The organism is Azospirillum sp. TSH64, from assembly GCF_003116035.1.
Lineage (GTDB): Bacteria > Pseudomonadota > Alphaproteobacteria > Azospirillales > Azospirillaceae > Azospirillum.
Window position 1 is genome coordinate 3,108,568 of the sequence record NZ_LGQW01000015.1, and the last position, 57,671, is coordinate 3,166,238.

Genomic DNA, 57,671 nt, shown 5'->3' on the forward strand with positions numbered 1-57,671 from the left:
GTATATCTCGTCGGAGACCCTGCACCTGCACCATGACAAGCACCACCAGACCTACGTCACCAACCTGAACAACCTGACCAAGGACACCCCGCTGGCCGACGCCAGCCTGGAGGAGGTCATCAAGGCCTCTGCCGGCGATTCGTCCAAGGTCGGCATCTTCAACAACGCCGCCCAGGTGTGGAACCACACCTTCTTCTGGCAGTGCCTGAAGAAGGACGGCGGCAAGATGCCGGCCGCCCTGGAGCAGCGCATCGTCGCCGACTTCGGCAGCGTCGAGAAGTTCAAGGAAGAGCTGACCCAGGCCGCCCTGACCCAGTTCGGCTCGGGCTGGGCCTGGCTGTACCTGGACGGCGGCAAGCTGAAGGTCGGCAAGACCGGCAACGCCGACACCCCGCTGGCCCACGGCCAGAAGCCGCTGTTCACCATCGACGTGTGGGAGCATGCCTATTACGTCGATTTCCAGAACCGCCGCGCCGACTTCGTGAAGGCGGTCATCGACAATCTCGCCAACTGGGACTTCGCCGCCGAGCAGCTGGCTGCGTAAGGTTCCCTGTCGAGGGATGAAAAAGCAAAGGCGCCCGAAAGGGCGCCTTTGTAGTTTCTGGAGAGGATGACCGGCCTTAAACCGGCAGCATCGCCGCCGCCACCCGCCGGCCCTCAGCCAGCAGGACATTGTAGGTCCGGCACACCGCACGGCTGTCCATCAGCTCCACCACGACGCCCTGCTCGCGCAGTTCAAGACGCAGCGCCTTCGGGATCATGCGCATGGTGCCGCCGGTGCCGAGCAGTAGGATCTCCACCTTCGGCTCAGCCGCCAGCACCGGAGCGAAGTCGCCCACCGACAGGGAGGCGACGTCGGTCGCGTCCCATGCCAGGGTGCGGTCCGGCAGGACAATCACCGAGCCGACGCGCCACTGGCCGGAAATGCAGAACTGTCCCGGACCGTAGCCGTCGATGACCTGACGGTCCGACGGGATCATCGGCATGATGTCGGCCATGCTGCCCTCTCCTTCCCCAAACGTCCGGCGTTACGGTGTGGTAGCCGGGGTGTTGCCCGCCGAAGCGGCGTCGGGAGAACCGCGCCGCAGGCGGTTCTCGCCAAGGAACAGCAAGATGGGGGCGGCAATGAACACCGACGAGCTGGTCGCAAGGATAACGCCGAAGATCAGCACGATGCCGAAGTCCTGCAACGCCTCGCCGCCGAACAGTGCCAGCGGAATGATCGACAGCAGGGTGCAGACGGAGGTGCCGACGGTGCGGTTCAGCGTCTCGTTGATCGACATGTCGATCAGGTCGCGCAGCGGCATCTTCTTGTAGATGCGCAGATTCTCGCGCATGCGGTCATAAACGACGACCTTGTCGTTCACCGAATAGCCCATGACGGTCAGGATCGCCGCCACGGCCGTCAGGTTGAACTGGATATCGGTGATGGCGTAGAAGCCGACGATCTTGGTGATGTCGAGGATCAGCGTCACCACCGCGCCGAAGCCGAACTGCCATTCAAAGCGGAACCAGATGTAGACCAGCATCGCCAGCATGGCGAGGCCCAGCGCCAGCATGCCGTTGGCGAACAGCTCGCCGCTGACCGATGCGCCGACCGCTTCGACACGGCGAACCTGGGTGCCGGGGATGGACTGGGCCAGCGTGTTGCGCACCTTGTCGGCAGCGACCTGCTGGGCGGCGTCATCGCCGGGCTGCCGCTCGAGACGGATCAGCACGTCCTGAGGCGACCCGAACTCCTGCAATGCCACCTGCCCCATGCCGAGGCCGGACAGCGTGTGGCGCAGCGAGGCGAAGTCGGCGGCCTGCGGCGTGCGGGCCTCGATGACGATGCCGCCACGGAAGTCGATGCCGTAATTCAGGCCGGGGTGGAAGAACAGGACGATGGACGCGATGGACAGGATCGCCGACACGACGAGGCCGGCGATGCGGCCGTTCATGAAGGGGATCTTGGTGTTGTCGGGGACGAGGCGGAGATGGAACATCGGATGACCTCTCAGACCGGCAACACGGCCGGACGCGTCCGGCGCAGCCACGTCACCATCATCAGGCGCACAAGCACCGTGGCGGTGAACATGGAGATGAGGATGCCGAAGGTGATGGTGACGGCGAAGCCCTTGATGGTGCCGGTGCCGAAGACGAACAGCAGCGCCATCTTGATGGCCGTCGTCAGGTTGCTGTCGACGATGGTGCTGTAGGCGCGGCTGAAGCCGGCCTCCATCGAGGCGAAGACCCCGCGGCCCTTCTTCGTCTCCTCGCGGATGCGCTCGTTGATCAGGATGTTGGCATCGACCGCCAGGCCGAGCGACAGCAGCACGCCGGCAATGCCCGGCAGCGTCAACGTGGCCTGCAGCAGCGACAGCGCCGCGAGCGTCAGCACGAGGTTGATGAACAGCGCCGAGCAGGCGAAGGCACCGAACAGCCCGTAGCAGGCGATCATATAGACGCAGACCATCACGAAACCGACGACGACGGCAGTCAGGCCGGCACGGATCGAATCGGCGCCCAGATCGGGACCGACGGTCCGCTCCTCGATCACCTTCAGCGGGGCCGGCAAGGCGCCAGCACGCAGCAGGACGGCGAGGTCGTTGGCGTTGGCGGCGGTGAAGTTGCCGCTGATCTGGCCGCGGCCACCGGTGATCGGCTCGCGGATCACCGGGGCGCTGATGACCTTGTTGTCGAGCACGATGGCGAAGGGCCGGCCGACATTCTGCTTGGTCACCTCGGCGAACCGGTTGGCGCCGGCGGTGTTGAACTCGAAGTTCACCACCCATTCGCCGGTCTGCGGGTTGGTGCCCGCCGACGCGTTCTGCAGCGTGGCGCCGTCGACCTCGACCTTCTTGCGGATGACGTATTTGGACTGGTAGCGGTCGCCTTCGGTCGACGGCAGGATCTCGGATCCCGGAGGGGCGCGGCCGGTGCTGGGATCGGCGTTCACGTCGACCAGGCGGAAGGTCATCTTGGCGGTGGTGCCGAGCAGCCGCTTGATGCGGTCGGGATCTTCGACGCCGGGCAACTGGACCAGGATGCGGTCGTTGCCCTGGCGGGCGATGGTCGGCTCGTTCACGCCGGTCTCGTCGATGCGGCGGCGGACGATCTCGATCGACTGCTCGATGGCCTGGGTGGCGCGGTCGCGCAGCGCGACCTCGCTCAGCGCCACGGTCACCGTGCCGCCGTTGACGGTCACGTCAAGGTCCGGCTGCCCACCGCCCAGAGCCGTGCGGCCCACCGGGCTGGAGAGCTGGCGCAGGGCCTTCACGGCTTCCTCAGCCTGGGCCGGGTCGCGCAGCTGGACGGTGACGGCGCGCTCGCCGGCGTTCAGCGCGGTGTAGCCGACATTGGCGGTGCGCAGCTGCTGCCGTGCGCCGTCCACCAGACCTTCCACGCGGTCGCGGATGACGGTGGCCATGTCGACTTCAAGCAACAGATGCGATCCGCCGCGCAGGTCGAGACCCAGCGACACCCGGGTGTTGGCGTACCAGGACGGCAGCGCCGCCAGCGTGTCGCGGCCCATGAAGTTGGGCAGCATCAGGATGAACCCGGCGATGCAGGTCGCCAGGATCAGGTAAATCTTCCAGCGCGAAAAATAGAGCATGCGTCACTCGAATCCGATCAGACACCCGGTCCGGGCGACCGGCCCGCCCCGTCGACGGGGCGAGCGGCCGGACCGGACGGGAAGCGCCTTCGGGCCGACCCGTGGAAGAGGGGCCCGGCTGCGGCTTACTTGCGGCCGAACAGCTTGCCGATCCCGCCGGCGGCGGTGGTGTCGGCCGGCTTGACTTCACCCTCGGCGGCCGGAGCGGCGTCGCCGCCGGACTTGCCGGCCGGCTCGGTCTTGGCGAGCACCAGATTGACGGTCGAGCGCAGGCAGCGCACGCGCACATTCTCCGCGATCTCGACGGTGATCTCGTCGTCGGTGCCGACCTTGGTGACGATGCCGATGATGCCGCCGCCGGTCACGACGCGGTCGCCGCGGCGGATGGCCGACAGCATCGCCTTATGCTCTTTCATCTTCTTCTGCTGCGGACGGATCAGCAGGAAGTAGAAGACGACGAAGATCAGGATCAGCGGCGCGAACTGGACGAGCATGTCACCGCCGCCGCCAGCCGGGGCCGCCGTCTGTGCATAAGCCGTCGAAACGAACATCTGGAAGCTCCTTACAGGTTTGGTCTCGGCACCGGATCGGCGTTCCGCCGGGACGCCGCGACTATAGCCGCCCATGACCGGGATGCAATGGTGATGCGCCACAATCCGCGGGCGCACCACAGCTTGTGTGCTTGCCTTGCTGTGTTACGGTGCGAAGGCGTCGGAAAGATGGCTGCGCGGGCACCCACTTTCCATGGAACATCCAGAAAAAATTTCCGGAAAATTATGTCGCAATCCATCGAAAAGTCCGGTGCCGATCAGGCGCTCGTCCCTTTGCTGACCCGCATTGCCGAGGCGCTGGAACGTCTCGCCCCGCCGCCGGACCGGCCGCTGGACTTCGGTGCGGCGGACGCCTTCGTCTGGCATCCCGATCCCGACCGCCTGGAAGGGGTCCCGGTGGTCAACCGCGTCGACATCATGCTTCTTCAAGGCATCGAGCGGCAGCGGGAGATCCTGCTGGACAACACCCGCCGCTTCGCCGCCGGCCTGCCGGCCAACAACGCCCTGCTGTGGGGGGCCCGCGGCACCGGCAAAAGCTCGCTGGTCAAGGCCGCCCACGCCGCCATCTGCACAGAGCGGCCGGGCGAACTGGCGCTGGTGGAAATCCACCGCGAGGACATTCCCACCCTGCCCCGCCTGCTGAGCCGGCTGAAGGGCGAGGTACGCCGCTTCATCCTGTTCTGCGACGACCTGTCCTTCGATCATGACGACGCCTATTACAAGTCGCTGAAGGCGGTGCTGGACGGCGGCATCGAAGGGCGGCCGGACAATGTGGTGTTCTACGCCACCTCTAACCGCCGGCACCTGATGCCGCGCGACATGATCGAGAACGAGCGGTCGACCGCCATCAACCCGGCGGAAGCGGTCGAGGAGAAGGTGTCGCTGTCGGACCGCTTCGGTCTGTGGCTCGGCTTCCACAACTGCGACCAGGACACCTACTTCGCGATGATCGAGGGCTATGTCCGCCATTTCGGCCTGGAGATCCCGGAAGACCGGCTGCGAGCCGAGGCCGTGGAATGGTCGGTCACGCGCGGAAGCCGGTCGGGCCGGGTCGCGTGGCAGTTCATCCAGGACTTGGCTGGCCGCCTCGGGAAGCCCCTTCGCTGACCTTGCGGTCCATCTGGTCGCTCGGGTCGACGGCCTGGCTGCCCTTGCGCAGCTCGAAATGCAGCTGGGGCGAGGACACGCCGCCGGTCTGGCCGACCCGGGCGATCACCTGCCCCCGCTTCACCGACGCGCCGCGCTCCACCTCGATCTTGTCGAGGTGGGCGTAGGCGGTGATCCAGCCGTCGGAATGCTTCAGCAGCAGCAGGTTGCCGAAGCCGCGCAGCTCGTTGCCGGCATAGGCGACAACACCGTTGTCGGCGGCGACCACGGCGGTGCCCTTCGGGGCGGCGATGTTCAGCCCGTCATTGTGCAGCCCGTCCGGCTTCGGCCCATAGCCGGAGAGCAGCTTGCCCTTCACCGGCCACAGGAAGCGGGCGCCGCCGCGCGGTGGCGGGGCGCCGACCTCGGCCTTCGGTTCCGGCTTGGGCGGCGCGGCTGCGGCAACCTCCTGCTGCGGAGCGGCGGCAGGCGGAGCGGCTTGTGGGGCTGGTGCCGGAATCGGCGTTGCCGCCGGCTTGCTGCCGGGCGGACGCAGCATGGTCGGCGCCTGGCCCGGCTGATAGGCGGCGTCGCCGGTTGCGGCAGGAGGCGCCGCGGCCGGTTCCGGCGCGGCCCCAGGCTTGGACGGCGGCGGCAGCGGCGTTGCGGCGATGCTGCCGGAGGATGCGGAGCCTGAGGAGGACGCGCCGGGCGGCGGAAGCTCCGCCGCTTGTACCGACCCGCGACCGGCAGGCGAGCCCTGCGGCGTCAGCGGCACGGCACCGCCGGAAGCGACCCCGGAGGCAACCATGGTTCCATTGCCGTCGTTGCTGCCCGGCAGGCGCAGGGGTTGGCCGACCTGCACCGCATAGGGCGGGGTCAGGTTGTTCAGACGGCTCAGCTCACTGACGTCGACATTGTGCATCCGGGAAATGCTGTAGAGGCTGTCGCCCTTCTGCACGATGTACTGGCGCGAGGTCGGCAGCACCAGCCGCTGGCCGACCTCCAGCCGGTAGGGCGGAGCCAGCCTGTTGGCCTCGATCAGGTCGCGCAGCGGAACATTGTAGCGGCGCGACAGGCTATAGGCGCTGTCGCCTTTCTGCACGCTGATGGCGCCACCGGCCGAATCCGGCACCTCGGAAACCGTGGTGAAGGGGGCAAGCCCCCCCACCCGCTCGCAGGCGCCGAGCGCCAGGACGGCGGTGGACAGGACCAGGGCGGGCAGGACGTGCTTGGAAAATGCGGGTTTCATGCGGAACGGACCGATTGCGGCGGGTCGGACAGCAGCGGAACGAAACGGACGGGCCACAGGTCCTCCCGGATAAGGCCAGCTTCGGAGCGCCGGAAACGCACGACCCTCTGGTCGCGGTGATCGGTCCCCAACGGAATGACCAAGACACCATCAATGGCGAGTTGATCCGTCAAGTCTTTTGGCGGCTCCGGCCCGCCCGCGGCTGTGACCAGTATACGGGCGAAGGGCGCCTGCTCCGGCCAGCCCCGCGTCCCGTCGCCGAGCCGCGTGGTGATGGTGCCGATGTCGAGCGCCCTGAACCGCCCCTCGGCCTCACGCAGAAGCGGCTTCAGCCGCTCTATGGTGAAGACCCGGCGGCAGAGCCGCGACAGCACCGCCGCCTGATAGCCGGAGCCGGTGCCGACCTCCAGGACAAGATGTCGCGGGAGCAGTTCCAGCGCCTGGGTCATCAGGCCGACCACCAGCGGCTGGCTGATGGTCTGGCCCTGATCGATCGGCAGCGCCGTGTCCTCCCACGCTCTGTCCTGGAAAGCCTCCGGGACGAACAGCTCGCGCGGGATCCGCTCGATGGCCGCCAACACCCGTGTGTCGGTGACGCCGGCCCCGCGAAGGGCCATCAGCAAGCGGATCTTGCGCGGGTTGTATGTCACACGAAGGCCTGCCTCAACGTCTGCAACGTCGGCGTATGGGTGAGGTCGAGATAGACGGGCGTCACCGAGATGCCGCCGTTGAAGACCACATGGATGTCGGTGTCGTCCGCCACGTCGGCTTCGCCGCGCAGCGTGCCGATCCAGATATAGGGCTTGCCACGCGGGTCGACACGCTCGAACAGCTCGTCGCCGATCTTGCGCTTGCCGTGGCGCACCACCTGGATGCCGGTCACTTCCGCGGCCGGGCGGGCCGGGAAGTTGACGTTCAGCAGCACGTTTTTCGGCCAGGCCACCGTCACCGCCTTGCGCACCACGTCGGCGCCATGGGCGGCGGCGGCGGACCAGTCGATCGGCTGGCCCGGCTCGTAATGCTGGCTCATGGCGATGGCCGGCACGTTCAGCAGCGTCGCCTCCATCGCCGCGGCGATGGTGCCGGAATAGGTCACGTCCTCGCCGATGTTGGAGCCCTGGTTGACGCCGGACAGGACCAGCGTCGGACGGGCATCCTTCATCACATGGTTGACCGCCAGCAGCACGCAGTCGGTCGGCGTGCCGTCGACGGTGAAGCGGCGATCATCCAGTTTGCGCAGGCGCAGCGGCCGGTTGATGGTCAGCGAATGGCTGGCCGCCGACTGCTCCATCTCCGGCGCCACGACCCAGACGTCGTCGGACAGTTCGCGCGCGATGGCTTCCAGGACCTTCAATCCCTGGGCATGGATGCCGTCGTCGTTGGTGACGAGGATCCGCGTGCGGGACAGGTCGAGCGGCAGGTCGAACATCAGATGGAAATCCTCTCCACTCCGCGCATGTAGGGGCGGAGCGCTTCAGGAACCAGGATCGAACCGTCGGGCTGCTGGTAATTCTCCAGAACCGCGATCAGGCAGCGCCCGACCGCCACACCCGATCCATTGAGGGTGTGCACGAATTGAGTTTGCTTCTCGCCCTTGGCCCGGCAACGGGCTTTCATCCGCCGGGCCTGGAAATCGCCGCAATTGGAAATGCTGGAGATCTCGCGGTAGGCGTTCTGGCCCGGCAGCCACACCTCGACGTCATAGGTCTTGCGCGAGGAGAAGCCCATGTCGCCGGTGCACAGCACGATGGTGCGGTAAGGCAGGCCCAGCCGCTCCAGGATCGTCTCGGCACAGCGGGTCATGCGCTGATGCTCGTCCTCCGACTGTTCCGGGGCGGCGATGGCGACCATCTCCACCTTCCAGAACTGATGCTGGCGGATCATCCCGCGGGTGTCGCGCCCGGCCGATCCGGCTTCCGCCCGGAAGCAGGGGGTCAGCGCGGTGTAGCGCAGCGGCAGCTCCTCCGACGCGACGATCTGGTCGTTGACCAGATTGGTCAGCGGCACCTCGCTGGTCGGGATCAGGTAATGGTCGGACGAGGTGGTCTTGAACAGATCCTCCTCGAACTTCGGAAGCTGGCCGGTGCCGAACAGGGCGGTGTCGCGCACCATCAGCGGCGGCGCGATCTCGGTGAAGCCGTGCTCGCCGGTGTGGATGTCCAGCATGAAGTCGGCGAGCGCGCGCTCCAGACGGGCCAGCCCGCCCTTCAGCACGGTGAAGCGCGCGCCGGACATGCGGGCCGCCGCCTCGAAATCCATCAGGCCCAGCGCCTCGCCCAGCTCGTAATGCTGCTTGGGATTGGCGATGTCGGCCGGCGTGCCCCAACGGCGGACCTCGACGTTGGCGGTCTCGTCGGGTCCGTCCGGCACGTCGTCGGCCGGGATGTTGGGGATGCCGGCCAGGATGGCGTCGAGTTCGGCGCCGAGCGCGCGTTCCTCCTCCTCCACCTGGGGCAGGCGGTCCTTCAGGGTCGCCATCTCGTCCAGGATCGGCTGGGCATCGCGCCCTTCGCGCTTGGCGAGGCCGACCTCCTTCGCCGCCTCGTTCCGGCGCGCCTGCATCTCCTGCATCTGGGTCTGCGCGGCGCGGCGGCGGCCGTCGAGGTCGAGCACGGAGGACGACATCGGCGCCAGTCCCCGGCGGCCAAGGCCGCGGTCGAAGGCTTCGGGATTCTCACGGATGGCGCGAAGGTCGTGCATGGCTCGAACAATCAACGAATTGTGTGGGGCACTGGTTATACGGCGCGACCCCGCCAAGGTCCAGTGCGAGGCCATCTCAGCACCTCCCCTGATACGGATATGAAGGCGGCCTCCAAGGCGACTTGCGCGGACGGCATGGCGGCTGCGCCCCGGCAATGGTTGGAATGGGCAGGCACGGCAGGGCAATGTCCATATTGCGCCGCAACCAGCGGCGAAGGATCGAAGCAGGAGCCGAGCGCGTGCGCGACGAGATCGAGACCGGTGGCGAGGCCCCCTATCTACAGGCCGGAACGCCCGCCTATCGCCGTGCCAGCCGCATCCTGTTCGTCGCCGGCTTCTCCACCTTCGCCACGCTCTATTGCGTCCAGCCGCTGCTGCCCGACTTCGTGCGGGAGTTCGGGGTGACACCGGCGGAATCGAGCCTGTCGCTCTCCCTGACCACCGGTATCCTGGCGGTGGCGCTGCTGGTGGCCGGCGCCATTTCCGACGGCATCGGCCGCAAGCCGGTGATGGTCGCAGCACTGCTCGGCGCCGGCATTCTCGGGATCGTCGGCGCGCTGATGCCGGGCTGGCATGGCTTCCTGGCGGTGCGGGCGCTGGAGGGGCTGGCGCTCAGCGGCCTGCCGGCGGTGGCGATGGCCTATGTCTCCGAAGAGGTCGATCCGAAATCGGCGGGCGTCGCCATGGGGCTCTATATCGGCGGGACGGCCATCGGCGGCATGTCGGGCCGGGTGCTGACCGCCATCGTCACCGACCTCGGCAGTTGGCGGCTGGCGGTCGGGATTGTCGGTGCGCTGGCGGTTGCAGCCGCCGTCACGGTCTGGTTCGCCCTGCCGCCGTCGCGGCACTTCGTCCGCCGCGCCGCCGGGCTGCCGGCCCTGATGCGGGCATGGCGCGGATTGCTGACCGATCCGTCTCTGCTCGGGCTCTTCTCGCTCGGCTTCCTGCTGATGGGCGGCTTCGTCACCATCTTCAACTATATCGGCTTCCGCCTGAGCGAGCCGCCGTTCGACCTGCGCCCGGCCATCGTCGGCGCGGTGTTCCTGGTCTACAGCTTCGGCGTCGTCAGTTCCCCTCTGTTCGGCGGCTGGTCTGGCCGATTCGGGTCGAACCGCACGCTGGCGGCGGCCGTTGCCCTGATGGTGGCCGGGCTGGCGCTGATGGAGATCGACAGCCTGTTCGCCATCGCCTTCGGCATCGCCCTGTTCACCTTCGCCTTCTTCGGCGCCCATTCCATCGTGTCGGCCTGGATCGGCCGCCGCGCCGCGGTGGCGCGCGGCCAAGCCTCCTCCATCTATCTGTTCTGCTATTATCTGGGCTCGACGCTCGCCGGGACGCTCGGCGGATTGTTCTGGCACGGCTATGGCTGGACGGGGGTGGCGGCCTTCGTCGGCCTATTGCTGGCGGTCGCGGTGGCGGTGACGGTCGGCCTGCAACGCGGCCGCTGACGGTCGAGCTGCGGCGCTACCGTCGATGCGCGGCGAACGGTCGCTGCTGCGATTCGGCTTATTGCGCTGCGTCGGCCGGAACTTCACGTTGTACGCGTCCATTCGGCGGGAGTGCGCGCGGTGAGCGATCTGACGGTATATCTGGAAAGCGATGCCCACCGGCCGGAACTCCGCACCGCCGATGCGGCCCTGATCGCGGCTCATCTCGCCCATGCCGGTATTCTCTATGAACGCTGGAATGCCGATACCTCCCTGCCCGACGACAGCGATGAACAAGCCGTGCTGCAAGCCTATGCCGTCCCCATCGAGCGGTTGAAGCAGGCGCGCCGTTTCCTCAGGGCGGATGTCGTCCGCGTTACCCCGCAGACGGGCGGCATCGCCGCACTGCGTGCCAGATTCCTCGATGAACACACCCATGGGGAGGACGAGGCGCGCTTCTTCGTCGAGGGTGCCGGCGCCTTCTATATCCACCTGAAGGCCCGCGTCTTCCGCGTGGTGTGCGAGGCCGGCGACCTGCTGAGCATTCCCGCCGGCACGCCGCACTGGTTCGACATGGGGCCGACGCCGCGCTTCACCACGATCCGGTTCTTCGGCCGTCCCGATGGCTGGGTGGCCGCCCTTACCGGCGACGCCATTGCCGCGCGCTTCCCGCCCTTCGAGCCGGACGCTGTGCCGGCGGCCTGAATCCGCCCTATTCCCGCCTCAAAAAATTCACTTGAATCACGGGCGGAAAAGCGTAAATCAATCGGCACGACGCACCCGCACGTGCCTATGGCCCTCTGTGGTTATGCTACGACGTACCGCGTCCTTTTTGGCAGAACCGACCATTCCAGTGGGTCGGTCCCGAGAGGGAGGTCAGTATGTACGCTGCCCACGGTGGGGCTGTGAGACGGTAACCCTTTAGCCGGTAAACGACGCGCTGTTGCCTGGAGCTTCACAGCCCGGGGCCGCTGCTCGCACCGGCTTTTTCCGTCTCCCCCCTTCCCAAATCCGATCAATCGTCGATTCCGCTGCGCCACCTGCGCCCAGTCTTGTGCTGGGCGGCTCGTGACGCGGCAGGGGATCGCCGTCTGCTCACCGGACCGGCTTGCATGCCGCTGTCCGGGGATAGGAGTGCGCCATGGGTTTCCTGCGTTCCCGTTCCGCCGTCACCCCGCTCCGCCGCGTCGGGCTGAACGACAGCAGCGCCGTTTCGCTGTCCACCGGCCGCCGTTCGACCGTGACACAGGCCGTCGCCCTGCACCGCCCGGAAGAGCCGATGCACTGCATCCGCCCCGGCGTGCTGGCCGACACCGCCGACAGCTTCCTGAAGGCATTCGCCGGTGCGACCGAGGCCGTCGGCCGTGGCGGCGACGTGCTCTATGCCGTGAAGTGCAACCCCGAGCCGGCGGTGCTGCGTGCCCTGTGGGCCGGTGGCGTGCGCCATTTCGATGTCGCCTCCCCCGGCGAGATCCGCCTGATCCGCCAGATGTTCCCGGACGCCGTCCTGCATTACATGCACCCGGTCAAGGGCCGTCAGGCGATCCGCAACGCCTATCACCAGTATGGCGTCCGCGACTTCGTCCTCGACAGCCGGGAAGAGCTGGACAAGATCCTGGAGGAGACGGACTGCGCAGGCGACCTCGGCCTCGTCCTGCGGCTGTCGCTGCCGAAGGGCAACGCGATCTACGACCTGTCGGGCAAGTTCGGCGCCGCCATCACCGATGCGGTGGAACTGCTGCGTGCCGCCCGCGCCGTGGCTCCGAAGCTCGGGCTGTCCTTCCATGTCGGCTCGCAGATGCTGGATCCGTCGGCCTACGAGCGCGCCATCGCGCTGGCTGGCTATGTCATCGCCGAGAGCGGCGTCGACCTCGACGTTCTGGATGTCGGCGGCGGCTTCCCCGTGTCCTATCCGGGAGTCACCCCGCCGCCGCTCGGCGACTTCATGGCCGCCATCGCCCGCGGCGTCGCCGCCATCGACCTGCCGGCGCACTGCCGCCTGTGGTGCGAGCCCGGCCGCGCGCTGGTTGCCCCCGGCGTCTCGCTGGTCGTTCAGGTGGTGAAGCGGCGCGGCAGCGAGCTGTTCATCAATGACGGCGTCTATGGCGCGCTGTCGGACGCCGGCGTGCCCGGCTTCCGCTTCCCGGCGCGGCTGATCCGCCCGTTCGAAGCCATGACCGATGCCGGGGACGAGGCCTTCAGCTTCTACGGCCCGACCTGCGACAGTGCCGACAAGATGGCCGGTCCCTTCCACCTGCCGGCCGACGTCAAGGCCGGTGACTGGATCGAGCTTGGCCAGCTCGGCGCCTATGGCTCCTGCCTGCGCACGGCCTTCAACGGCTTCGACCAGGCGCGCGTCGTCGAGGTGTCGGACGCCCCCCTGCTCGCCACTCCCGGTTACGAGCTTCGCTCCTGCGCTGCCTGAACGCGAAGCCGGTTTCTGTGGATAAAGCGTAAAGACATCCGTAACATTCAGTCGCCCGGCGCGTCCCGTTTCCGCTTCTCCGAAGTGGGCGGGAGCGCCGGCTTATGTCGTCGGCCTAAACTACCTCGGGGAGACAAAAAATCATGGCCCTGGACACGAAGCTCTGCACGTTCACAGGCCGCATGGTCATCGTTGGATTCGGTTCGATTGGCCAGGGTGTCTTGCCGCTGCTTCTCCGTCACATCGACGGACTTACGGCCGACCGGATCACCATCGTCACTGCCGAGGAGCGCGGGCGCGAGGAAGCGGAGCTTTACGGCGTCGCCTTCCACAACAACCCGCTCGACAACGACAATTTCTTCCAGGTTCTGAAGCCGCTGATCGACAAGGGCGATTTCCTGGTCAACCTGTCGGTCGACGTCTCGTCGCTTGCGTTGATCGAGTTCTGCCAGCGGGTCGGCGCCTTCTACACCGACACCTGCACCGAACCGTGGGCGGGTGGCTACACCGATTCCAGCCTGTCGCCGTCGCTGCGTTCCAACTATGCGCTGCGCGAATCGGCGCTGGCGCTGCGCGGCCGTTACGAGGGCGGCCCGACCGCGTTGATCACCCATGGGGCGAATCCGGGTCTGGTGTCGCATTTCGTCAAGCAGGCGCTGCTGAACATCGCCGCCGACACCGGCGTGGAAACCGATGTCCCGACCGACCGCGACGGCTGGGGCCGGCTGGCGCAGAGGCTTGGCATCAAGACCATCCATGTGGCCGAGCGCGACACCCAGGTGTCGAACCAGCCCAAGCAGATCGGCGAGTTCGTCAACACCTGGTCGATCGACGGTTTCGTCAGCGAAGGCTGCCAGCCGGCCGAGCTGGGCTGGGGCACGCACGAGAAGGACTTGCCGCCCGACGGCCGCCGGCACGAATTCGGCTGCGACGCCGCCATCTACCTGATGCGCCCCGGTGCTGCGACCCGCGTGCGCACCTGGACCCCGCTGGAGGGGCCGTTCCACGGCTTCCTCATCACCCACAGCGAGGCGATCTCGATCTCCGACTATTTCACTGTGCGCGACGGCGACCGCGTCGTCTACCGGCCGACCTGCCACTATGCCTATCACCCTTGCGACGACGGGGTGATGTCGCTGCATGAGCTGGCCGGCAAGAACTACAACATGCAGGCCGAGCAGCGGCTGATGATGCATGAGATCACCGGCGGCATGGACGAGCTGGGTGTCCTGCTGATGGGCCATCCCAAGGGCGCCTACTGGTACGGCTCGCGGCTGGACATCGACACGGCGCGCTCGCTGGCGCCCTACAACAACGCCACCTCGATGCAGGTGACCTCCACCGTTCTCGGCGGCATCGTCTGGACGCTGGAGAACCCGAATCGGGGGTTGGTGGAACCGGACGAAGTCGACTTCCGCCGGGTGCTGGACATCGCCACCCCCTATCTCGGCGAGGTTGTCGGCGCCTATGGCGACTGGACTCCGCTGCAGGACCGCAACGTCCTGTTCCCGGAAGACATCGACGAGGACGATCCCTGGCAGTTCAAGAACTTCCGGGTGAATTGAGAGAGCTTGGATGAAGCGCCGCAGCCGCAGCCGTCAGTTCAGGCGCACCGGCTGCGGCAGCGCTGCCACAGGGGGGACGGCGACACGGTGACATTGCCCGCGGAAGGGTCTTGAAACCGTTGACTTGGGCTTTCGCTTCCCCCAATCGTTCCGACATGCCCAAGCACGTCTCCCGGCGCGCCCGCGCCAAAGCTCCGACCGTCGCCAACCCCATCCTGCGCTCCGGCATCGTCGGGCTGATGGTGGCGTGTGGGGTCGCCGCCGTGGATCTCGCCCTTCCGGATTCGGCCAATGCCCAGACTCCGGCCAAGCAGGCGCTGACTCCGAAGCCGACTCCCAAACCGGCCGACGGACCGCTTCCGGGCAGCAAGCCTGCCGCTCCGGCCCAGGCCGGCGCGACCGGCACCGAATCCAAACAGGACCCTGTCCTGCTGACGGCCGATCAGGTCACCTTCGACGAGGTGAACAGCGTCGTCACCGCCAGCGGCAATGTCGAGCTGGCGCAGGGCAAGCGCAGCGTCCACGCCGACAAGATCACCTACAACCAGAAGACCAAGGTCGTCACCGCAACCGGCAAGATCCGGCTGGTGGAGCCGTCGGGCGACATCGTCTTCGCCGATTACGCCGAGCTGACCGACGATCTGAAGGACGTGTTCATCGAGAACATCCGCGTCCTGATGACCGACAACGGCCGCATGGCCGGCAACGAGGGCGAGCGGCGCGAGGGCCGCCTGACGCGCGTCAACCGCGGCGTCTACAGCCCTTGCGACCTGTGCAAGGAAGACCCCACCCGTCCGCCGCTGTGGCAGATCCGCGCCGTGCGCATCGTGCACGACAACGAGGAGCATGAGGTCCGCTATCGCGACGCGACGATGGAGATCTTCGGCATCCCCGTCGCCTACACGCCCTATCTGTCGCACCCCGATCCGTCCGTCGACCGCAAGAGCGGGTTCCTGACGCCGTCCTTCGGCAACAACTCCAATCTCGGCGCGATCCTCAAGACCCACTATTACTGGGACATCGCGCCGGACCAGGACGCCACCTTCGACCTGCATTACTACTCGCAGCAGGGGCCGCTGCTGGGCGGCCAATACCGCAAGCGGTTCGAGAGCGGACGGCTGGAACTGGAAGGCGCCATCACCCGCGGCGACGTGGCCAACACCACCATCGTGCCGAAGGAAACGCGCACCCGTGGCTACGTCGCGGCGCGCGGCCTGTTTGACATCGACGAGACGTGGCGCGCCGGCTTCGACATCAAGCGGGCCAGCGACCCGACCTTCCTGCGGCGCTATTACGATTTCCGCGAGGATTACCTGACCAGCAAGGCCTTCGTCGAAGGTTTCCATGGCCGGAACTATGCGGCGATCACCGGTTACAGCTTCCAGGACATGCGGTACGGGAACCCGATTCCGGAGCCCGTCACCCTGCCCTATGCACAGTACAACGCGCTGGGCGAGCCGGGCAGCCTGCTGGGGGGCCGCTGGTCGTTCGACACGAGCCTGCTGGCGGTGTCGCGCTTCAGGAATGCCGGCCCCGACACCCAGCGCGTCATGGTCCAGCCGGGGTGGGAGCGCAACATCGTCTCCAACGCCGGTTTCGTGACGACCCTGTCGGGCAGCGTCCTGGTCGCCGGCTATAAGGCGCAGCAGTTCAACTACAACGACCCGACGGTCCGCGGCGACGACACCATCAGCCGCTTCCGCTTCTTCCCGCAGGGGCAGGCCACCGTCCGCTATCCGTTCGTCCGCTACGGCGAAAGCTCGTCCCAGCTGGTGGAGCCCATCGGCCAGTTGACCTTTGCGCCGAAGCTGCCGAACGGCCGGCTCTTCCCGAACGAAGACAGCCTGGACGTCGAGTTCGACGATGTGAACCTGCTGCAGCCCAACCGATTCACCGGCATCGACCGGCTGGACGACGGCATGCGCTTCACCTACGGCTTGCGCGGAGCGATCTACGGCTACACCCAGGGATCGGCCAGCCTGTTCCTGGGCCAGAGCATTCGCCTGAGCGACAGCAGCGCCGGTTTCTCCGGCGATTCGGGCCTGGAGGAGCGGGTGTCCGATTATGTCGGCCGCCTGGATCTGCAGCCCGCCGACTGGCTTGACGTCAATTACGGCTTCCGCGTCGATCACGAGACCTTCCGTCCGCGCCGTCACTCGCTGAACGCCTCGGCCGGCGTGCCGCTGCTGCGGCTGTCGACCTCCTACACCTACGTCGACCAGACGACATCCCGCAACGCGGTCACCCGCAACCGGGTGGAGCAGGCGAACTTTGGCGTTTCGTCGCAGTTCACCGATCGCTGGAACATCGGCATCGCCCACACCCAGGCGATGGAGCCGCAGCCGGGCCCGCGCTCGAGCCTCGCCGTGCTGACCTATGGCGACGAGTGCCTGCTGTTCCAGACCATCGCCCGGCGCGACTACACGATCAGCACCACCGGCGAGAAGGACGGCAACACCATCTTCTTCCGTCTGGTCTTCAAGAATGTCGGCGAGTTCAAGAGCCCGGGCATCAACGCAGGCTTCCTGGGCGGCGGGTCGGCCAACCAGTAGTCGCCTTCGGGAAAAGACGGCACAAACCAACGGCCAGGGGGTTGCATCCCCTGGCCGTTGCCATTAGCCATTGAGGTCCGACGAGACAGCCCGCCACGATCGAAATCATGACCCTGGGACGTTACGACTACGAAAGACGGTACCGCAAACGCATGCGGGCCGGCGTGATCAAGTTCATGCTGCTGGCGGCACTCGTGCTGGGGGTCGGGCTTTTCTCCTACCAGATGGGAATCGAGCAGCTGAAGGGCCGCGACGTGACCCTGCGCGAGGAGATCGCCACGCTGTCGCGCCAGAAGGCGGAGCTGGAGCTGCTGGCCAGCCAGATGCAGCATGCCGCCCGCACCGCCGAGGCGCGCGCGGCCGAACTGGAAGGCCGCCTTCAGCGCGAGGTGCCGACCGGCGATCTCGCCAAGCTGAGCCAGTTGGTGGGGGAGCGGCTGAAAAGCGGACTGGACGCCAACCGCCTCGCCTTCGTCATCTCGCAGGCCCAGGTTCCGCGCAACTGCCAGCCGACCGACACCAAGCGCTTCACGCTGAGCACCCCGCTGCTGAAGGGCGGCGCACGCGGCGTCACCTTCGGCAACGGCACCGTCACGGTCACCGGCGAGGGGCAATCGGCGCACAACCCGCAAGGCAATGCTGAAAGCTGGTTCGATCCCGGCCAGCCGGTAACGATCCGCATCGCCGGCATGGGTGGCAAGGGCACCACGGTCAGCGGCGTCCTGCCTCTGCACCAGTCCCTGGTGGTCGACAACAGCGAATACCGCTTCACCATCGCCGCGGCCCAGCGCTCCTTCGTCGAGGTGACCGCCGACCGCTGCGCCTATCCCTGAGGCGGAACGGCGAATCCGCGCGGCGACTCTCCCGCCGCGTGGATGTCCCACATGGTCGTGAAAGCCGATTCGATGGAACGGGCGAACCGGTCGGTGTCGAACAGGGGAGCGGTGGCGCGAGCCCGCTCCAGCCGCAGCTTGAAAGCGGCCAGTTCGGCAGGCTGCATGGCCAATCGCTGCGCCGTCGCTTCATAGGCGTCCCAATCCGCCACAGCCAGTTCGGGCAAACCGGCCGCGTGCAGCAGGCTGGCGGCAACCCGCCCGGCGAAGGACCGGCCGGGGACCGTCAGCATCGGCAGCCCGGCCCACAGCGCGTCGCTCGCCGTGGTATGGGCACCGACTGGGGCTGAATCGAGGAACAGGTCAGCCAGCCGGTGGCGCGCGAGATGCGCCGGTCCCGGAAGGCGCGGGGCGAAGACCAGGCGTTCCGGCGCGACACCGCGGTCCTCAGCAACACCCCGCAGGTTGGCGGCGACCTCGGCTGGCCCGTCGAGCAGCCACAGGACCGATCCCGGCACGCGTTGCAGAATCCGGCACCAGCGACCGAACAGGTCCGGCCCAATCTTGTAGGACGCATTGAAGGCGCAGAAAACGACGGCCTCGGCCGGCAGCCCGCAGTCGGCGCGGCTTGGCATCGGCCCGATGGCGCGGTGCCGGTCGTTCGGCTGGTAGCTGTCGGGCAGATGGACGATGCGCTCGCTGTAGAAGCGCTGATGATCGGCTGGCGCCACCACCGGGTCGGCGATGACGTAATCGATGGCCGTGCTGCCCAGCGTGCCCGGATAGCCGAGCCACTGCGCCTGCACCGGTGCCGGCCGGTATGCCGCAATCCCCGGACGGGCATTCTGGGTGTGGCCTTTCAGATCGACCAGAATGTCGATGCCTGCCTCATGGATCAGGCGGGCTGCCGCCTCGTCGGTCAGGGCCGACAGGTCGAGAAGGCGGTCGAATGCGGCGACCAGCCGCTTGCGCAACGGCCCGCCGTCGTCGGGGCCGTGGGAGCAGCCAATGATCTCGAAGCGGTCGCGGTCGTGCCGTTCGATCAGCTCGGCGATCAGCACGGCGGTGGCGTGCTCGTGGAAATCGGCGGACAGATAGCCGATCCGCAGCTTTGCACCGCGGTCGGTGCGCTTCGGGAAGCCGGGCGGGATGCCCCGCGTCTTCCAGCCGGAATAACGCTCGGCACAGGCACGCTCCAGCGCCGGCCCTGCCCCTTCCCCCAGGAAGATCCAGGGGTGTGCCTGCTGCGTCCGTCCCTCCCGCACCAGATCGACCAGCCGGGCGGACAATGACGGCAGCCCATCCCAACGGCAGAGATGCCGGCGCTGCTGCACCAGTTGCGCCAGCACCCCTCCCGCATCGGGCAGGCCGATGCGAAGCGCGCGGTCGAAGCCGACGATGCTTGCCGGCGCGTCCTCCGCCGGACCGCCTCGCTGCCCGCGCTCCTTCAACGCAAGGGCAAGGTTGGCCTGTCCTTCCGCCAGATCGGGCTGCAGGCACAGGCAGGCACGGAAACCGGCAGCGGCGCGCTCCAGGTCGCCGCGGTCGCGGTGCAGGGCGGCCAGGGCCAGCCGGGCCGGCACCAGCTTATGGTCAAGTTCCAACGCCCGGCGCAGAGCCGCTTCCGCCTCGTCCAGCCGGCCAAGCTCGCGCAGGAGCACACCCTGGTTGCACGGCGCCGGTGCGAAGCCGGGCATCAGCCGGGCGGCTTCGCCATAGGCCGCGGCGGCCTCCGCCGGACGGCCGAGCGCCTGCAGGGTCACGCCCCAATTGTAATGGTTGCCGCCGAAATCGGGGAGCCAATCTAGCGCCTTGCGGTGATGCGCCTCCGCCTCCGCAAGGCGGCCCTGACGCCGCAACGCCTCGCCGAGGTTGGAGCGGGCGACCGCCTCCTCGGGCGTGCCGGCCTGCCCCAGCGTGTCGAGTGCGGCGAACAGGGCCGACAGCAACGCCGCGTCGCCCGCCTTGCCGGTAAGGCGGCGGCGCAGATCGCCGATGGCGCCCTTGCCGCTTTCCTTTCCGGCCTCCTTCAGGGTCGGCGGCGGTGAGGTCACTTGCGCTGCCACTCGCCCGCGGCGGTCATCACGAATTGTCCGGCCGGAGTGCGCTCGATCAACTGCTGGCCGGCAACCGCCTGGACCTTGTCCAGCGCCGTGCCGTTGCCCTTGGCGATCTCCTGATAGCGAGCGAGGCGCTGGGCGTTCACCTGCTGGGCCAGCGCCTGAGCGGAAGCAGGCGCGCCCGGAACCACGCCGACCATCCCGTCCGGGCGTTCGCCCAGCTGACCGGCGGCTTTGGCGGCGGCCAGCGCATCCTGGGCCAGCACCAGTTGCGGCATCGCGACCGCCAGCAGGCCGGCGGCGAGTGTGGAGAGGGCAAGCCGGTTGAAATGTCGGCGGCTGAGGGGGCTTCTCGTCATCACTTCTTCCCCTTCGTCGAAGAAGGCGCGGTATCGGTGGGAAGGCCGAACAGGGCGGGGTCGTTGCGGATCGCGTCGTCGACGTCGCGCTCCAGCTTGACCCGCACCTCCTGCTCGATCCGGACATTCAGGTTGATCTCGATGGGCTTGTCGGGCGCCTCGATCTTCACCGTCGGGGCGCAGGCGGCAACGGCGGTGGAGATCAGCAGGGCGGCCGTCAGGCCGATGTGGGAAAGTCTGGTAACCATGGTGGCGATCAGTGGTCCTTCTGGTCGGAGCCGGTCATCCGCTCCCGCACTGTGTCGGGAATCCGGTAGACGTCGAGGTTCTGGCGCAGAATCCGGTCGAGCGCGCCGGACAGCTTAAGGTTAAGCGCAACCGGATAGCCATCGTAGAATGACGGGTTGGCCCCGCGCAGGGAAAAGCCGGCGCTGAGTTCGCCGCCGGCCTGCCCGTCGATGGTGATCCGCAGGGTTTCGTAATGGAAGTCGGTCAGGGCGCCCATCAGCATGGCGGTCGGGCTTCCCTCCTCCCCCTTCAGGCCGGATGGCGGCTGGGCGGGGTCGTAACGCAGCGTGCCGGGACCCGCCGATTCGAGGACACCGCCGTTCAACGTGACCGTATCGCCGGCAAGGACCACAGGGAGGGTACCGGCCAGCTTGCCGCTTGCCTCCAGCCCATCCACGGCGATCAACTCCAGCAGCTTTGCCGCATCGATGCCGTCAGCATGCAGGGTGACAGTTCCCTTCGGCTTGTCGGGTGACAGTTCGAACGGGTCGGCATGGAGCGTGCCGCCGGCCCAGCGCCACTCGGCCCGGTCGACATCGAGACGCCCGTCACGGCCATAACCGAACAGAAGCGTCCCATCCGTCAGCGGAATGCCGACATCCAGCAGGCCGATGGACAGCTTCTGCCCGTCCGGAATCACCGGGGGCGACAGGCTGGACAGGGCGACCGTACCGCTGACACCGGCAACCGTCACCGGACCGGCGGCGCCGGCCAAGCCCTTGACCACCGCTTGACCGGCCGTGGTCAAGCCCTTGGGGGTCAGGGAAAGCGTCGCCTTCCCGGACAGCGTGCCGGACGCTTTCTCCAGGAAGGTCGCGCCCAACGGCGAAATGGCGGCGAGACCGGGTCCGTTCTCGGCGAGTCGGATCGGCTTCGCCACCGCCTCCAGCCGTCCGGTGCCGGCGGTCTGGTCATAGGTGCCGTTAAGCGTAACCGTGAGAAGGCCGTTTGCGCCCTTGGCGGTGCCGTCGATGGTCCACGGAGCTTCCCCCGCCTGAACCGCCTGCATGGTGACGGCCAGCGGCACGACGGGCGCCGGCTTGGCCGTATTGGTCAGCCGTACGACGGTGGCATCCGCCCGGCGTCCGGTGCCGTCCTGCCCCAGCCGCAGCACGACCTGCTCGGCCCGCAGACTGCTCGTCGGCATGTCGAGCCGCGGCGCTTGCAACTCTGCCGCGACGGTCATGGAACCGGGCGTCCAGCGCAGAAGCTCACCCTTCCGCGCGGCGCACAGCGTCGCTCCCTGCGGCAGGTCGAGACGCTGGCCGGAAACCGTCAGTCCGTCCGCCTTGGCCGGCAGGCAACCGTCGGGGGTCACGGTCACGGCGCCGCCATCCGTCCCGACCACCAGCGCGCCGAACAGGACCAGCCGTCCCGACATCGGCAAATCCAGCGCCTTGGCCGCCGCTTCGAGCGGGCCGCTGTCGCCGGAGATTTCGAGCCGCAGCCCCTGCCACCCGTCGGCGATGCGCAGTCCGGTGACGGTCACCGTGGCACCGGTGAAGCCGGTCCCACGCAGCACTTCGGTCGCGGTGGCGCCGATCAGCGCCGGTCCGGCCAGGATCACCCCGCCCAGCCCGACGACGCCAAGCATCACCGCCACCGCCGCCGTCCCCGCTATCGCCCTCCCCAGCCTCAATGTTCCTGCCCCTTCCCGTCTGCTCGTCAGGACCGGCATGCCACGTCCACGCCCGGATGAACACCCGGACGAGCGGCCGTCATCCGTGACCTTTGGCGGATCTTTCGGGTGTCAGACCGACCGGCCCGTCTATCGATTGGCCGACCGGTCTAACTCCCCGCCAGCGCGGCTTTGCATTCCGCCGCTTTTCCCCTATGGTCCGGGGCGCGGATTTCGGCTCATCGGAGTGTTTCGCATGAAGCGGTGGACCCGCGCATTGCTGGCGGCTCTGTTCGCCACAATCTTCACAGTCTCGTTCTTTACAGTTTCTCAAGGGGAGGCGAAGGCCTTGGATCCGGAAAACACCATTTACCTCGACCTGAAGGACGGTCGCGTGGTGATCGAACTGCGGCCCGACCTGGCGCCGAACCACGTCGCCCGCATCAAGGAACTGACCCGCCAGGGCTTCTACAACGGCGTCGTCTTCCACCGCGTCATCGACGGCTTCATGGCCCAGACCGGCGATCCGACCGGCACCGGCATGGGCGGCTCCGGGCAGAAGCTGAAGGCCGAGTTCTCCAGCACCCCGCACATCCGCGGCACCCTGTCGATGGCCCGTGCGCAGGATCCGAACAGCGCCGACAGCCAGTTCTTCATCTGCTTCGCCCCGTCCCAGTTCCTGGACCGCCAGTACACCGTCTGGGGCCGGGTGGTCGAGGGCATGGAGTTCGTCGACATGATCAAGAAGGGCGATCAGGCCCGCAACGGTCAGGTCTCGAACCCGGACAAGATCATCAAGATGCAGGTCGCTGCCGACGCGAAATAACGTCGCCGGATCAGCCGATCAGAAAAAGGGGACCGGTTCGCCGGTCCCTTTTTTCTTGCACGCTGATTCCGAACCCGGAGTCCGGCCTCAGCCGCCGGACAGCGCGTTGGTCATGGCCCGCAGCAGATCCTTCATCGATTGCGGCCGGTCCTGCCAGCGCATGGACAGCCCCGACAGAAGCACCTTCTCGAATCCGGGCGCCAGCGCCACGCCCAGTTCCGACGGCTTCGGCACCCTGTCGTTCATGAAACGGGCAGTGGCGTCGGGCGGCGTACGGCCGGTCAGAGCCAGATAGATGGTGGCGCAAAGCGCATAGACGTCGGACCAGGGGCCCTGCCGCCCCTCATTGGAATATTGCTCCGGCGGGGCATAGCCCGGCTTGAGGATCACGGTCATGCCGGCCCCCGGACGGGCGGTCTGCCGCGCGGCACCGAAGTCCAGCAGCTTGCGGTCGCCGCCATTGGTCAGGAAGATGTTGTCCGGGCTGATGTCGCGATGGATCAGCCCCTGGTCGTGGATGGCCTGCAAGGCCTTGGCGATCGGCATCACCACGGCCAGGGTCCGCTTCACGTCGATGCGTCCGCCGCTGTCGACCAGATACTTCTTCATGGTGCGGCCCTCCAGCAGCTCCATGACCAGATAGGCGGTGCCGTTCTCCTCGAAGAAATCCTGGACGCCGACGATCTCGCGCACGTCGCGCAGCCGGGCGAGCGTCCGCGCCTCCTCCAGAAACTTCTCCAGACCGGCGGCGAAGGTCTCCGCATGTTCGTCCGAGAAGGGGGAGACCGCGGCGGCGTTGGGAACGCGGGCGATCAGGTTGGCCGGATAATATTCCTTGATCGCCACCTTCACCTGCAACCGGTCGTCCCAGCCCAGATAGGTGGCGCCGAATCCGCCCTGCCCCAGCACCCTCCCGGCCCGGTAGCGGCCATGCAGCAGCGTGCCGGGCACAAGATGCACGCCCGGCCGGTTGTCGGACTTTTCGGGGAAACCGCAGGCGGCGCAGGTGCCGACACTTCCTTGGGCACCCTTTGGGGGGCTTCCTTGTGCCGTGTAGCAGCTTGGGCACAGGCCGGGCCTGCCGGAGGAGGCCGGCTTCGACACCGCTGTGCCTGTCGGCTGCTGGCTGACCGGGTGAAGGATTGTCTCGGCGCCGCGCATGCCTTTTGGGAGAAGCGCGGGGGCCGGAAGCTGTGGCACCTCCACGGTGTGCTGCACCGCCGCCTGAGGAAAAGGCGGCAGAACGGGAGGCGGGGCGGGCGAGGTCGCCAACTGGCGCAGCCGGTCCAGCAGTTCCAACAGACGCCGGACCTCGGCCTGGGCGACTTCGCTCTCCGGCTGGGCAAGTTCGGCCTGGAACTGCGGTTGGCGGACGATCTCGAGGATGTGCTGGCGGATCAGCGGCAGCGCCCCGTCCTCGCGGATCAGACCGGAGCAGGCGACCTCCGCCAGCCGGACGGTACGGCGGCGCAGGACCGGTTCCACCTGCCTCAGGCGGACGGCGAGCTGGCCGGTCTTCACATAATCGTCCACCGCCCGTTCGGCCCTTGCGGCGATCCGCTCGCAGGTGTCGGCCGGCAGCGGAGCGGAGCGGATCGCCGCCAGAGCACGGAGGAAGTCCCGCTCCAGCAGAGCCGTGTCGGGCGTCTGCACCAGCATGTTCTCGATCAGCAGCTCGTTGCAGACGGCGGCCTCCAGCGAGGCGAGGATCTCGTCGGCATGCCGTTCGGCGGCGGAGACCGCGGCGACGCGGGTCAGGTAATGGATGCGGCAGATCAGGTCCGATTGCCCCTCGCCAAGCCCGACGATCGACCGGCGATAGGCGCTGGCTCCCCCCTGCTCCAGCCGGCGCGAATAGCGTACAGTCAATGCATCGGCCATCGCCGCGCCGCCGATCAGCCCGTCGCGGGTCAGCAGATGGCCGACCAGCGTCTTCAGCATCTCCGCCTCCTGATCGAAGGCGCCACGTCCCAGCGGCTGGGGCGCCTTCAACTGGCGGCGGATGCGGTCGAGCACCGCGGCCTTGGCCTGGGGAAGCTTGTTCTGGCGGAACAGGGCGTTCAGCACGCCGACGCGGTTCGGTCCGATGGCTTCCATGCCGATCCGGCCGAACAGCAGGTCGCACAGGGTTCCCAACAGCGCGCCGGGCAGCAGGTTGGCGCCGAACAGCTCCGCACCCGCCGCGGACGAGGCCAGGATGTCGCCGATCACCCCATCGACCGCCGCGGCCAGCCGTTCATCCCGATCCCGCTGGTGCAGTTCCAGCAGCCGGTCCAGCTTGCCGTTCCAGGTCTTGATCTCGACAAGCTCCAGGCCGATGGCGACGCGCAGGTCGTAATCCGCATCGCCGGTCGGTGTCTTGCTCCCCTGGGACAGCAGCCAGTCGACGGAGGTGCGGCCGCGCGGCATGGCGGCGAAGGCAACCTGGGCGACCCGGGCTTTTGCCCAGATCTCGTCCACCGCGGCACGGATGGCGCGGCGGCGAACCTGAAGCTCCTGCCCCGGCGCGCGTGCCTGGATCGTCGCGATCCTGGTGATGGCTGCCTCGACCAGGGAGCCCTGCTCCAGGCAGGATTTCAGCGGCTTGGCGAGATGGATCAGCTCCGTCGGCGTCAGAAGCAGCGGGTCCAGATACGACCGCATCGCCACCCCGATCACCAGACGCGCCGGCAGCGCATGGTAATCCGCCAGCGCGCCGCACAGCTCCGCCTCATCGAGCATGGCCATGGCCGGCTGGGGTGTCGGCGTTGCGCGGCTGAGCTGGGGACTGGACACTCAGGGCCTTTCCATCAGATGGCGGATGGTTGCAGCCGGGACGCAACAACAGCGCCGCGCCTGCGTTGTCGATCGAGCCGGCGCGCCGCGCCGGTCAGGGCACGCCGCTGGAACATACCGCCCGGGAAGCATGGTTGCGCAGCGAGTGTAAATGACGGGTGTACGATACCTGCATTTTTCATCAAAAACACAAGAGTTGTGTCAGCATTGCGCCATGCTGGCCGTTGACTGCGGGGGCCGTTCCCTTCGCTCTTCGCATGTGCGATAAAAAATGGAACGCTGACGATGGGGGAAACGCATGATCCGGAACGGCACCATCATCGCGTTGCGACACGGGCCGATGACTCTCACGGCGGCCCCCCACTGCGGTGGCTCACTGGCGAGTTGGAGCCTGTCCACCGCCGATGGGCCGGTAGAGCTGTTCCGTCGGGCGTCCGACCGGGCGCTGGCCGGCGATTTCGCCCCCGACATGGCCTGTTTTCCCCTGGTTCCCTTTTCCAACCGCATCGGCGGCGGCCGGTTCGTCTTCCAGAGGCGCGAGGTGAGGCTGGCGACCGATCCGGGCTCGCCGCACCGCATCCACGGCCATGGCTGGTCCACCCCGTGGAGTGTCGAGGCTGTGACCGACGATGCCTTGCGGATGGGCTTCACCCACCGGGCGGACGATTGGCCCTGGAGCTATCGCGCGGCGCAGACGGTGGCGCTGGACGGTGAAGGTCTGACCGTCACCTTGGAGCTCATCAACGAGGCCGACAGCGACATGCCGGCCGGACTGGGGCTGCACCCCTATTTCGTCAAGACGCCGGGCAGCCGGGTGACCGCCGATGTGAATGGCGTGTGGGAGAATGACGAGACCATCCTGCCCTGCCGCAAGCGCCCGCTGCCCCCGGCCTGGGATTTCCGCCACGGCGTGACGATGGACCGTGTGGCGCTGGACAACGGCTTCACCGGTTGGAGCGGTTCGGCGACGCTCGACCGCCCGCAGGAGCGGCTGCGCCTGACCATGCTCGCCGACGGGCCGGCCGCCCACCTGATCGTCTATGTTCCGGCGGAAGAGCCTTACCTGTGCCTGGAGCCGGTCACCCACATGACCGATGCGCTGAACCATCCGCAGGAGCCCGATGCCGGCGTCATCGCCCTGCCGCCGGGCGAACGGCTGTCCCTGACCGTCCGCTTCCTGCTGTCGCGGCTTTAGCGGCAGCGCACGAATTCTGCGGCGAAGGTCGCCGGCGGCTGCATGCGCAGGACCAGCCGGTCGAGGCGCGGCGAATCGGCCGGCAACAGCCGCAGGGTCGCCAAAGGTGCCGGTGTGCCTTCCGCCGGACCGGCGGGCAGGAGTGCCACCCCCCGGAGCGGATCGCCGTCGGTCGCCAGCGTACCGTTCAGCGGAAACTGCGGCAGCCGCGCATCCACCGCGTGCAGGCCGCGATCTGCCCCGATCTCCAGATAGGAGCTGCGGCAATCGTCGATGGCGGCGCGGTCGGTCGGATCGGCCTTGGCCCAACGCCCGGTGAGTGTCGACAGCGCCACCTTGCGGCTGAAGGGCGGGAGGTGCGGCTCGGGTGGGTCGAACCGGCGGGCGGCGGCACCGGCGACGGACAGCGGCAGGTCGCCGACCGGATGCGAGCGCGCCTGACGCTCCGTCTCCAGCGCGGCCGTGCGCTGGCGAAGAACGCGCAACAGGCAGTCGCTGCGGGTCTTGCCGGCCTTCGAGTCGGCAAGATCGGCCGCAGTCACCTGACAGGCCTCGTCCCGGCGTGCCCGCCAGACGGTCTGGGCGTCCGCAATCGCCGCACGCCCGGTGTCGTCGGTGGTGTCCCCCAGCGCCGCCAGCGCGGCGTCCATCGCCGCACTGGCCTCCGCAAGCTTCGGATCGCGACAGGTCAGCTGCGCCACCGGCGTCTCCGCCGTTTCGCAGCCGGGCGCAGCCGGCGCCGCCGCTTCGGGCGACGGGGTATCCGCCGAAGCCGAAAGGGCGGGGACCGCGGTCATGACCGAGAGCAGGGAGCCGGCAGCCAGAAAACCGCCAACCAGGGACAGGGCGCGCATCGCAGGAAACCTTGGATGGGGAAACGGGACGTCACGAACCGGGGAAAGCCTCCAGCACGGCCTTGACCTGACGCTGGAAATCCTGGTCGGTGCGATAGCGCGTCACGACCGACTTGTCACGCTCCACGAAAAACAGCATGTCGTCGCGGCTGGGCAGCATGCGCGGGTTGGGCTTTTCCAGCAGCTCGCCATTCCAGTCGACTCGGGCCATGAAATAGACGGCTCGGGCGAACAGCATGAACAGCTTGTTGTCGGGCGCCAGCTTTTCCCGCCGCAGCAAAGCGAAATAGTAGTAATTGCGTCCGTGGAAATAGCTGGTGTGGATGGCTTGCAACGCGGCGAAGCGCTCGTCGGGACTGTTGACCTTCTTGATCTGCTTTTCCAGCCGGAAGCCGGCGAAAAAGTATTCCCGCGCCTCATGCTCGAAGGAGAAGGGGCTGCCTTTGATCAGCGCCATCTGCTCACCGTAGCGCTTCAGCGCACGGGTCATCAGCAACTCGAGAAAACGCCGTTCCGCCGCATGGGTGTCGGGGATGTTCGGCAGCATCTCGAACACATGGCGCAGATGATAGGGGTGGCGCACGACGACGATGGGAACCGACAGCGTCTTGCTCTTTGCCGGCGCCCGCTTCTCCGCAACCAGCGTGACGGCGGGCGACAGCGACGCCATCGTCGCCTGGATGGTGTCGTACAGTTTCCAGCGTAGGCGGGTCTCCGCCGACTGGCTTCCCAGATTCATCCGGGCAAGAAACCGCTTCACCCGGCTGCCGAAGGTCTCCTTCGGCAGCTTGTGCGTCGGCAGGTTGGGCACGACCAGCGGATTGCCGAGGATGTCGGCCGGAGGCGGCAGCGGCTTGAAGTTGAAGTATTTGCCGGTGACAACGCCCCGCCCGGCGCCGCCCAAGCCTGCGTCGCCCATACCGCCGGAACCCCGGTTGCCGCCCGCTGATGAAAAAGCCGCCACCGACACCATCCAGACGCGAATCCCCGCCGCAACGCCAGCCCGTTCGCTTAGGATATAAAGGGTAACGCGAACGGAAGAAAGCCGCAGCGCGCGTCACAGGCAACTTCGTGACTTTTTCGCAACTGCGGTAGGGTCGGCGCCGGGGCACCCTGTCGGGGCGGATTTATCGGTGTTACCGTTGCGGTGGCGACCCTGGACCTAACCATGGCGCGAACATCATCGAACAGGCATGAGGCGGGGTTTTCAATGGCGATCCACGTCGCGCTGAACCACAAGACGATCTATCGCTACGACCGGCCGGTCTCCCTCGGCCCCCAGATCATCCGGCTGCGCCCGGCGCCCCATTGCCGGACACCGATCCTCAGCTATTCCCTGAAGGTCACGCCCAAGCAGCATTTCCTGAACTGGCAGCAGGACCCGCAATCGAATTTCCAGGCCCGATTCGTTTTCCCGGAAAAGACCCGAGAGTTCGTTGTCGAAGTCGATCTCGTCGCCGAGATCGCCGCGATCAACCCGTTCGACTTTTTCCTTGAAGAGAAGGCGAGCCACATCCCCTTCGCCTACGAGGACTGGCTGCAGCGCGAGTTGCGCCCGTATCTGGAGACGGAGGTGCCGGGCGCCGAGCTGGCCGCCTACCTGACGGACATCCCGCGGGACAAGACGCCGACCATCGACTTCCTGGTTGCGGTGAACCAGCGGCTTCAGCAGGACATCGGCTACGTCATCCGGCTGGAGCCCGGCATCCAGAGCTGTGAGGAAACGCTGACCAAGCGCACCGGGTCCTGCCGCGATTCGGCATGGCTGCTGGTGCAGATTCTGCGTCACCTGGGGCTGGCCACCCGCTTCGTCTCCGGCTACCTGATCCAGTTGACCGCCGACCAGAAGGCGCTGGACGGCCCGTCCGGTCCGGAAAGCGACTTCACCGACCTGCATGCCTGGGTGGAGGTGTTCCTCCCCGGCGCCGGCTGGGTCGGGCTCGATCCCACCTCCGGCCTGCTGGCGGGCGAAGGGCACATCCCGCTGGCCTGTACCCCCGATGCGTCTTCCGCCGCCCCCATCTCCGGCCTCGTCGACGAGGCGGAGGTCGAGTTCGGCCATGAGATGTCGGTCACCCGCATCTACGAGGCGCCGCGCGTCACCAAGCCCTACAGCCCCCAACAATGGGCGGCCATCGAGGCGCTGGGCCACCGCGTCGACGAGGTTCTGAAGGCCGAGGATGTCCGCCTGACCATGGGCGGCGAGCCGACCTTCGTGTCCATCGACGACATGGACGGCGCCGAGTGGAACACGACGGCGCTCGGTCCGCAAAAGCGCAGGATGGCCGCCGACCTGATCCATCGGCTGATGGCGCGCTTCGCCCCCGGGGGCCTCCTGCATTTCGGCCAGGGCAAATGGTATCCCGGCGAATCGCTGCCGCGCTGGGCGATGACCGTCTATTGGCGCCGTGACGGCGAGGCGCTGTGGGCGAACAGCGACCTGCTGGCGCGCGAGGACACCGATTACGGCCACACGGCGCAGGATGCCGGCGTCTTCCTGATGGCGCTGGCGAAGCGGCTGGGCCTCGACCCGAACCTCGTGCTCGGCGCCTATGAGGATCCCTGGCACTACCTGCGCAAGGAATCGCAGCTTCCCATCAATGTCGATCCACTGAACAGCAGGCTGGAGGACAAGGAGGAGCGGGAGCGGCTGGCGCATGTCTTCACCCGCGGCTTGGCGGAGCCGGTTGGCTTCGTCCTGCCGATCAACCGGCGCATGACCCAGCAGGGCCCGGTCTGGCTCTCCAGCACATGGCCGCTGCGCCAGGAAAAGCTGCTGCTGATCCCCGGCGACAGCCCGGTCGGCTACCGCCTGCCGCTGGGGTCCCTGCCCTGGGTGTCCAAGACCGACTATCCCTATGCCTGGGAAACCGACCCGTTCGAGGATCGCGGCCCCTTGCCGCCGCATCCGGTGCAGCGCCGGCAGGAGATCCGCGGCGCCGTTCAGGAATCCGACCGCGGCGTCCACACCGACAAGCGGATCGCGCAACGCCAGCGCATCATGGCGGAAATCCGCGACGAGCTGCCTGAAGAGGGTAAGTCGGCCTGGTGGGTGGTGCGCACCGCCCTGAGCTGCGAGGCGCGCAACGGGCGCCTGCACCTGTTCATGCCGCCGATGAGCACGCTGGAAGACTATCTGGCGATGCTGGCGGAGATCGAGGCGACGGCGGTCGAGCTGGACATGCCGGTGGTCATCGAGGGCTACCAGCCGCCGAAGGATCCGCGGCTGAACTCGCTGGCCGTCACCCCGGACCCCGGCGTGATCGAGGTGAACATCCACCCGGCCCACAGCTGGGACGATCTCGTGCGCAACACCGTCACCCTGTACGAGGATGCGCGCCAGTCCCGCCTGGGGGCGGAGAAGTTCATGATCGACGGGCGCCATTGCGGCACCGGCGGCGGCAACCATGTTGTGATGGGTGGCGCCACCGCGGCCGACAGCCCCTTCCTGCGCCGCCCCGACCTGCTGCGCAGCCTGATCACCTACTGGCAGAACCACCCTGCCCTGTCCTACGTCTTCTCCGGCCTGTTCATCGGCCCGACCAGCCAGGCGCCGCGGGTGGACGAGGCGCGCGACGACCAGCTCTATGAGCTGGAGATCGCCTTCAACCAGATCGATCAGGCGGCGGCGAGCGGCAATTGCCCGCCCTGGCTGGTCGACCGGGTGCTGCGCAACCTGCTGGTCGACGTGCAGGGCAACACCCACCGGGCGGAGTTCTGCATCGACAAGCTCTATTCGCCTGACAGCTCCACCGGCCGCCTCGGCCTTGTCGAGTTCCGCGCCTTCGAGATGCCGCCGCATGCGGAGATGAGCCTGACCCAGCAGCTTCTGATGCGGGCGCTGGTCGCACGCTTCTGGAAGCACCCCTACAAAGGCCGTCTGGTGCGCTGGGGCACCGACCTGCACGATCGCTTCATGCTGCCGCACTTCCTCCAACAGGACATGGCCGACGTGCTTCTGGATCTGCGCGACCATGGCTATCCGCTGGAGAACAGCTGGTTCGCGCCGCACTTCAACTTCCGCTTCCCGGTCTATGGCCATGTCAACCAGCGCGGCATCACCATGGAACTGCGCATGGCGCTGGAGCCCTGGCACGTCCTGGGCGAGGAACCGGGCGGCGGCGGCACGGTGCGCTATGTCGACAGCTCGGTGGAGCGGGTGCAGGTCCGCGTCACCGGCCTGATCGACGCCCGCCATGTCATCACCTGCAACGGCCGGCGCGTGCCGCTGATCCCGACCGGGGTGGAGGGCGAGTTCGTCGGTGGTGTGCGGTACCGCGCGTGGCAACCGCCCTCCTGTCTGCATCCGACGATCCCGGTCCATACCCCGCTGATCTTCGACATCCTGGACAGTTGGGCCGGCCGGTCCATCGGCGGCTGCACCTATCACGTCATGCATCCGGGCGGACGCAACTACGAGACCTTCCCGGTCAATGCCAACGAGGCTGAGGGGCGCCGTCTGGCCCGCTTCTTCCCCTTCGGCCACACCCCCGGCCCGATGGACAGCCCGGCGGAGGAACGCAACCCGCAATTCCCGATGACGCTGGATCTGCGGCGGGGCTGAGTCCCGACGACCCGACGGCGTCGGATCGGTCTGCAATTTCCGGCAAGCCGGAGCGTCGCATTGCGCGGCGCTCCGGTTTTTTCGTTTCAGGACATCGGCCTGCGATCATCCATCAATGACGGGATCGCCACGGAATCTTTCCTCTTTCGGATGGATCCCCGGCCCACCGGCCTTGCATCGACGGGCTGGGACGTTCAGACTGTTGCTTCCTTCATAGGCAATACGCACCAGTCAGACCTTGTCCCAGCCCGATCAGCCATTCCGCGCGCCGGCATCCGTGGTCCCGTCCGGGATGCCGCCGGTCCCTTTCACCCAGGGATCGCTGTTCGGCGAGGCCGACGCCATCGGCTATGGTTCCGGACAGGTCTATGACGAGATGGTGAACGGCCAGGGCCGGCTGCGGCCGCACTGGCAGACCTTCATGAGTTCGCTGGGGCCGCTCGATTCCGAACAGATGGCGCAACGCTGGGAGGAAGCGCGGCGGCTTCTGCACCAGAACGGCGTCACCTACAACATCTACGGCGATCCCAACGGGATGGAGCGGCCCTGGCCGCTCGACATGATGCCGCTTCTGCTGCCGGCCCATGAATGGAAGGCCATCGAATCGGGGCTGATCCAGCGGGCGTCGCTGCTGAACGCCATCCTGACCGACATCTATGGACCGCAGACGCTGACCCGCTATGGCCGGTTGCCGCCGTCGGTGATCCATGCCGACCCCGGCTTCCGCCGCGCGGTCCATGGCATCCGGGTTCCGAACGACGTCCATCTGCATTTCTACGCCGTCGACCTCGCCCGTGCACCCGACGGTCGCTGGTGGGTGCTGTCCGACCGTACCCAGGCACCGAGCGGCAGCGGCTATGCGCTGGAAAACCGCGCGGTGATCGCCAAGGTCCTGCCCGACAGCTTCCGCCATTGCCAGGTGGAGCGGCTGAGCGGATTCTTCGACACCTTCAAGGAAACGCTTTTCTCCATCGCGCCGCGGACCAGCGCCGCCGGGCGGTTGCCGCGCGTGGTGCTGCTGACCCCCGGCCCCTACAACGAAACCTACTTCGAGCATGTCTATCTCGCCCGCTATCTCGGCCTGACCCTGGTGGAAGGGGCGGACCTGACGGTGCGCGACCGGACGGTCTATCTGAAGACTTTGTCCGGGCTGGAGCAGGTGGACGTGATTCTGCGCCGGCTCGACGCCGATTTCGCCGACCCGCTGGAGATGCGCGCCGACAGTTCGCTCGGCGTCGCCGGGCTGATCGAGGCGGTTCGGGCCGGCACCGTCGTGATGGCCAATGCGCTCGGCTCCGGCCTGATGGAATCGATGGCGATGAAGTCGTCGCTGCCGACGCTGTGCCGCCATCTGCTGGGGGAAGAGCTGCGGTTGCCCGGCGTCGCCAGCTGGTGGTGCGGCAACGATGCGGAACGCGCCTACGTCATCGACCATCTCGACGGCCTGGTGATCAAGCCGGCTTTCCCATCGCTGTCCTTCGAGCCGATCTTCGGCGCCCAGCTGTCGGCCGCCGAACGCTCCGCCCTGACCGAGCGGATCAAGCGCCGCCCCTGGTATTTCGTGGCGCAGGAGCAGATGGCGCTCTCCACCGCTCCGGTCTGGCAGGATGGCCGGCTCCAGCCGCGCCCGCTGGTGCTGCGCGTCTTCCTCTGCGCCACCCCCAGCGGCGGCTATGCGGTGATGCCCGGCGGCCTGACCCGCGTGTCCAGCGAATCGGGACGGCTGGTCGTGTCGATGCAGAGCGGTGGCGGCAGCAAGGATACCTGGATCCTGGCGCCGCGGCGTGCCGACGTGGCAGCCAACCAACCTCGTCCGTCGGCGCTGGCAATGGAGCCGACGGCAAGCGGTGCGCGACCGTCCGCCAACGACTTGCCCAGCCGCGTCGCCGATGGCCTCTATTGGCTCGGCCGCTATGCCGAACGGGCGGAGGGGGCGCTGCGCCTGCTGCGCGCGACGCAAAGCCGTCTGATCGACAGCAACATGCCGGGCGCCACCTTGCAGCAACGCCCGCTGCTCGACCTGCTCGGCTCGCTCGGCATGATCCCCGCGGAACTGGCGCGGGTGACGGAAAGCGGCACCAGCCGCGGCCTGCGCGACGCGCTGCACGCGGCGGTGACGGACCCGGACCATCCGAACAGCCTGCGTGCCCAGGTTCTGAGGCTGCACCGCACCGCCTATTCGGTGCGCGACCGTCTGTCGATGGACATGTGGCGGGTGGTGTCGGCAATCGACCGCCAGACCCAGCAGCCGAAGGGACGCATGGACGCGGCCTCGCTGCTGCTGCGGCTGGACGACGCGATGATCATGCTGGCCGCCTTCTCCGGCCTTGAACAGGATAGCATGACGCGGGGGGCCGGCTGGCGCTTCCTCGACATCGGCCGGCGGATCGAGCGGTCGCTGCATATGGTGGCGCTGATGCGCGGGGTCCATGTCGCCGATCTCGACCGCCAGGACGAGCCGATGCAGGCCGCCACCCTGTCGGTGCTGCTGGAGTTGGGCGAGAGCGTGATGACCTATCGCGCCCGCCACCTGACCAGCGTGCTGCGCACGCCCGTGCTGGACCTGCTGTTGGGCGAGGAAGCCAATCCCCGCGCGCTGGCGTTCCAGCTGGCGGCACTCGACCGGCACATGCGGGCGCTGCCCAGCCAGGGCGTCGGCACCGGGACGGACCCGACCGGCGGCGCGCTGGCCATCGTCGCCGCCGCGCGCAACAGCCTGGAACGCACCGACGCCATGGCCTCCAGCGAGGCGCTGCGCACGCTGCTGGACACGTTGGCGATGACGCTGCCGGACGTGTCGAATTTCCTGGCTCACGCCTATTTCAGCCATGCCTTCGCAAGATCGGCCTGACGCGATGACGCCTCCGCCCTCCGCTCCCGCTTCCGGCAGCAGCGGTCTTTCCACCCGCTATCGCCTGCGCCATGCCACAGCCTACGACTATGGCGAGGATGTGCCGATCTCCCACCATCTGCTGCACCTGACCGCCCGGCCGCACCCGCGCCAGCGTATCCGGCGCAGCCTGATGACCATCGACCCGGTTCCGGCCGTGCGGACGGAGCGGGTCGATTATTTCGGCAACACCGTCACCTACGTCGCCGTGCAGGAGCCGCACCGGACTTTCTCCGTCATCGCCGAAAGCGAGGTGGAGGTGTTCGATCCGCCAGCATTGGCGCCTGACGACTCGGCAGGGTGGGAGCATGTGCGCGACAGTCTGCGCGGCCTGACCGGGCCGGACGACGGTGCGGAGATCACGCAATACTGCTTCGACAGCGCGCTGGTCGCTTCCAGCCCCGAACTGCTGGATTATGTCCGGGGCAGCTTCACGCCGGGCCGTCCGGCGGTCGCGGCGGCCATCAGCCTGATGAACCGCATCAACCATGAGTTCGCCTTCGATCCCACGGCCACGACGGTCGCGACTCCGCTGGCGGCCGTGATGCGCAACCGCCGCGGCGTCTGCCAGGACTTCGCCCATATCGCCGTCGGCTGCGCCCGCGCCATCGGATTGCCGGCGCGCTATGTCTCGGGTTATCTGCGCACCCTGCCCCCGCCCGGCCAGCCGCGGCTGGTGGGCGCGGACGTCAGCCATGCCTGGGCCTCTGTCTGGTGCGGGGCAAGCGCCGGCTGGCTCGACATCTGCCCGACCAACGCCTGCATCGCCAACCGCGACTTCATCACGATGGCCTGGGGACGCGATTACGACGATGTCAGCCCGGCCCGCGGCGTCCTGCTTGGCGGCGCCGGGCATGGCCTGACCGTCAGCGTGGACGTCGAACCGCTGGAAGACTGAAGGGAAACGCCTCAGGCCTCCAGCGGTATGCCCAGCATACGGTGCAGCGTGGTGCAGATGGTGCGCGGGTTGACCGGCTTGCTGAAGATCTCCAACGGCTTCCAGCGCTCCTGCTTCAGGTCGCTGTCCTCCGTCAGGTAGCCGGTCATCACCACCACCGGCAGGGTGGTGTCGCGTTCACGGATTTCCCGGATCAGCGTCTCGCCATCCATGCGCGGCATGCGCAGGTCGGTCACCAGCGCGTGGATCCGCTCGCTGGCAAAGCGCTCCAGCGCCTCCGCCCCATTGGCGGCGACGGTCACCCGGAAGCCCTTGAAGGACAGGAAGTCCTCCAGCGCCATGGCTGCCAGCACCTCGTCCTCCGCGATCAGGATATGGAACCGATCAGGCATGCGAGAACTCCCTGTCGACTGAGGAGACCGGCTGGCTCGGCAGCGTGATGGTGAAGCGGACGCCGCGGCCTCCCCCCTCCAGATCGACGTTGCGCGCTTCGATCCGCCCACCCATGCTGTCGATGATTCCATAGCCGATCGACAGCCCCAGGCCGGATCCCTTGCCGACCTCCTTGGTGGTGAAGAAGGGATCGAATATCTGTGGCAGCACCGCGGGATCGATCCCACCGCCATCGTCGGTTACCTGGATGACCACGCTATGCCCGTTGGGATCGTCGCCGACCGCCACCATGATGCGTCCCGCTGCTCCACCCGTTGCACGAAGCGCGATGATCGCATCGCGCGCGTTCGAAAACAGGTTGAGGATCACCTGCTCCAATTCAAGTGGCCGTCCGGATACCGCCAGTTGCGCCGCCCAGCCTTTCTCGACGATCTCGATGTCTTCCTGACGATATTGATGGCGGACAAGCTCGACCGCACTCTGAACGCAGTCGGCGGGATGGAAGGAGCGCATGCTGCCGCCGTCCCGCCGGCCAAAGGTGCGGACATGGTCGATCAGCTTGCCCATGCGCTCGGTCTGCTCGATCACCAGCTTCAACGCCTTCTCCGCGCGGGCGGGTTCGAGCAGATTGTCATGCAGGCGGACCAGGGTGTTTTCCGTCCACAGACGGATGATGTTCAACGGCTGGCTCATCTCGTGCGCCATGCCGGCAGCCAGCGTGCCCAGTGTCGCCAGCTTGGAGGTTTGGATCACCTCTTCCTGCAAGCGCTTGCGTTCGGTCACGTCGCGGCCGCTGCCGAGGATCTGGACGACCCGGCCGGCGGCGTCCTTGACCGGCACCAGCATGGTGTGGAAGACGCGCTGGCCGGCCGGCATGTCCAGCGTCTCTTCGTAATCGATGGCTTTGCCGCTGTCGCGGCAGGAGGTGTAGCGGGGAATGACCAGATCGGCCAGTTCCGGCTTCACCGCATCCCGGACACGGCGATCGCGCATCTGTTCGGGGTCCAATCCGCCGATCCGCGCCAATGCCGGGTTGATGGCTTCATAGGCGAAGTCACCGTCGGGAAGAACCTGGACGATGAACAGCGCCTCGCCCAGATTGTTGAAGAAGCCCGAATAGCGGGCCTCCATTTCGCGCCGGGTTGCCACCTCCAGCGCCAGCGCGCGGTTGCTGGCCTCAAGCTCCCGCGGGCTTGGCAGGGCCAGCAGGCGCGGCATCAACCACCAGAGCGCCGCCGCCGTCGCCAGCGACGCGAAGGCGGTAATCAGCTTCACCAGACCTTCGAGCACATAGTCGGGTGTCCACAAGGTCCAGACCGACAGGAAATGGGTGGTGCCGCAGGCGATGATGAACAGCGCAAACAGCAGCGCCATCCAGCCGAAGGCCACGTCGCGGCGGCGCATCACGAAATAGATCAGGGCCACCGGAATCGAGAAATAGGACAGGCCGATCAGTACATCCGACGCGACATGCAGCATCAGGATGTCGGGGCGCCAGAGCAGGCAGACCCCATGGGGAACGAAACCGCCGGTGTCCAGAAGCTCTTCCAATCCCACGGCCATGTCCGCCTCTTTCCCAACGGTGCCCGTCCGACGGAGGACGTTGATTATGCGTCGAAACCATCTGACACATCGGCACACGTTCCGCCACCGGACCGACTCCGTCAAGCCGTCAATCCGCTAGGGTGGGTCTTTGAGATTTCTCTACTGAAAGGACGCCCGCTTCGCGGCCAGGGCCACGAGAGCGGGCGTTCGCGTCACGCGGCGGTGTGGACCTTGCGGTTCTGCTCGCGTGTCTTCAGGAAGCGCAGCGCAGGGAAATCCTCCTGCGCGCGGTTCAGGTGCCAGGCGTTGCGGGCGAGGAACACCAGCGCGCCGTCATGGTCCTCGGCCAGGGCCGAGCGGTTCAGCTCGATGAACTTTTCCAGCTGAACCTTGTCGTCGGTCTCGACCCAGCGGGCGGCGTCCAGCCCGGCACCCTCGAATCGAGCGGCGATGCCGTACTCCGCCTCGATGCGCGAGGCCAGAACCTCGAACTGCAGCTGGCCGACGACACCGACGACCCAGTCGGCGCCGGTCAACGGCTTGAACACCTGCGACGCGCCCTCTTCGGCGAAATGCTCCAGCGCCTTGCGCAGGTGCTTCACCCGCATCGGATCGTCGGGGCGGACACGCTGCAACAGTTCCGGCGCGAAGCTCGGCACGCCGGTGAAGCGCAGATCCTCGCCCTCGGTCAGCGTGTCGCCGATGCGAAGGCTGCCATGGTTGGGGATGCCCATGATGTCGCCGGGCCAAGCCTCCTCCGCAACCTCGCGGTCGCGGGCAAGGAACAGGACGGCGTTGTTCACCGCCATCAGCTTGCCGGAGCGGATGTGCTTCAGCTTGGCACCGCGCTTGTAACGGCCGGAGCAGAGACGGACGAAAGCGATGCGGTCGCGATGGTTCGGGTCCATGTTGGCCTGGACCTTGAACACGAAGCCGGTGACCTTCTCCTCGTCCGGCTCGACGGTGCGCGGATCGGCGGGCTGCGGGCGCGGCGGCGGGGCATTCTCCGCCAGGCCCGACAGCAGCTCGCGCACGCCGAAATTATTGATGGCGGAGCCGAAATAGATCGGAGTCAGATGGCCGGCGCGATAAGCCTCCAGATCGAAGGCCGGCATCAGGCCGCGCGCCATCTCCACCTCTTCGCGCAGCTTGACGACGGCGTGGGCGGGAAGCAGTTCGTCCAGACGGGGATCGTCCAGGCCGTTGCACTCGATGCCCTCGTCGATCTCGTCGCCCTTGCTGCGGTCCATCAGAATCAGCCGGTCGCGGATCAGGTCGTAGCAGCCCAGGAAATCGCGGCCCATGCCGATGGGCCAGCTGGCCGGCGTGACCTCCAGCGCCAGCGCGCTCTCGATCTCCGAGATCAGGTCGAAGGGATCGCGCGCCTCGCGGTCCATCTTGTTGCAGAAGGTCATGATCGGCACGTCGCGCAGACGGCAGACCTCGAACAGCTTCAGCGTCTGCGCCTCGATGCCCTTCGCGCCGTCGATCACCATCACCGCACTGTCGACCGCGGTCAGCGTGCGGTAGGTGTCCTCCGAGAAGTCCTCGTGGCCCGGCGTGTCGAGCAGGTTGAAGGTACGCCCGTCGAAATCGAATGTCATGACGGAGGCGGTCACCGAGATGCCACGCTCGCGCTCCACCTTCATCCAGTCCGACTTGGCGCGCCGCTGCTCGCCGCGCGCCTTGACGGCACCGGCCATCTGGATGGCACCGCCGAACAGCAGCAGCTTTTCCGTGAGCGTGGTCTTACCGGCGTCGGGGTGCGCGATGATGGCGAAGGTCCGACGGCGGGAGACGGCGTCCTGAAGTTCGGACATGCGCAGAATCCCGTGACTTGAAGGCGTTATACGGTACGAACGGCGAAAGGGCCGGCAGGCGAAACACGCCCATCGGCCCCCGTCGCATTACATAGCAGTGACTGCCCTGGGATTCCAGAGCCTTGGGATCGGCACCTGGGATCGACCTTGGCCGGTCGCCTTACAGCGCCAGCTCGGCGATCTGCACCGCGTTCAGGGCGGCGCCCTTCAGCAACTGGTCGCCGCAGACGAACAGGTCCAGGCCATGGTCGCCGAAGACGATGTTGGTGCGGATGCGGCCGACCTCGACGTCATACTGGCCGGTGGCGTTCAGCGGCATCGGGTAGGCGCCGTTGGCCGGATCGTCCACCACCTTCACGCCGGCGGCATCGGCCAGGACGGCACGGGCGGCGTCGGGCGTGACCGGCTGGATGGTCTCCAGCGTGATGGCCTCGGAATGGGCGCGGTAGGTCGGGATGCGGACGGCGGTGCAGCTGAGCGGCAGGTCCGGAACCTCCATGATCTTCCGCGTCTCCCACGTCACCTTCATCTCCTCCTTCGTGTAGCCGTTCTCCTGGAAGGCGTCGATCTGGGGGATCAGGTTGAAGGGGATCGGGTGGCGGAACACGCTGTTGGTGACCGGCTTGCCGTCCAGCTGGTTGCGCGTCTGCTCTTCCAGCTCGGCCATGCCCTCGGCGCCGGCGCCGCTGGTCGCCTGATAGGTGGAGACGATGGCGCGCTTGATGCCGAAGGCCTTGTGCAGCGGACCGAGCGCCACGACGGCGATGGCCGTGGTGCAGTTCGGGTTGGCGATCAGGCGCGACCCGGCAGCGTACGCCTCGCGGAAGACGTGGGCGTTGATTTCCGGAACGATCAGCGGGATGTCGGCGTCGTAGCGGAAGGCGGAGCTGTTGTCGATCACCAGCGCGCCGGCCGAGGCCAGATCCTTGGCGTGCGCCTTGGCGAAATCGCCCGACACCGCCAGCAGGACAACGTCGTACCCCTTCACCACCGCGGCATCGAAGGCCGTCAGGGTCAGGGCGCCATAGGGGGTCTCCTGCACCTTGCCGGCGGACCGCTCGGAGGCGAACAGGCCGAGTTCGGCCACCGGGAAGTTGCGGTCGTGAAGGACCTTGACCATCTCGCGGCCGACGGCGCCGGTGGCGCCGACCACGGCGACGCGGAGGGACTTGGAAGAAGCGGAGGCGTTGCTGCTGCTCATGGCGGGGTTCCGTCCTGTCTATCGCACTGTTGATCGGACCGGCCTATCGGTCGTTCGGACAGCGGACCCCGGATACGACGAGGCCCCGTCCGTTGTCCGGCGGGGCCTGCCTCGTGGAAGAAACGCTGGTCGATCCGATCAGCACGCACCACGACGCTGCCCGCCGAAGCGAGTCGCTTTTTTGGTCGTAGTGATGGTGATGGCCTTGCGGTTCATGACGCCTTCTTATCCGAACGCGCAGGCATTGTAAAGCACCTGCGCGTTCGCCCTTTCAGAAATTACCGGCTTTACCGGAAGCCCTCGCCGTCATGGCTCGGCTTGACCGGGTGTACGTCCCAGACCTCTCCGGCATACTCGTTGACCGTACGGTCGGACGAGAACCAGCCCATGCTGGCGGTGTTCAGGATGGCCTTGCGGGTCCATTCCTCCGGATCGCGGTATAGCTGCATCGCCGCGTCCTGCGCCCGGCAATAGTCGGCGAAGTCCGCCGTCACCAGGAAATGGTCGCCGCCGTCGGTCAGCGCCTGGACGATGGGGTGGTAGCGGTTGCGGTCGTCCGGCGAGAAGGCGCCGGTCGAGATCATGTCGAGCGCCCGCTTCAGGCTGGGGTTCGACGCGATCACCTCGCGCGGGTTGAAGCCGCCGCTGGCGCGCAGGTCGTTCACCTCATCCGCGGTCATGCCGAAGATGAAGATGTTGTCCGCCCCTACATGCTCGCGGATCTCGACGTTGGCGCCGTCCAGCGTGCCGATGGTCAGCGCGCCGTTCAGGGCCAGCTTCATGTTGCCGGTGCCCGACGCCTCCATGCCGGCGGTGGAGATCTGCTCCGACAGGTCGGCGGCCGGGATGATGATTTCCGCTGCGGTGACGTTGTAGTTCGGCAGCAGCACGACCTTCAGGTTGTCATGCACCGATGGGTCGTGGTTCACCACCTTGGCGACGTCGTTGATCAGTTTGATGATCAGCTTGGCCATGTGATAGGACGGCGCCGCCTTGCCGGCGAACACCTTGGTCACCGGAACCCAGCTGACCGTCGGGTTGTCGCGCATCTCGTTGTAAAGCGCGATGGTGTGCAGCACGTTCAGCAGCTGGCGCTTGTATTCGTGCATGCGCTTGACCTGCACGTCGAAGATGCTGTCGACCAGCACCTCCTCGCCGGTCTGGCGGGCGATGTAGGCGGCCAGACGCTTCTTGTTCTTGCGCTTGGCCCGGCGGAATTCCTCGCGGAACACCACGTCGTCGGCCTTCTCGCGCAGTGCCGCGATCTGCGACAGGTCGGAGATCCAGCCCTCGCCGATGCGGGTGGTGATCAGCTCCGACAGGGCCGGGTTGGCCTGCTTCAGCCAGCGGCGCGGGGTGATGCCGTTGGTCTTGTTGTTGATGCGGTCCGGGAATTCCTCGTGGAAGTCGGCGAACACCGTCTGCTTCATCAGGTCGGTGTGCAGGGCCGACACGCCGTTGACCTTGTGCGAACCGAGGAAGGCCAGGTTGCCCATGCGGACGCGGCGCTCGCCACGCTCATCGATCAGCGACAGGCGCGACAGCTTGGCGTTGTCGCCTGCCGCCTTGGCCTTGGTGCGGTTCAGGAACTTGGCGTTGATCTCGTAGATGATCTGCATGTGGCGCGGCAGCACCCGCTCGATCATCCGCACCGGCCAGGCTTCCAGCGCCTCGGGCAGCAGCGTGTGGTTGGTGTAGGCAAAGGTGGCGCGAGTGATCTCCCACGCGTCGTCCCAGCGCAGGGCGTGCTGATCGACCAGCAGGCGCATCAGTTCGGCGATGCCGATGGCCGGGTGGGTGTCGTTCAGCTGGATCGCCGCCTTGTTGGGCAGGTTCTCGAAGGTGGTGTGGTGCTGCAGATAACGGCGCAGGATGTCCTGCAAGGAGGCGGAGGTGAAGAAATACTCCTGCTTCAGCCGCAGTTCCTTGCCGGTCTCCGTCGCGTCGTTGGGATAGAGGACGCGGCTGAGATTCTCCGACAGGATCTTCTGCTCGACCGCCTTCATATAGGCGCCGTCGTTGAAGTGGCCGAAGTTGAAGTCGCGGGTGGCGCGGGCCGACCACAGGCGCAGCGTGTTGATCGTCTCGCCGCCGAACCCGACGACCGGCGTGTCATAAGCCATCGCCAGCACGCGGTCGGCATCGACCCAGCGGTAGGCGCGCTCGCCGACGCTGTCGCGGAACTCCTCGACGCGGCCGTAGAACTGGACCGGATACAGCACCTCCGGACGGGCGAATTCCCAAGGGTTGCCGAATTGCAGCCACTGTTCGGGATATTCGACCTGCCAGCCGTTCTCGAAGCGCTGCTCGAACAGGCCGAACTCGTAGCGGATGCCGTAGCCGTACCCCGGCAGGCCCTGCGAGGCCATGCTGTCGAGGAAACAGGCGGCCAGGCGGCCGAGGCCGCCGTTGCCGAGCGCCGCATCCGGCTCGGCGTCGACCACATCCTCCATCGACAGGCCGAGGCGGTCGAGCGCCTGACGGCACTCGTCCACGATTCCCAGGTTCGACAGGCTGTTGGTCAGCAGGCGCCCGATCAGGAATTCCAGGGAAAGGTAATAAACGCGCTTGGCGTCTTCATGGTAATAGCTGCGGGTCGTGTCCATCCAGCGGTCGACGACGCGGTCGCGCACGGCCAGCGCCACGGTGTGGAACCAGTCGCGGCGCGTGGCGGCGCGGGCATCCTTGCCGACCGAATAAACCAGCCATTCCAGGAACGACCGTTTGAGGCCATCGACATCAAGGCTGCGGCGTTCGATGTCGCGAGATTTGAACCGAGCGTCCATGTCCTGACTTTCTGCGTGAAAGGCCAATAGGAGCGGGCGGCTGGAAGGACGGCGCTCCGTATATGGGGGAAGTGTCTGCCCTGTTGGTTAAGCAAAGCTTTCCCAGATGGAGCATACCGTCGTTTCGCTGTGGTAAAAGGGAGTAGGTTGTCATCCCCTCCCCTATTTCCCACCAACGATGCGTCACGAATCCGATCCTGTCCACTGCGATGCAGCATGCATCGGCATCCGCCGCGCCGAAATGGCCGATATTCCTGCGCTGCTGGCGATCGAGGAGCAGAGCTTCGCGACCGACCGGATGACGCAGCGCAACTTCCGTTATGCGATCCGGCAAGCAAAAGGTGTGGTGCTTGTGGCATACCGCCAAGTACCGAAGGTGCAGGAAGCGTCGCTTGCCCATCAGCCCGGTGCCTATGGGGTTGTCGGTTTCCACGCCGGGACGCCCTTCGCCCGGCTGACCTCCTTCGCCGTGGCCCCCGACGAACGCGGGCAGGGACTCGGCCGCAGCCTGCTCGCCGCCCTGGAGAAAGCCACCGCCAACCATGGCTGCCGCGGCATGAGGCTGGAGGTGCGGGCGGACAATGCTGCGGCAATCGCCCTCTATACTGCTGCCGGCTACCGCCGTTTCTCCGTCTATCCGGATTATTACGAGGACGGAATGGCGGCGCTGCGCCTGGAAAAGCTGCTGAGTCCCGGCCACTGACTGTTGCAGGGTCGCACCGGCATCCGCGTTCGATGGTGGTAAGCCCGGCAAGCTGAACCTGGACCGGAATCGCTGGATTCTGCCACCGATGTCACTCTTTCCGAATCCTGCGGTGGAACATCCCCGGCGCACGGTGCGTTTAGCTCCCGACACGATCAACGACGGGCAACAACGGGACCGCCTCAATGACGCCACCGCCGACCGGATCGTTCCGCAACACCCCGCAGGGGCAGCCGACCCGCGCCGGATGACGGGCCGGCCCCTGGGCAGCCGGGAGACCATCCCCAGGATGCCCTGAACGCCCGCTCCCTGAACGCTCAAGATCGAAAAAGCACTGTCAGCCCTTCGAACCGGCGGCGCCGCCCGTGCGCGCCGGAAAGCCCAACGCCGTCCCCGCTCCGCGCCCCGCCTGACCGCGACGGGTGCCGCCGCCGACCAGGCCGGCGGGAGACGTACACAGACCGTGGAGGAAGGAAAGACCATGGCGTACTCGTTCGAGAACGAACTGATCCGCTGCATGCCGAACCTGCAGCGCTATGCCTGCAAACTGACCCGTGACGCCAACGCCGCAGAGGACCTGCTGCAGGACTGCCTGGCCCGCGCCTTGTCGCGCCAGCATCGTTTCGAACCCGGCACCAACATGCAGGCATGGCTGACCACCATGCTGAAGAACCTGCACTTCAACAACCTGCAGCGCGACCGCCATGTGACGAAGGTGGAACTGTGGGACGGCGCCATGTCGGTCGATGCGGCGCAGATGTCGAGGTTGGTTTTCCGCGATGTCGACCGCGCTTTTTCCTCCCTCACCCCCAGCCAGCGCAAGGTCGTCAAGCTGGTCGCCATCGAAGGGCGTCCTTATCAGGAAGCGGCGGAGACGCTGAATGTGTCGATCGGCACCATCCGCTCGCGCCTGTGCCGGGCGCGGGAACGGTTGAACAACCTGATGACCGCCTGATCCACCGGAAATCCTCCACGTCGGCGCCACGTCAGCGCCAAATCGGTCATGAACGCCCTCCGCAGTTCCCCTGCGGGGGGCGTTCGCGTATACCCGCCGGGGGGCCTGGAGACACCGACAGCGTCGGATGACCAGGGGGAAGCTCCGGTGCCGCTGGCGTCGAGGCCTTCCACCTGCTGTCCGTCAGCCATTCACAACGGTGCCGCCATTCGGGTGCAGCACCTGACCGGACATATAAGAAGAGTCATCGGACGCCAGGAACACATAAGCCGGCGCCACCTCGTCCGGCTGGCCGGCGCGTTTCATCGGCACGTTGCTGCCGAACTTCTCCACCTTCTCCTCGTCGAAGGTGGACGGGATCAGCGGGGTCCAGATCGGACCGGGCGCCACCGCGTTGACGCGGATGCCGCGGTCGGCCAGCGACATCGACAGCGACCGGGTGAAGGCGACGATGGCCCCCTTGGTCGCGGAGTAGTCCAGCAACTCCGGACTGCCCTTGTAGGCCGTGACCGAGGTGGTGTTGATGATGCAGCCTCCCTCGCGCATGTGCGGCAGCGCGGCCTTCACCATATGGAATTGGCCGAAGATGTTGGTGCGGAAGGTGCGCTCCAGCTGTTCGGCGGTGATGTCCTCGATCGATTTCTGCGGATGCTGTTCGGCCGCGTTGTTGATGACGATGTCGATGCGGCCATGCTCGCCGACAAGCTGCTCCACCGCCTTGCGGCAGATCTCCTCGTCGCCGACGTCGCCGCTCAGGATGGTGCAGGGTTGACCTTCGGCTTCGACCAGCCGGCGGGTCTCACGGGCGTCGTCATCCTCGTTCAGGTACAGGATGCCGACCTTCGCACCCTCACGGGCGTACAGCACGGCGATGGCCCGTCCGATGCCGCTGTCGCCGCCGGTGATCAGCGCAACCTTGTCACGCAGCTTGCCACTGCCACGATAGCCGGGCCGGGTTTCCGAGGGCTGCGGTACCATGGGACCTTGATGGCCGGGCCGGGTGTCCTGATGCTGGGGCGGCTGCCTGCTTTCCTGTTGAGCCATAGGTATTCTCCTTGGTTGGCAAGCCGTTCGGGTATGGATGGGATGAGTTGCACATTCACAACAAACCCCAATGCACGGCGTTCCTCACAGAAGAGCGCCGGAACAATCGGCGACATTGCCTTGTTACTTGGCCGGGCGACGCGAAAGAGGATGGCAGTGCCGGATTGCTCGCCTCGAAAGTGAGCAATGATCGCGCCGTTTGTCGGACTGGTATGGCGGAGGATCATGCCCATAAGATGGGATAGGGGTCCTTTCGGCCGAACCGTCCGCCAGCGGTGGAGCCACCGGACGTGTCACGGTTGATCGTGTCCCAGGGGAGAACCCCGGCGACCCATCCGGGAACGACAGAGATGAAGCGTGTAACGATGACCGATATAAACGCCTATCTGGACGGCGCCCTGGACGACCGGGAGCGTGCCGAATTCGAGAGCGTGGTCGAGAGCGATCCCGACGCCAAGGCGCTGCTCGCTCAGCATCGCCAGCATGTCGAGGAGCTTCATCGCCTTTACGACCCAGTCTTGAGCGAAGAGGTGCCCTCCCGAATGCTGGAGCTGCTGCGCAAGCGGAACGGCTGACGGCCCTCCGGCGCGCCCCGCGTTATTTTCTCTCCGTCCGGCAGCACATTGCGCTATTGCATGCGGCAGGCCCATCTTTGGGGGAGGGGCCGGTTCGGACGGATGAAGCATGGCGCCCAGACGAGCGGAGCCGAGCATCCTGCTCGGCCCAATCCTGTATTTCCGTGGAGAACAGCGCGACCGCTGGTGGCTGTCGGCGCTGTTCGTTCTGGATGGGGATGTCGAGCCTGACGATCTGCGGGTGGACGGCGTCACCCTGCCCGTCCCGCCGCGTCACCTGATGGTCTGGCGCCGCCGCCAAGTCTGGCGCTTCGACTTCGCCGTTCCCCGCGGCATGCGCGACACCGATGTCACATACGGTTTCCCTGGCGGTCCCCGCTGGAACGTGATCGTTCCGGGCCGTCATTCATTTCCCCGCCTCGCTATTCTTTATGGAAGCGGAACGAGTGAAGATGCCGGTCCCGACGCCAATGCGCCGACCGCTCTCTGGCCGGACCTGATCTCCCGGCATACCGCCGACCGCTATCACCTGTTGGTTCAGGCAGGCGGGCAGATCGATGGCGACGCGGTGATGTCAGCCTCCGCCCAGGCCCGGGGATTGCTGACGGATGCCTCCCGACGGCTCGGCCCCGCCCTGCCTGGTGTGGCGGAGGAGCTGATGACCGCCGGCTTCGACCGGATGCTTCGGGTCTGGAGCGGTGCCGCCGCGGCGTCGGCGCTGGCCTCCATTCCGTCGGTGATGATGTGGGATGGCGCCGATCTCGGCCGTCTGCTGGCGGGCGCCTGGAGCAGCCGGGATGAGGGCGACTCCACATCGCGCAGCCTGCGTCCGTTGCTGATGGCGGTGCGGCGTCAGGTCCAGCTGTTCCAGACCGGGTCGGTGGCGGACAACCCGCCGGATTGCCTGTGGGGGTCCGCCTGCGGAACGCTGGCGCAGGGCTTCGTCCTGGGCGAAGCCGGCCTTCTTGCCCTCGATCTGTGGACCGACCGCAACAGCCGGCGCCTGCTGTCCGAACGGGACTGGAGCCTGCTGCCCGATTGGCTCGACCGCTTCGCCGGATGCCGGCATCTGATCCTGGTCAGCGGTGGGCCGCTTTTGTCTCCAGCCGCCGCCTTGCTCGACCTCCTGGCAAGCGCAATCCCGGACCGGATGCGCAACCGACTTGGCGACCGGCTGGGAGACCGTTTGTCGTCGATCGGACGCCATGCCGATTGGGAGCGGATGCTGCGCACCCTGGGCGATTTTTCCCGGCGAAGTGGCTGCCGAATCACCGTCGCATCGCGTGGCCTTGCAGACGGAGCGGGAGCGCGGGGCGTGCTGCGCGGTGGCGGGCTGGAGATGTGGCAGCTCTTTACCCCCACATTCACCGCGACCGGCCGCCCGGTCGGTTGGCGCTCGCGACTGGCTGAGCCACTGGCGATCCGCCCCGACCATCCCCTGCCGGCCCACCGATTCGAGATGCCGCCCTTTGCGGAAAACGGGCGACGCCTGCTGCGGGGGGCCGGATGGATCGCATGCAGCTTCGATTCGAAGGGTCAGCTGCATGCCCGCTGGTGCCTGCCCGGCGATGGCGGCCGGTACACCCAAGCCATCTGATTAGGGGCATCCGCCAAAGAGAATGTCGAGGTTTGCGGCGCCTCTCCTATGGCACCGCCCGCTCCACCACGAACAGCAGGCCGGGAACCGGCACGCCCTTCTCCCGGCGCGGAGTGCAGGGCTCCATCAGGCGGATCGTGAACCCGGCCATGCGTGCAGTTTCCCGGACATAGCCCTCGGCATGGGCATACCGCCGGGTGGCGCCGAGGACAAAGGGATCGACCGCCGCTTCGTCGGCCAGACGCTCCACGGTCGCGGCGAAACTGCCTCCCGGCGCCAAAGCGCGGGCCGCCGCGGCGAAGACGGCTGCGAGATCGCCGATATAGACAAGGACATCGGCGGCGACCAGCAGGTCCCAGCCGCCGGGCGTCCGCTCCATCGCCTCCACCACGTCGCCGACACTCAACTCATCATAGAGCATGCGCTGGCGCGCCTTCTCGACCATCCTCGGCGACAGATCGACCCCGGCCAGATGTGCGGCAAGCGGTTTGAAGGTCACCCCCGCCAGCCCGGTGCCACAGCCGAGATCGAGAATCCGCAATGCCGCGGCCCCGGGCATCGCCCGGTCGACCGCAGAGCGCAGCAGGTCCGGCGCCGCATAACCGAGCTTGCCGACCAGATCCTGATCGAAGCGGTCGGCATAGCGGTCGAACAGGGCGCGGACATAGGCGGCCGACAGGTCGGCTCCCTCCCCGGCTTCCAGGGCGGCGATCGACCGTTCGATCGCCGCCGCCTCTTCCCCCTCCGCGCGGTCCCGGGCGTGACGGAGGGCAGCCAGGGCCTTCACCGGTTCGCGAAGGACAAGCCAGTTGCGCCCCAACGCATGATGAACAGCCGGATCGCCCTCGTACCGGCGGGCGAGCGGCTGAAGCAGTTCGACCGCCGCCAGTGCATCGCCGGAAGCGGTCAGTGCGTCGGCCAGTGCCAGCACGGCATCGCGGTCGTTGGGGCGCAGAGCCACTGCCTCCCGGAACTCCTCCAACGCCTCGTCTGACCGGCCAAGTTCAGCGAGGCAGCGGCCGAGCCCGAGTCGGACCTGCGCCGAATCGCTGCGCTCCGCCGCCAGACTGTGGAAAAGCGCATGTGCAGCATCGATTTTGCCGCACTGCCGCAGCGCATCGGCAAGCATCGACCGCCATCCCCAGTTCCCCGGCTCAAGCGTGACGGCGCGCCGGAAACAGGCTGCGGCCTGCCCCGCCGGACCATGTCCGCCTTCGGCTTCGGCCAGTGCGGACCATGCTTCGCCGTTGGCGGGGTCGACAATGACGGTGGTACGGAATGCCAGCCCTGCACCGGCATGATCCCCGGCATAGAGCCGGTCATATCCATCCCGGAACATTTGATCGAGATTGTAGATTTGCGGCTCGTCGCCGAAGGAGGGATCCGCTGACACGGATGAATGTCCTCTGGTGTCGGGCTTCGGCCAGGGAGATGCCGCCGGCCCGGAGAACCCGCCTCCGCCCGCCATCGGGCCGTCCCGGGCGACGCTGCGGCTCCGCCAATCCCCAGGCATCCGAGTCCCGGGAAATAAGGCGGCGGAGTTTACTGCCGCAACATGCTGCGCTGCGCAAGGGGGGAACGAAAATCCTTCCGAAGTGTGATTCCGGCGACACGCGGTCGCAGTAGCCCTATTTGCGGACCCTGTTCAAAAGGATAGCGGACCCAGCTTGGCTAACCCTATCGTTATCGCCGGGAAATGTGGCAATTCAATGGCTTATTACCCATGTCGAAGGGCCTAAGCCGTCCGTTTCGGAGCCCGGCGTGACATCTGCCGGACGAAAGCTGTGGTATTACCAGGGTGCAAGCGGGTTGACGATGGATCAAATTTTTGGAAGTGTGGCCCCGGCGCCCAATTGGGAGGCGCTGAACATCTGGGTAGGAGGCGGTCGCCGTAAGCGACTCGGTGACCGGAACAACGGCCCCGCGCGGGGGGTCAAACAGCCGCCGTAGAACACGGGGCGACAGCAGAAGGAGGTTTGGGATGCGGGGACGAAATCAGCGCGTAGGCGCCACAGGGTGTGGACGCTTCGCACTGGCTGCGGGACTGCTGACGGCTTCCATGGCTGTCCTGACCGTTTCCGGCACGGCCCAGGCCCAAAGCGCGACCCAGTCGAAGGAAAGCTGCGTCACCCACGCAGTGGAAGCCGAGCAGAAGCTAGGCATTCCGTCCGGCATGCTGGTCGCCATCGCCCTGATTGAGAGCGGCCAGGACGGCGCGCCCCACCCCTTCGCGATGAGCGTCCAGGGTCGCCCCTATTATGCCCGCAACGTCAGCGACGCTGCCCGCCACCTGCGCGACCATCGCGGCCAGCTTCGCAGCAACACCTATGTCGGTTGCATGCAGCTTTCGGTCGCGTCTCACCGAGGCGAGTTCCAGCCGCTGGAAAAGATCGTCGAGCCGCGTGACAACGTGTTTTACGCCGGCCAGCTTCTCGTCCGCTTCCACGGCGAGGAAGGCAACTGGAAGACCGCGCTGACCCGCTACAACGGCAGCTCGGGCCGCCGCGCCCAGGCTTATGTCTGCAAGATCTGGCAGAGCCTGTCCGAACTGGACACGCAGAGCGCCAAGCTGCTCGCCTCCTCCCGTTGTGAAGACAGCGATCCCGTCAGTGTCGCCCCGCGCACCCGCCGCAGCTTCCGCAATGCCCAGCAGGTCGCGGCCATCAACTGACAGCCGACCAACCGATAGCCGTGCTGCGTGAAGGCAGCCGTGAGAGCGCTGGCGCGGCGCTGTCGGATCGGGTAAACCCCGACGCATGAACTACCGCCATATCTTCCATGCCGGCAACCCGGCCGACGTGATGAAGCACGCCGTCCTGGCGCTGATCCTGGATCATCTGCGCGCCAAGCCGGCGCCTTTCTGCGTGCTCGACACTCACGCCGGGATCGGCCGCTACGACCTGACGTCCGAAGCGGCCCGCAAGACGGCGGAGAGCGACGAGGGCATTGGCCGGCTGTTCGGCCATTCCCTTCCGCACCCTGCCCTGGCACCCTATCTCGGCGCCGTGCAGGCGCTGAACCCGGACGGGGCTCTGCGCTGGTACCCCGGTTCCCCCCGCGTCGCCCGCGCGGCCCTGCGCCCGCAGGACCGCATGGTGCTGGTGGAGCTGCACCCTGACGACGCCCACACACTGAAGGCCGAATTCGCCGGAGACCGCGCCGTCGCCGTCCATCAGTCGGATGCCTACGCAGCGCTGAAGGCCCATCTTCCGCCCAAGGAAAAGCGCGGGCTGGTCCTGATCGACCCGCCCTTCGAGCAGCCAGACGAGTTCGCCCGCATGGCGGAAGGGCTGGCGCTGGCGCACCGCCGCTGGTCCACCGGCATCTTCGCCCTGTGGTATCCGATCAAGGAACGCGCGGCTGTCTGGCGGTTCCAGGATGCGGTGGAGAAGACCGGCATTCCGAAAGTGCTGATCGCCGAACTGACCTGGCACCCCGAAGACACCCATCTTCGGCTGAACGGCTCCGGTCTCCTGATCGTCAATCCGCCCTGGCAACTCGACGAGACGCTCAAGGCGATGCTGCCGGCCCTGCACGACGCCCTGCCTTCCACCGGCGGCGGCACGGCGGTCAGCTGGCTGACGCCCGAGGCGTCGTAAGGAAAGCCAATTCGGGGGAAAGCCGGTCCAAGCGCAGAAAAAACCCCGGTCCTGTCGGGCCGGGGTTCAGTCAGGATGGAGACCGTTCGTTATCGATGACGTGCCGTCATCGGCGGCGCGGTGGTCAGAACCGGCGCTCCGCCTGCTGTGCCGCACCTTCCAGTCGGGCATTCAGCTTGCCGATGGCGGTGTTGGCGGTGTTGGCCGACAATTCGGAGATTTTCACGCTGCGGCTGAGGACCAGTTGCATGTTGTCCTTCAGCATGCGGCTCTGCGCGGCGTAGAAATCGGGGACGCTCCGGCTGCGCATCAGGGCGTTCATGCCCTCCGCGTTGCGGGAAGCGACCTCCTGGGCCAACCCCATCCATTCACGCCAGGCATTTTGGAGACCGTCGGCCAGCACGCTGCTGCACTGGGCCATGACGTCCATGGTCTCACGAGTCTGGCTCGCGACCTCGCCCTGGGCTTCCTTGGACAGGCCCAGAGCGCGCTGGAACTGCTCCGACGTACGGCCGGCGGCATCGGTGGCGGAACCCATCGCCGACCTGGCGGCTTCCGCGCCACGGCGGGTCATGTCGGCCCCGGCATCCATCGCCCTCTGTCCGGCATCCAGACCGGCATCGGCAGCGTGGACTCCCGTTTCCGTCGCGGCTCCACCGATCGAGCGCGCGGCATCGGCGGCGCGGCGGGTGGTGGTCTCGCCGGCGCGCGTCAGATCGTCGAGCGCGCCCCTCGCCAGATCGGCGGTGTCGCGCACACCGGGTGTGGTGTCCTTGTCCATAGCCATGCGGGATGCTCCTCGAATATTTTCGTCCGGGATGACGCTTCGTCCCATATCTCGCGTCGGCCATTTATGCTGCACCGCCGAACGAGTTCATTCCTATAACACCAGGAAAACAGAACGTTCCAGGACGCAAAATAATAGCGCCGCACACTTTCTTTCGAGGTATGCGATATTTTGAAATCGAACTGTCTTTTGTGTGAAACAGTTCTTATTCGATTTGATCCATCTTAATCAGCGCCGTTATCCGGAGCGGCTCTGCTTTCCAAACCGCGCCTGAATTTCCCCGGCAATGCCGCGGCGGAAGACCAGCACGCAAACGACGAAGATGCAACCGATCACCACCGGCACGGGAAGGCTTGTCGCCGCCAGATAATTCTCCAGTGTCACCACCAGAGCAGCTCCGATCACCGGCCCGGTCAGCGTGCCCATGCCGCCCAGCAGCGTCATCAGCACCACCTCGCCCGACATCTGCCACGTGACGTCGGTCAGCGTCGCCAATTGGAACACAATCGCCTTGGTGCCACCGGCCAGCCCGGCCAGCGTCGCCGACAGGACGAAGGCCATCAGCTTGTAACGCTCGGTGCGGTAGCCCAGGGAAATCGCGCGCGGTTCGTTTTCGCGGATCGCCTTCAGCACCTGCCCGAAGGGCGAATGCACGGTCCGCCAGATGATGGCAAAGCCGATCAGGAAAACGCCCAGCACCGTATAGTACATCGCCAGCGGGTTGTTCAGGTCGAAGACTTCGAACAGCACGCCGCGCGGAACCGCCTGGATGCCATCCTCGCCATGGGTAAAGGGCAATTGCAGGGCGAGGAAGAACACCATCTGGCTCAGCGCCAGCGTGATCATGGCGAAATAGATGCCCTGGCGACGGATCGCGATGCTGCCGAACAGGATGCCGAGGAACGCCGAGGCCGCGGTGCCAAGCAGAATCCCCAGTTCCGGCGACAGTCCCCACACCTTTACCGTATGGGCTGTGACATAGGCGGCGCTTCCGAAGAAGGCGGCGTGACCGAAGCTGAGCAGACCGCCGAAGCCGATCAGCAGGTTGAAGGCACAGGCGAACAGGGCGAAACACAGCACCTTCATCAGGAAGACGGGATAGAGCAGAAAGGGAACCGCCAGCAGCGCCACCAGCACGGCAAGGGCGCCGACCCGCGCCAGCGTCGACCCTGCAGCCGGCGCATGCACGGCCTTCCCGGATGCCTGGACGCCGCTTTGCGAATGAAGGCTCATGCGCTCACCTCTCCCGTCCGAACAAGCCGGCTGGCTTGATCATCAGCACCACCGCCATGATGACGAAGACCACGATGTTGGAGGCCTCCGGGTAGAACACCTTGGTCAGCCCCTCCAGCAGGCCAAGCCCATAACCGGTCAGCACGGCACCCAGGATCGACCCCATGCCGCCGATCACCACCACGGCGAAGACCACGATGATCAGGTTCGATCCCATCAGCGGCGACACCTGGTAGATCGGCGCCGCCAGCACGCCGGCAAGCCCGGCCAACGCCACGCCGAAGGCGTAGGTCAGCGTGATCATCCGCGGGACATTGATGCCGAAGGCCTGGACCAGCACCGGATTTTCCGTCGCCGCGCGCAGATAGGCGCCCAGCTTCGTCTTCTCGATGGCGATCCAGGTGCTGATACAGACAATCAGGGAGGCGACGACCACCCAGCCGCGATAGTTGGGCAGGAACATGAAGCCGAGATTCTGCCCGCCCTTCAGCGCGTCGGGGATGGGGTAAGGCTGCCCCGAGACGCCATACTGGTGGCGGAACGCGCCCTCGACGATCAGCGCCAGCCCGAACGTCAGCAGCAGGCCGTAGAGATGGTCCAGCTTGTAAAGCCGCGACAGCAGCGTTTTTTCCAGAACCACCCCGAACAGCCCGACGACCAGCGGCGCCAGCAGCAGCGCCCACCAGTAACCGATGCCAAGCTGGGTCAGCAGCAGCCACGCGACGAAAGCGCCCATCATGTAAAGCGCGCCATGGGCGAAGTTGATGACGTTCAACATGCCGAAGATCACCGCCAGCCCAAGGCTGAGCAGCGCGTAAAACGATCCGTTGATCAACCCCAGCAGAAGCTGGCCGAACAGCGCCTGGGGCGGAATGCCGAAAATCGTTCCCATCATGAGCGTCGCTCTCCCCAACGGCATCCCCGCCGAACCGGTCCCCCAGGACCGCCGCGGCGGGGATCCCGCTCCGTCACGTCATGGCTTTGTGCTGGCCGGCCATCAGTTCGGCACCGTCATTTCGGCAGCTTGCAGCCGCTCTCCTCGAGGCTTGCGAAGGCTTCCTTGCCGGGGATGGTGCGTAGGATCTGGTAATAGTCCCAAGCACCCTTCGATTCGGACGGCTTCTTCACGCGGGCCAGATACATATCGTGGACCATGCGGCCGTTCGGCAGGATGGTGCCGTTCTTGGCGAACATGTCGTTGACCGGCATCTCCTTCATCTTGGCGGCGACGGCCGGGCCGTCGTCGGTCCCTGCGGCCTCGATGGCTTTCAGATAATGACGGACGGCGGAATAGCTGCCGGCCTGCACCATCGTCGGCATCTTGCCGTAGCGGTCGAAGAACTTCTTGGACCAGGCGCGCGATTCGTCGTCGCGGTCCCAATAGAAGCCGGTGGTCAGCACCAGATCCTGGGCGACCTGAAGCCCCAGCGCGTGCACGTCGGACAGGAAGATCAGCAGGCCGGCAAGCTTCTGCTGGCCACCCTGCGTCAGGCCGAACTCCGACGCCTGCTTGATCGAGGTGATGGTGTCGCCGCCGGCATTGGCGAGGCCGACGATCTTGGCGCCCGACGCCTGCGCCTGGAGCAGGAAGGAGGAGAAGTCGGCGGAGTTCAGCGGCGCCTTCACCGAACCGACGACCTTGCCGCCTGCCTTCTTCACCTCGACCGAGGTGTCGGCCTCCAGCTGATGGCCGAAGGCATAGTCGGCTGTTATGAAGAACCAGCTGTCGCCGCCCTCCTTCACCATCGCCTGACCGGTGCCGACGGCCAGAGCGTGGGTGTCGTAGGGCCAGTGGAAGCCGGTGGGGGAACAGGCGTCGCCGGTCAGACGCGAAGTGGCCGGACCTTCCATCAGGAAGATCTTCTTCTTCTCCTTGGTCACTTCCTGTACGGCCAGTGCCACGCCGGAATTGGGCACGTCGACGATCACATCGACGCCGTCCTGGTCGATCCATTGGCGGGCGAGGTTGGCACCGATGTCCGGCTTGTTCTGGTGGTCGGCAGAGATGATCTCGATGGGCTTTCCGAGAATCTTGTTGCCGAACTCCTCCGCCGCCATGCGGGCGGCAATGACCGATCCCTCGCCGCCGAGGTCGGCATAGAGGCCCGAACGGTCATTCAGCACACCGATCTTGACCATGTCGCCGGACAGCTTGCCCTGCTGGGCCAAGGCAGGCCCGGTGGACGCGACACCGATCGTCAGGGCAGCAAGGGCGGCACCGGCCAGAAGACGTGCGATCATGCGTGAATTCCTCCCCCTCAGCGTTGCATTGCGCATAGTGCGGGCGCCCGTCCGGATTGGATCGCTCGGATCTTTTTGTCCGGCGGGTCCCGGACGGTCGTTCCGGCCTGTCCATTTGGTTTCATCGGAAACCGTCAGACCGTGCGCGCCGTCCATTCCCGTCCACTATGCAGGGGCATCGTCTTGTACGGAAAGCTGAATTTCAGCTTCACAAACAATTTTCATCAAGGGTCGGCCGAAACACCCGCTTTTTCCATTCGGCGGTGTATGGAGGCGTCCGCCGGCGGTTCGGCGGACCGCCGGCGGCGGTCGATCCGCTGCATGATCGGCGTCACCGTGGTGCCGTGAACGAGAATCGAGAGAAGCACGATCAACCCGGTGATCGCCCACAGCGCGTTCGGCACATCGAATTCCGCGGCGTTCAGCGCATAGGCGATGTAATAGATGCTGCCCATGCCGCGGATGCCGAAGAAACCGATGGCCAGCTTCTCGCCGACCGGCATCGCCACGCCTGTCAGCCCGACCACCCCTGCCACCGGACGCACCAGAAGCAGGATGACCACCGCCGCACCCACGGCGCTCCAGGACAGGGCGTCGATCAGGCCATGCGCAATCGTCCCGCCGAACAGCACCAGCATGATCATCATCATAAGTCGCTCGGTCTGCTCGACGAAGTCGTGCAGGCGCTCGTGATATTCACTGTTGCGCTCCGCGTCGCGCAGGGCGAGCGCGGCGACGAAGACGGCGACGAAACCGTATCCGCTGGCCAGCTCCGTCAGGCCATAGGCGATCAGCGTGATGCCGAGCGATACGAACCCGTCACCGGTCCGTGACAGGTTGGCCCGGTTCGGCACCCGAAAAGTGACATAGCCGAGGAAC

The 57,671-nt window shown here is 66.6% G+C and carries 46 protein-coding genes (2 of these 46 only partly in view); 19 read left to right on the forward strand and 27 right to left on the reverse strand.

Going from position 1 to position 57,671, the window contains the following annotated elements; translation table 11 throughout:
* Nucleotides 1-544, forward strand: the 3' portion of a protein-coding gene (locus TSH64_RS15615) for a superoxide dismutase (RefSeq protein WP_109446220.1). Its footprint begins 50 nt before the window's first position; 544 of the gene's 594 nt are visible here — the last part of the coding sequence; its start codon lies beyond the left edge, outside the window; it ends in the stop codon at nt 542-544.
* Nucleotides 545-620: 76 nt separating this feature from the next.
* Here the strand turns inward: TSH64_RS15615 and TSH64_RS15620 are convergent, their stop codons facing one another.
* The 4 genes from TSH64_RS15620 to yajC form a co-directional block, all read right to left on the reverse strand.
* Nucleotides 621-998, reverse strand: coding sequence for an Mth938-like domain-containing protein (locus TSH64_RS15620; RefSeq protein WP_109446222.1), 378 nt, complete (start codon nt 996-998; stop codon nt 621-623).
* A gap of 30 nt (nt 999-1,028) precedes the next feature.
* On the reverse strand, nt 1,029-1,985 hold the full coding sequence (gene secF / locus TSH64_RS15625; RefSeq protein WP_109446224.1) for a protein translocase subunit SecF: 957 nt from the start codon (nt 1,983-1,985) through the stop codon (nt 1,029-1,031).
* Nucleotides 1,986-1,996: 11 nt separating this feature from the next.
* On the reverse strand, nt 1,997-3,595 hold the full coding sequence (gene secD / locus TSH64_RS15630; RefSeq protein ID WP_109446226.1) for a protein translocase subunit SecD: 1,599 nt from the start codon (nt 3,593-3,595) through the stop codon (nt 1,997-1,999).
* A 125-nt stretch (nt 3,596-3,720) separates the two neighbouring features.
* Nucleotides 3,721-4,146 (reverse strand): preprotein translocase subunit YajC, encoded by a 426-nt coding sequence (gene yajC, locus TSH64_RS15635; RefSeq protein ID WP_109446228.1) that lies wholly within the window; start codon nt 4,144-4,146, stop codon nt 3,721-3,723.
* 225 nt (nt 4,147-4,371) lie between these two features.
* On the opposite strand from yajC, the gene TSH64_RS15640 reads away from it, so the two are divergent.
* Nucleotides 4,372-5,253, forward strand: a complete 882-nt coding sequence (locus TSH64_RS15640; RefSeq protein WP_109446230.1) for an ATP-binding protein — start codon at nt 4,372-4,374, stop codon at nt 5,251-5,253.
* Here TSH64_RS15640 and TSH64_RS15645 read toward each other — a convergent pair.
* The 4 genes from TSH64_RS15645 to serS are packed head-to-tail and all read right to left on the reverse strand — an operon-like array spanning nt 5,210 to nt 9,184.
* On the reverse strand, nt 5,210-6,484 hold the full coding sequence (locus tag TSH64_RS15645; protein WP_109446232.1) for a LysM peptidoglycan-binding domain-containing M23 family metallopeptidase: 1,275 nt from the start codon (nt 6,482-6,484) through the stop codon (nt 5,210-5,212). The genes TSH64_RS15640 and TSH64_RS15645 overlap by 44 nt on opposite strands.
* Nucleotides 6,481-7,134, reverse strand: coding sequence for a protein-L-isoaspartate(D-aspartate) O-methyltransferase (locus TSH64_RS15650; RefSeq protein ID WP_109446234.1), 654 nt, complete (start codon nt 7,132-7,134; stop codon nt 6,481-6,483). Before TSH64_RS15650 ends, TSH64_RS15645 begins: the two co-directional genes overlap by 4 nt.
* Nucleotides 7,131-7,913, reverse strand: coding sequence for a 5'/3'-nucleotidase SurE (gene surE, locus TSH64_RS15655; RefSeq protein WP_109446236.1), 783 nt, complete (start codon nt 7,911-7,913; stop codon nt 7,131-7,133). The genes TSH64_RS15650 and surE overlap by 4 nt, the downstream gene beginning before the upstream one ends.
* Entirely contained in the window at nt 7,913-9,184 is a 1,272-nt protein-coding gene (serS, locus tag TSH64_RS15660) for a serine--tRNA ligase (RefSeq protein WP_109446238.1), read from the reverse strand. Before serS ends, surE begins: the two co-directional genes overlap by 1 nt.
* Before the next feature lie 239 nt (nt 9,185-9,423).
* Here serS and TSH64_RS15665 point away from each other — a divergent pair, with 239 nt between their 5' ends.
* The 6 genes from TSH64_RS15665 (at nt 9,424) to TSH64_RS15690 (ending at nt 17,986) form a co-directional block, all read left to right on the forward strand.
* Nucleotides 9,424-10,632, forward strand: a complete 1,209-nt coding sequence (locus tag TSH64_RS15665) for an MFS transporter (RefSeq protein ID WP_109446240.1) — start codon at nt 9,424-9,426, stop codon at nt 10,630-10,632.
* A gap of 120 nt (nt 10,633-10,752) precedes the next feature.
* Complete coding sequence (locus TSH64_RS15670; protein WP_109446242.1) at nt 10,753-11,316, forward strand: cupin domain-containing protein; 564 nt, start codon at nt 10,753-10,755, stop codon at nt 11,314-11,316.
* Nucleotides 11,317-11,752: 436 nt separating this feature from the next.
* On the forward strand, nt 11,753-13,036 hold the full coding sequence (locus TSH64_RS15675) for a type III PLP-dependent enzyme (protein WP_109446244.1): 1,284 nt from the start codon (nt 11,753-11,755) through the stop codon (nt 13,034-13,036).
* Between the two features lie 143 nt (nt 13,037-13,179).
* The gene (locus tag TSH64_RS15680; RefSeq protein ID WP_109446246.1) at nt 13,180-14,601 is read left to right on the forward strand and encodes a saccharopine dehydrogenase C-terminal domain-containing protein; all 1,422 of its coding nucleotides are present in this window, start codon (nt 13,180-13,182) and stop codon (nt 14,599-14,601) included.
* 155 nt (nt 14,602-14,756) lie between these two features.
* On the forward strand, nt 14,757-17,153 hold the full coding sequence (lptD, locus tag TSH64_RS15685; RefSeq protein WP_109446248.1) for an LPS assembly protein LptD: 2,397 nt from the start codon (nt 14,757-14,759) through the stop codon (nt 17,151-17,153).
* Nucleotides 17,154-17,260: 107 nt separating this feature from the next.
* Entirely contained in the window at nt 17,261-17,986 is a 726-nt protein-coding gene (locus tag TSH64_RS15690; protein ID WP_109446250.1) for a hypothetical protein, read from the forward strand.
* On the opposite strand, the gene TSH64_RS15695 is transcribed toward TSH64_RS15690, so the two are convergent.
* Genes TSH64_RS15695 through TSH64_RS15710 form a run of 4 tightly spaced genes read right to left on the reverse strand, consistent with a single transcriptional unit; the run spans nt 17,977 to nt 22,287 of the window.
* Nucleotides 17,977-20,040 (reverse strand): glycosyltransferase family 41 protein, encoded by a 2,064-nt coding sequence (locus TSH64_RS15695; RefSeq protein WP_247872964.1) that lies wholly within the window; start codon nt 20,038-20,040, stop codon nt 17,977-17,979. The two genes, TSH64_RS15690 and TSH64_RS15695, sit on opposite strands and share 10 nt — an antisense overlap.
* Entirely contained in the window at nt 20,037-20,405 is a 369-nt protein-coding gene (locus tag TSH64_RS15700; protein WP_109446252.1) for a YdbL family protein, read from the reverse strand. Before TSH64_RS15700 ends, TSH64_RS15695 begins: the two co-directional genes overlap by 4 nt.
* The gene (locus TSH64_RS15705) at nt 20,405-20,653 is read right to left on the reverse strand and encodes a YnbE family lipoprotein (protein ID WP_109446254.1); all 249 of its coding nucleotides are present in this window, start codon (nt 20,651-20,653) and stop codon (nt 20,405-20,407) included. The genes TSH64_RS15700 and TSH64_RS15705 overlap by 1 nt, the downstream gene beginning before the upstream one ends.
* 8 nt (nt 20,654-20,661) lie before the next feature.
* Nucleotides 20,662-22,287, reverse strand: a complete 1,626-nt coding sequence (locus tag TSH64_RS15710) for a YdbH domain-containing protein (RefSeq protein WP_247873375.1) — start codon at nt 22,285-22,287, stop codon at nt 20,662-20,664.
* Between the two features lie 280 nt (nt 22,288-22,567).
* On the opposite strand from TSH64_RS15710, the gene TSH64_RS15715 reads away from it, so the two are divergent.
* The gene (locus tag TSH64_RS15715) at nt 22,568-23,137 is read left to right on the forward strand and encodes a peptidylprolyl isomerase (protein WP_109446258.1); all 570 of its coding nucleotides are present in this window, start codon (nt 22,568-22,570) and stop codon (nt 23,135-23,137) included.
* 87 nt (nt 23,138-23,224) lie between these two features.
* On the opposite strand, the gene TSH64_RS15720 is transcribed toward TSH64_RS15715, so the two are convergent.
* Nucleotides 23,225-25,912, reverse strand: coding sequence for a serine/threonine-protein kinase (locus tag TSH64_RS15720; protein WP_247872965.1), 2,688 nt, complete (start codon nt 25,910-25,912; stop codon nt 23,225-23,227).
* A gap of 298 nt (nt 25,913-26,210) precedes the next feature.
* On the opposite strand from TSH64_RS15720, the gene TSH64_RS15725 reads away from it, so the two are divergent.
* Nucleotides 26,211-27,107 carry an aldose 1-epimerase gene (locus TSH64_RS15725; protein WP_109446262.1) on the forward strand — a complete coding sequence of 299 codons (897 nt, stop codon included), beginning with the start codon at nt 26,211-26,213 and terminating at the stop codon, nt 27,105-27,107.
* Here TSH64_RS15725 and TSH64_RS15730 read toward each other — a convergent pair.
* Nucleotides 27,104-27,961, reverse strand: a complete 858-nt coding sequence (locus TSH64_RS15730; RefSeq protein ID WP_109446264.1) for a lysozyme inhibitor LprI family protein — start codon at nt 27,959-27,961, stop codon at nt 27,104-27,106. The two genes, TSH64_RS15725 and TSH64_RS15730, sit on opposite strands and share 4 nt — an antisense overlap.
* A 31-nt stretch (nt 27,962-27,992) precedes the next feature.
* Complete coding sequence (locus TSH64_RS15735; protein ID WP_247872966.1) at nt 27,993-28,880, reverse strand: hypothetical protein; 888 nt, start codon at nt 28,878-28,880, stop codon at nt 27,993-27,995.
* 291 nt (nt 28,881-29,171) lie between these two features.
* On the opposite strand from TSH64_RS15735, the gene TSH64_RS15740 reads away from it, so the two are divergent.
* The 3 genes from TSH64_RS15740 to TSH64_RS15750 all read left to right on the forward strand — a co-directional run bounded on the left by TSH64_RS15740 (nt 29,172) and on the right by TSH64_RS15750 (nt 36,313).
* Entirely contained in the window at nt 29,172-32,525 is a 3,354-nt protein-coding gene (locus TSH64_RS15740; RefSeq protein WP_109446266.1) for a transglutaminase family protein, read from the forward strand.
* Nucleotides 32,526-32,817: 292 nt separating this feature from the next.
* Entirely contained in the window at nt 32,818-35,376 is a 2,559-nt protein-coding gene (locus tag TSH64_RS15745; RefSeq protein WP_109446268.1) for a circularly permuted type 2 ATP-grasp protein, read from the forward strand.
* 4 nt (nt 35,377-35,380) lie between these two features.
* Entirely contained in the window at nt 35,381-36,313 is a 933-nt protein-coding gene (locus tag TSH64_RS15750; protein WP_109446270.1) for a transglutaminase family protein, read from the forward strand.
* An 11-nt stretch (nt 36,314-36,324) separates the two neighbouring features.
* On the opposite strand, the gene TSH64_RS15755 is transcribed toward TSH64_RS15750, so the two are convergent.
* From TSH64_RS15755 to TSH64_RS15775, 5 genes are all read right to left on the reverse strand, one after another.
* The gene (locus TSH64_RS15755; RefSeq protein WP_109446272.1) at nt 36,325-36,705 is read right to left on the reverse strand and encodes a response regulator; all 381 of its coding nucleotides are present in this window, start codon (nt 36,703-36,705) and stop codon (nt 36,325-36,327) included.
* A complete protein-coding gene (locus TSH64_RS15760; RefSeq protein WP_109446274.1) occupies nt 36,698-38,269 on the reverse strand; it encodes an ATP-binding protein in 1,572 nt (523 codons plus the stop codon). The genes TSH64_RS15755 and TSH64_RS15760 overlap by 8 nt, the downstream gene beginning before the upstream one ends.
* Before the next feature lie 194 nt (nt 38,270-38,463).
* Nucleotides 38,464-40,071, reverse strand: coding sequence for a peptide chain release factor 3 (locus TSH64_RS15765; RefSeq protein ID WP_109446276.1), 1,608 nt, complete (start codon nt 40,069-40,071; stop codon nt 38,464-38,466).
* 160 nt (nt 40,072-40,231) lie between these two features.
* On the reverse strand, nt 40,232-41,272 hold the full coding sequence (locus TSH64_RS15770) for an aspartate-semialdehyde dehydrogenase (protein WP_109446278.1): 1,041 nt from the start codon (nt 41,270-41,272) through the stop codon (nt 40,232-40,234).
* 287 nt (nt 41,273-41,559) lie between these two features.
* Nucleotides 41,560-44,058: a glycogen/starch/alpha-glucan phosphorylase gene (locus tag TSH64_RS15775; protein ID WP_109446280.1), complete on the reverse strand. Its 2,499-nt coding sequence runs from the start codon at nt 44,056-44,058 to the stop codon at nt 41,560-41,562.
* A gap of 241 nt (nt 44,059-44,299) precedes the next feature.
* Here TSH64_RS15775 and TSH64_RS15780 point away from each other — a divergent pair, with 241 nt between their 5' ends.
* Together TSH64_RS15780 and TSH64_RS15785 are read left to right on the forward strand one after the other, a co-directional pair.
* Nucleotides 44,300-44,761: a GNAT family N-acetyltransferase gene (locus TSH64_RS15780; RefSeq protein ID WP_199237566.1), complete on the forward strand. Its 462-nt coding sequence runs from the start codon at nt 44,300-44,302 to the stop codon at nt 44,759-44,761.
* A gap of 481 nt (nt 44,762-45,242) precedes the next feature.
* On the forward strand, nt 45,243-45,716 hold the full coding sequence (locus tag TSH64_RS15785; protein ID WP_085089358.1) for a sigma-70 family RNA polymerase sigma factor: 474 nt from the start codon (nt 45,243-45,245) through the stop codon (nt 45,714-45,716).
* Between the two features lie 183 nt (nt 45,717-45,899).
* Here TSH64_RS15785 and TSH64_RS15790 read toward each other — a convergent pair whose 3' ends face one another.
* A complete protein-coding gene (locus TSH64_RS15790; protein ID WP_109446284.1) occupies nt 45,900-46,760 on the reverse strand; it encodes an SDR family oxidoreductase in 861 nt (286 codons plus the stop codon).
* Nucleotides 46,761-47,125: 365 nt separating this feature from the next.
* On the opposite strand from TSH64_RS15790, the gene TSH64_RS15795 reads away from it, so the two are divergent.
* Both TSH64_RS15795 and TSH64_RS15800 read left to right on the forward strand, forming a co-directional pair.
* Entirely contained in the window at nt 47,126-47,335 is a 210-nt protein-coding gene (locus TSH64_RS15795) for a hypothetical protein (protein WP_247872967.1), read from the forward strand.
* A 109-nt stretch (nt 47,336-47,444) separates the two neighbouring features.
* The gene (locus TSH64_RS15800; RefSeq protein ID WP_109446288.1) at nt 47,445-48,932 is read left to right on the forward strand and encodes a hypothetical protein; all 1,488 of its coding nucleotides are present in this window, start codon (nt 47,445-47,447) and stop codon (nt 48,930-48,932) included.
* 46 nt (nt 48,933-48,978) lie between these two features.
* Here the strand turns inward: TSH64_RS15800 and TSH64_RS15805 are convergent, their stop codons facing one another.
* Nucleotides 48,979-50,325, reverse strand: a complete 1,347-nt coding sequence (locus TSH64_RS15805; RefSeq protein WP_109446290.1) for a tetratricopeptide repeat protein — start codon at nt 50,323-50,325, stop codon at nt 48,979-48,981.
* 666 nt (nt 50,326-50,991) lie between these two features.
* On the opposite strand from TSH64_RS15805, the gene TSH64_RS15810 reads away from it, so the two are divergent.
* Both TSH64_RS15810 and rlmJ read left to right on the forward strand, forming a co-directional pair.
* Nucleotides 50,992-51,603 carry a lytic transglycosylase domain-containing protein gene (locus TSH64_RS15810; protein WP_247872968.1) on the forward strand — a complete coding sequence of 204 codons (612 nt, stop codon included), beginning with the start codon at nt 50,992-50,994 and terminating at the stop codon, nt 51,601-51,603.
* An 85-nt stretch (nt 51,604-51,688) separates the two neighbouring features.
* Nucleotides 51,689-52,531, forward strand: a complete 843-nt coding sequence (gene rlmJ, locus TSH64_RS15815) for a 23S rRNA (adenine(2030)-N(6))-methyltransferase RlmJ (RefSeq protein ID WP_109446294.1) — start codon at nt 51,689-51,691, stop codon at nt 52,529-52,531.
* Between the two features lie 124 nt (nt 52,532-52,655).
* Here rlmJ and TSH64_RS15820 read toward each other — a convergent pair whose 3' ends face one another.
* The 5 genes from TSH64_RS15820 to TSH64_RS15840 form a co-directional block, all read right to left on the reverse strand.
* A complete protein-coding gene (locus tag TSH64_RS15820) occupies nt 52,656-53,318 on the reverse strand; it encodes a phasin family protein (RefSeq protein ID WP_109446296.1) in 663 nt (220 codons plus the stop codon).
* A 237-nt stretch (nt 53,319-53,555) separates the two neighbouring features.
* Nucleotides 53,556-54,551, reverse strand: a complete 996-nt coding sequence (locus TSH64_RS15825; protein ID WP_109446298.1) for a branched-chain amino acid ABC transporter permease — start codon at nt 54,549-54,551, stop codon at nt 53,556-53,558.
* A gap of 4 nt (nt 54,552-54,555) precedes the next feature.
* Nucleotides 54,556-55,443 carry a branched-chain amino acid ABC transporter permease gene (locus TSH64_RS15830; RefSeq protein ID WP_109452701.1) on the reverse strand — a complete coding sequence of 296 codons (888 nt, stop codon included), beginning with the start codon at nt 55,441-55,443 and terminating at the stop codon, nt 54,556-54,558.
* Between the two features lie 119 nt (nt 55,444-55,562).
* Nucleotides 55,563-56,792 (reverse strand): ABC transporter substrate-binding protein, encoded by a 1,230-nt coding sequence (locus TSH64_RS15835; protein WP_109446300.1) that lies wholly within the window; start codon nt 56,790-56,792, stop codon nt 55,563-55,565.
* Between the two features lie 224 nt (nt 56,793-57,016).
* Nucleotides 57,017-57,671, reverse strand: the 3' portion of a protein-coding gene (locus TSH64_RS15840; RefSeq protein WP_109446303.1) for a sodium:proton antiporter. Its footprint extends 638 nt past the window's final position; the window shows 655 of its 1,293 coding nt (coding positions 639-1,293); the start codon falls outside the window, past its right edge; its stop codon occupies nt 57,017-57,019.

Excerpts from the sequence above, each read along its gene's own strand:
- TSH64_RS15620 (WP_109446222.1), bottom strand. The coding sequence starts at position 998 with ATGGCCGACATCATGCCGATGATCCCGTCGGACCGTCAGGTCATCGAC.
- secF (WP_109446224.1), bottom strand. The coding sequence starts at position 1,985 with ATGTTCCATCTCCGCCTCGTCCCCGACAACACCAAGATCCCCTTCATG.
- secD (WP_109446226.1), bottom strand. The coding sequence starts at position 3,595 with ATGCTCTATTTTTCGCGCTGGAAGATTTACCTGATCCTGGCGACCTGC.
- yajC (WP_109446228.1), bottom strand. The coding sequence starts at position 4,146 with ATGTTCGTTTCGACGGCTTATGCACAGACGGCGGCCCCGGCTGGCGGC.
- TSH64_RS15640 (WP_109446230.1), top strand. The coding sequence starts at position 4,372 with ATGTCGCAATCCATCGAAAAGTCCGGTGCCGATCAGGCGCTCGTCCCT.
- TSH64_RS15645 (WP_109446232.1), bottom strand. The coding sequence starts at position 6,484 with ATGAAACCCGCATTTTCCAAGCACGTCCTGCCCGCCCTGGTCCTGTCC.
- surE (WP_109446236.1), bottom strand. The coding sequence starts at position 7,913 with ATGTTCGACCTGCCGCTCGACCTGTCCCGCACGCGGATCCTCGTCACC.
- serS (WP_109446238.1), bottom strand. The coding sequence starts at position 9,184 with ATGCACGACCTTCGCGCCATCCGTGAGAATCCCGAAGCCTTCGACCGC.
- TSH64_RS15675 (WP_109446244.1), top strand. The coding sequence starts at position 11,753 with ATGGGTTTCCTGCGTTCCCGTTCCGCCGTCACCCCGCTCCGCCGCGTC.
- TSH64_RS15680 (WP_109446246.1), top strand. The coding sequence starts at position 13,180 with ATGGCCCTGGACACGAAGCTCTGCACGTTCACAGGCCGCATGGTCATC.
- lptD (WP_109446248.1), top strand. The coding sequence starts at position 14,757 with ATGCCCAAGCACGTCTCCCGGCGCGCCCGCGCCAAAGCTCCGACCGTC.
- TSH64_RS15690 (WP_109446250.1), top strand. The coding sequence starts at position 17,261 with ATGACCCTGGGACGTTACGACTACGAAAGACGGTACCGCAAACGCATG.
- TSH64_RS15700 (WP_109446252.1), bottom strand. The coding sequence starts at position 20,405 with ATGACGAGAAGCCCCCTCAGCCGCCGACATTTCAACCGGCTTGCCCTC.
- TSH64_RS15705 (WP_109446254.1), bottom strand. The coding sequence starts at position 20,653 with ATGGTTACCAGACTTTCCCACATCGGCCTGACGGCCGCCCTGCTGATC.
- TSH64_RS15710 (WP_247873375.1), bottom strand. The coding sequence starts at position 22,287 with ATGCTTGGCGTCGTCGGGCTGGGCGGGGTGATCCTGGCCGGACCGGCG.
- TSH64_RS15715 (WP_109446258.1), top strand. The coding sequence starts at position 22,568 with ATGAAGCGGTGGACCCGCGCATTGCTGGCGGCTCTGTTCGCCACAATC.
- TSH64_RS15725 (WP_109446262.1), top strand. The coding sequence starts at position 26,211 with ATGATCCGGAACGGCACCATCATCGCGTTGCGACACGGGCCGATGACT.
- TSH64_RS15730 (WP_109446264.1), bottom strand. The coding sequence starts at position 27,961 with ATGCGCGCCCTGTCCCTGGTTGGCGGTTTTCTGGCTGCCGGCTCCCTG.
- TSH64_RS15735 (WP_247872966.1), bottom strand. The coding sequence starts at position 28,880 with ATGGGCGACGCAGGCTTGGGCGGCGCCGGGCGGGGCGTTGTCACCGGC.
- TSH64_RS15740 (WP_109446266.1), top strand. The coding sequence starts at position 29,172 with ATGGCGATCCACGTCGCGCTGAACCACAAGACGATCTATCGCTACGAC.
- TSH64_RS15745 (WP_109446268.1), top strand. The coding sequence starts at position 32,818 with ATGCCGCCGGTCCCTTTCACCCAGGGATCGCTGTTCGGCGAGGCCGAC.
- TSH64_RS15750 (WP_109446270.1), top strand. The coding sequence starts at position 35,381 with ATGACGCCTCCGCCCTCCGCTCCCGCTTCCGGCAGCAGCGGTCTTTCC.
- TSH64_RS15755 (WP_109446272.1), bottom strand. The coding sequence starts at position 36,705 with ATGCCTGATCGGTTCCATATCCTGATCGCGGAGGACGAGGTGCTGGCA.
- TSH64_RS15760 (WP_109446274.1), bottom strand. The coding sequence starts at position 38,269 with ATGGCCGTGGGATTGGAAGAGCTTCTGGACACCGGCGGTTTCGTTCCC.
- TSH64_RS15765 (WP_109446276.1), bottom strand. The coding sequence starts at position 40,071 with ATGTCCGAACTTCAGGACGCCGTCTCCCGCCGTCGGACCTTCGCCATC.
- TSH64_RS15770 (WP_109446278.1), bottom strand. The coding sequence starts at position 41,272 with ATGAGCAGCAGCAACGCCTCCGCTTCTTCCAAGTCCCTCCGCGTCGCC.
- TSH64_RS15775 (WP_109446280.1), bottom strand. The coding sequence starts at position 44,058 with ATGGACGCTCGGTTCAAATCTCGCGACATCGAACGCCGCAGCCTTGAT.
- TSH64_RS15780 (WP_199237566.1), top strand. The coding sequence starts at position 44,300 with ATGGCCGATATTCCTGCGCTGCTGGCGATCGAGGAGCAGAGCTTCGCG.
- TSH64_RS15785 (WP_085089358.1), top strand. The coding sequence starts at position 45,243 with ATGGCGTACTCGTTCGAGAACGAACTGATCCGCTGCATGCCGAACCTG.
- TSH64_RS15790 (WP_109446284.1), bottom strand. The coding sequence starts at position 46,760 with ATGGCTCAACAGGAAAGCAGGCAGCCGCCCCAGCATCAGGACACCCGG.
- TSH64_RS15795 (WP_247872967.1), top strand. The coding sequence starts at position 47,126 with ATGACCGATATAAACGCCTATCTGGACGGCGCCCTGGACGACCGGGAG.
- TSH64_RS15800 (WP_109446288.1), top strand. The coding sequence starts at position 47,445 with ATGGCGCCCAGACGAGCGGAGCCGAGCATCCTGCTCGGCCCAATCCTG.
- TSH64_RS15810 (WP_247872968.1), top strand. The coding sequence starts at position 50,992 with ATGGCTGTCCTGACCGTTTCCGGCACGGCCCAGGCCCAAAGCGCGACC.
- rlmJ (WP_109446294.1), top strand. The coding sequence starts at position 51,689 with ATGAACTACCGCCATATCTTCCATGCCGGCAACCCGGCCGACGTGATG.
- TSH64_RS15820 (WP_109446296.1), bottom strand. The coding sequence starts at position 53,318 with ATGGCTATGGACAAGGACACCACACCCGGTGTGCGCGACACCGCCGAT.
- TSH64_RS15825 (WP_109446298.1), bottom strand. The coding sequence starts at position 54,551 with ATGAGCCTTCATTCGCAAAGCGGCGTCCAGGCATCCGGGAAGGCCGTG.
- TSH64_RS15830 (WP_109452701.1), bottom strand. The coding sequence starts at position 55,443 with ATGGGAACGATTTTCGGCATTCCGCCCCAGGCGCTGTTCGGCCAGCTT.
- TSH64_RS15835 (WP_109446300.1), bottom strand. The coding sequence starts at position 56,792 with ATGATCGCACGTCTTCTGGCCGGTGCCGCCCTTGCTGCCCTGACGATC.